Raw genomic sequence first — 54,893 nt, 5'->3', positions numbered from 1 at the left:
GTGGTGAGTCGACCCGTTCCATCGCCGATGGCCTGGGCCTGAGCGTGAAGACCGTCGAGGCCCATCGCTCGCAGATCATGCACCGCCTGCAGATTCACGATGTGCCGGGGCTGGTGCTGTTTGCGGTGCGCGAGGGGATCATCCGGCTCAACGATTGAGCTCAGCCGCGCAAGGCCTCCAGCGCTGCCTGCAGGCGTGCTGGCAACTGCGCTGGCTGGCCCGATTGGCGTTCGATGAATACCTGCACCAGCCGGCCCACCGCGCAGGGTTGCTCCTGGCCGACCTGGAACAGGGCGAGGGCATATTCCACCGAACTGCCGGCGAGGCGTTCGACTCGTACACCGATCTGCAACAGGTCGGGGAAGGCCGCCGAAGCGTAGAAATCGCAGCTGGAAGTGACCACGAAACCGACGACCTCCCCCTCCTGCGGGTCGAGCCCGGCGTGTTCGATCAGGCAGGCCTGGAGCGCCGTGTCGAAGAAGCCGTAGACCGTGGCGCTGACGATCTGGCCGTTGACGTCGTTGTCCTGCCAGCGGCTGGAGAGTGGGTGCAGATAGGGGTAATGCGGGCGTAGGGCGGTGGGGGACATCTGCTGCATCCTTCTGGGGCTGCGAAGTTTCTCATGGCAACTGAGCATAATCTCACTTCGCTACCTGATAGAAATGCCAGTTGTGCTGCCCCTGTATCGGGCCTCCAATAGCGGCGTCGACAGTCGCCGACTCTTCTGGAGGATCTGACAATGGCTACCGTGGTCGATGGTTTCGAAGACCTGCCGGTGAAAACACATGGCAGGAGTATCTCGCGTCCGGCCTTTACCCTCACCGTCCCTTCCGGTACCGGCACAGAGCTTGAGACGGTCAAGGACCCGCAAGGACTCAACAAGGGAATCTGGGTCAAATTCAAGTGGGGCAGTCACTACGGCGAATACGACGACATGACCGTTACGCTCGCTGGAACGGGTGCGCAGCGGGTCACCTTCGTGAACTACCGCAATGAAGCGGGAAACCCCTGCAGGTTCTACGATGCCGCCGGCAAGCAACTGGGTACCGCTGCGCTTCCGGCAAAAAGCGTTACGCCGGTGGTTTGCGCCAGCAGCGGGGCCGCGATCAGGAAGATCGAGGTGTCGGTCGCAGGAGGGCCTGGGGCCTATATCGTTTTCGACGACTTCACCATCGAGTCCGTCTGAGAGTGGGTTTTCAATGGGTGCGACGAGAAATTTGAATCAGAGGAGCCTTCGGCATGAGTGCGAAAATTCTGATCGTCAATGATTCCCTGGTGGTGCGCAAAATGATTGTCAGGGCGTTTCGAGCCGCAGGCTTTGAGGGGCATGCGTTCGTGGAGGCGTCGAACACGGCTGAGGTGTTGGAGCGACTGGCTGAGGGCAGCGTCAAGCTGGCTATCTGTGATTCATATCTTCCCGGATCGACTGGCATTGATCTGCTCAGACAGATCCGCACAACACCAGCTTATGGCTCATTGCCTGCCTTGTTCTTCACCGTGGGATTGAACCAAAGCCAGATAGACCGCGCCCTTGCTGCAGGATATCAGGGGTATCTGAAGGACCTGACCGTCGAGGAAGTGCAGTACAAGGTCGAGGATATTCTTTACTGACCAGCGCGGAGTCAGGCTCGAGGTCCTTCCCGCCTGGGGATTGTCGATGGCGATCTGCAAGGCGCTGAATCGACGCAAAAAAAAACCGGCTCTCGCGAGCCGGTTTTTATCAGGCGCAGTCAGCTTACAGCTGAGGACCGGCAGCCTTGATCGCGTCGGAAACTTCGAACTTCTTGAAGTTTTCGATGAACAGCGAGGCCAGGCCTTTCGCTGCTTCGTCGTAGGCAGCCTGGTCAGCCCAGGTGGTGCGCGGGTTCAGCAGGGCGGTATCGACACCTGGAACGGCCTTTGGCACGTCGAGGTTGATGATGCCCAGGTGCTCGGTCTCGGCACCGATCAGCGCGCCGCTCTGGATGGCAGCGATCACCGCACGGGTGGTCGGGATGCTGAAGCGCTTGCCGACGCCGTAGCCACCGCCGGTCCAGCCGGTGTTGACCAGGTAGACCTTGGAGCCGAAGCCCTTGATGCGCTTGATCAGCAGTTCGGCGTACTCGCCGGCCGGACGCGGGAAGAACGGTGCGCCGAAGCAGGTGGAGAAGGTCGACTTGATGCCGCCGCCCGAACCCATTTCGGTGGAACCGACCAGCGCGGTGTAGCCGGACAGGAAGTGGTAGGCCGCCTGCTCGTTGTTCAGGATCGACACCGGTGGCAGAACGCCGGTCAGGTCGCAGGTCAGGAAGATGACCGCGTTGGGCTCGCCGCCCAGGTTCTTCTCGGAACGCTTCTCGACGTGCTCCAGCGGGTACGCGGCACGGCTGTTCTGGGTCAGGCTGCCGTCGGCGTAGTCGGCGTGCTTGGCATCGTCCAGGACAACGTTTTCCAGCACCGCGCCGTGCTTGATGGCTTTCCAGATGACCGGCTCGTTCTTCTCGGACAGGTCGATGCACTTGGCGTAGCAGCCGCCTTCGATGTTGAACACGACGCCTTCGCCCCAGCCGTGCTCGTCGTCACCGATCAGGTAACGGCTTTCGTCGGCCGACAGGGTGGTCTTGCCGGTGCCGGACAGACCGAAGAACAGGGTCACGTCGCCTTCTTCGCCGATGTTGGCGGCGCAGTGCATCGGCAGCACGTCGGCGGCCGGCAGCAGGAAGTTCTGCACCGAGAACATGGCTTTCTTCATTTCACCGGCGTAGCGCATGCCGGCGATCAGGACTTTCTTCTGGGCGAAGTTGAGGATGACGCAGCCATCGGAGTTGGTGCCGTCACGCTCTGGCACGCACTCGAAGTTGGCGACGTTCAGCACTTGCCACTCTTCGCGGCCAGCCGGGTTGTACTGGGCCGGGTTGATGAACAGGCAACGGCCGAACAGGTTCTGCCAGGCGGTCTGGGTGGTCATCTTGACGGCCAGGTAGTGCTCGGCGGCAGCACCTACGTGGACGTGGGAAACGAAGTGTTCCTGGGCGTTGTTGAACGCCTCGACACGGGCCCACAGGGCGTCGAACTTGTCGGCGGGGAATTTGCGGTTGATCGGGCCCCAGGCAATGGCGTCCTGGGTGCTCGGCTCTTCGACGATGAAACGGTCAACCGGCGAACGACCGGTGCGGTGACCGGTTTTCACGACCAGCGCGCCAGTGTCGGCCAGCTCGCCTTCACCGCGTTTCAGTGCTTCTTTTACCAGCTCGTCGACGCTCAGATCGGTGAACACGGCGTTGTTGGCTTGCGTCATGAGATTCCCCATCCGGCCCGGTGGCCGAGTGCTCCAAACGATTTGTAGTAGATCTTTGCAAACTACTACAGCGAAAAAAGTGGCCGGATTATGCCAGAAACGCCCAAAAAAAGTAGGGCCCTCCTGTCAGAACTGCGTCTTGACCGCATTCGACAGGAGAATTCCCTGGGCAGAAACGTTTCAGTGACGAGTATCTGACGGCGCGTCCACGCCACCGCCAGCGAACAGTTGCTCTACATCGGCAGCATCGAAGCGATAGCGCTCGTTGCAGAACTGGCAATCGATCTCGATCTGGCCGCCATGTTCGTCGACCAGGGCCTTGGCGTCGTCGACACCGAGGCTGACCAGGGCATTGCCGGAGCGCTCCCGCGAGCAGCTGCAACGGAACTGCAGCGGCTGGATGTCGAACAGGCGCACGGCGTCGTCGTGATAGAGGCGGTGCAGCACGGTTTCGTTGTCCAGGCCCAGGTGCTCTTCACGGGTCAGGGTGCCGGCCAGGGTGGCAACGTGGGCCCAGCTGTCGGCGCGCTCGTCGGCATCCGGCTGGCGGTCCACCGGCAATTGCTGCAGCAGCATGCCGCGGGCGCGGTGGCCGTCGGCGTTGAGCCAGAAGCGGGTGCCCAACTGCTCGGACATGACGAAGTAGTTGGTGAAGCTTTCCGCCAGGTCCTTGCCGTTCAGTTCGACGATGCCCTGGTAGCGCTGGCCATGGCGTGGATCGATGGTCAGGGCGAGGACGCCGTTGGGCATCAGTTCCTGCAGGCCGGCATCGGCGCCGAGGGCTTCGCCGTCATAGCGGGCGATACCGCGGATCTCGCGTTCGCTGGAGCACTCGACCATCAGCAGCGGCACCGGACCGTCGGAGCGCGCCTGGAGGATCAGCAGGCCATCGAACTTGAGGGTGCCGACCAGCAGGGAGGCGGCGGCCATCAGTTCGCCAAGCAACTGGGCCACTGGTTGGGGGTAGGGATGCTTGTCGAGCACGCGGGCGTAGCTGTTTTCCAGGCAAACGAGTTCGCCGCGGACATCGCGCTCGTCGAAGATGAAACGTTGGGTGAAGTCGGTATCCGGCAAATCGCTCATGGGGTGTTCTGGCTGCTCGAAAAGTTCGCTGAAGGGGTGTCGGAGCGCTCTGCTGGCGCTCGAATCGCTCTACTGTGTTTGCGCCCAGGGGCTTTGACCAGATCCCGGGCACGACAGACGACGAGTGGCTGTACCCCTTAATGGTGATTCACGGGGTGTTTTCCAAGGGGGTCGAGGGTACCGCTCAGTCGAAGCTGCCGTGCAACTGATGGATCTGTCGCCGCTGCTTCTTGGTCGGCCGGCCGTCGGTGGTCACCCCCAGCGCGCCGGCCTTGCGCAGCGCCGCGGCCTGTTCGCGGCGGCGGATGCTGTCTTCGGTTTCTTCGTACAGGGTCTGCGCCTCAGGTGCGCCGCGGCGCACCACGGACAGCGCCTTGACCACCACGGTGCGTTCGTCGAAGCCGGTGCGCAGGACGAACTCGTCGCCAACCCTCGGCTCCTTGCCCGGCTTGCAGCGCTCGCCGCGGCAATGCACCTTGCCGCTCTCGATGGCTGCCTTGGCCAGGGCACGGGTCTTGTAGAAACGCGCGGCCCAGAGCCATTTGTCCAGACGCACCTTGTCGTCGTCTTCCTGATAAGCCATCGCACTGCTCCGATCATTAGCGGTCATGGAACTGTACTACCGTAACTGGCGGATGCAAAAAGTCCGCTGCCTGCTTACAGTTCACCGACTTTTCCCGGGTTGTGCATCGTGAAGACATTTGATCATTTGAGCGTTATCGGTTTGCGCGAGTGGGTGGCGTTGCCCGACCTCGGCCTGGCCGGCCTGCGCGCCAAGATCGACACCGGCGCCAGCACGTCCAGTCTGCACGCCACCGAGGTCGAGCCGTTCATGCGCAACGGCGAGCGCTGGGTGCGCTTCAACGCTCACCTGGGCTCGGTGGTGCAGTTGCGGCACCGTCGCTGCGAGGCGCCGTTGGTGACCATGAAAACCATCAAGAGCTCCAACGGCCAGGCCCAGGTGCGCTACGTCATTCGCACGCCGCTGGCGCTGGGCGACCGGGTCTGGGAGGTGGAGTTCACCCTGGCCTGTCGCAAGGCCATGCGCTATCGCCTTCTCTTGGGTTCCAAGGCCCTGGTCCATGGCCAGCTGGTGGTCAATCCGGGGCTCAAGTACGTTCAGGACAAGCCGGCATTCCCGGCAACCATTACCCCTTCCACAGGTGCTGCATGAAGATCGCTGTGCTGTCGCGTAACCCGCGTCTGTATTCCACCCGTCGCCTGGTCGAGGCCGGTACGCAACGGGGGCATGAAATGGTGGTGATCGATACCCTGCGCGCCTACATGAACATCGCCAGCCACAAGCCGCAGATCCACTATCGCGGCAAGCCGCTGGAAGGTTTCGATGCGGTGATTCCGCGTATCGGTGCGTCGGTGACCTTCTATGGCTGCGCGGTGCTGCGCCAGTTCGAAATGATGGGTGTGTTTCCGCTCAACGAATCCGTGGCCATCGCCCGTTCGCGGGACAAGCTGCGCTCGCTGCAACTGCTTTCACGGCGCGGTATCGGCCTGCCGGTGACCGGCTTCGCCCACTCGCCGGACGACATTCCCGACCTGATCCAGATGGTCAACGGCGCGCCGCTGGTGATCAAGGTGCTGGAGGGCACCCAGGGCATCGGCGTGGTGCTGTGCGAGACCACCAAGGCCGCCGAGTCGGTGATCGAGGCGTTCATGGGCCTGAAGCAGAACATCATGGTCCAGGAATACATCAAGGAAGCCGGCGGCGCCGACATTCGCTGCTTCGTGGTCGGCGACAAGGTCATCGCCTCGATGAAGCGTCAGGCCAAGCCGGGGGAGTTTCGTTCCAACCTGCACCGTGGCGGTACTGCCAGCCTGATCAAGGTCACTCCGGAAGAACGCATGACCGCGATTCGCGCGGCCAAGGTCATGGGCCTGAGCGTCGCCGGCGTGGATATCCTGCGCTCCAATCACGGCCCGCTGGTGATGGAGGTGAACTCGTCGCCGGGCCTGGAAGGCATCGAGATCACCACCGGCAAGGACGTTGCCGGGATGATCATCGAGCACCTGGAGAAGAACGGCGGGCCAAATCTGACCCGCACGAAAGGCAAGGGCTGACTAGACCGCGTCGCGCGGCAGCAGGAGGCCCAGCGGCAGGCGCACACGGGCCTCGATACCGCCGCCGGAACGGTTGCGCAATTCCACGTTGCCGCCGTGCTGGGCGGCGATGCGCTTGACGATCGCCAGGCCCAGGCCGGTGCCCTTGCCGCTGCGCGCGCGGTCGCCGCGAATGAACGGATTGAAGATGGCTTCCAGCTCCGCGGGATCGATCCCGGCGCCGCGGTCGAGCACGCTCAGTACCACGTAGGGCGCGCTGCTGTCGCCGGAGACATAGGCCGCGACCTCGACGCCCTTGCCGGCGTGATGCAGGGCATTGCCGATCAGGTTGGCGAGCAGGCGCTTGATCGACACCCGGCGCAGCGGGAACGGTGGAATCGGCTCCAGGCACAGGCGCACCTGTTCTTCCGGCTGGTTGAACGGGGCGACCACTTCGCGCACCAGGTCGCTGAGGCTCACCTGCTCCACCGGCTCGTCGCGGCCGTCGCGGATGAAGGCGAGGAACTGGTCGAGGATGGCGTCCATGTCCTCGATGTCGCGGACCATGTCGTCGGTCAGCTCGCTGTCGTTGGCCAGCAGCGACAGCGACAGGCGCAGGCGGGTCAGTGGCGTGCGCAGGTCATGGGAGACCCCGGCGAGCATCAGTTCGCGCTCGCGTCCGGCCTGCTCGACGTCCTCGGCCATCTGGTTGAAGGCGCGGTACACCTCGGTCATCTCGCTCGGCGTATCGCTGATCGGCAGGCGCACGCTGCGCCCCTGGCCCAGTTGCCGGGCGGCGAACACCAGACGCTTGAGCGGCTGGTTGAGCTGGCGCACGAAGATCCACGCCGACGCGGTGGACAGCAGGCCGATGGCGAGGAACCAGCCGAGCACGTTCCAGATCTTCTGCCCGCGCAGCGGGTGCGGGTACAGCGGCACCTTCAGCCAGTCGTCACCCAGGCTCGGCGCGCGGACCCACAGCGCCGGTGGCGCATGCACGCGCAGGCGCACCTCGGTGTCCTCGCCCAGTTCGGCCTGCATCTGGCGCTGGTAGATCTCGCTGTAGGGCCAGTGCTGTTCGCCCTCGGGCACGCCGCTGCCGGTGACGCGGATCAGCCCGGCCGCCTCGGCGATCTTCTCCCGGTCCGATTCGTCCGCTGCCCAGTAGGCGCGCAGGGTCAGGGCCACGCCGTGGCTGTACTGGCGATCGACGAGCACGTCCTCGTTCATCAGCAGGTAGACCAGGGTCAGCGCCTTGGAGAACAGGACGACGATCAACACCAGCCACAGGGTGCGGGCGAAGAAGCTTTGCGGGAACCACAGCGGCGTTTTCATGGACGACGGCTACACACTTGGCAGGTGCGAGCGCGGCTCGCGGGCTTTGCGGGGCTGATCATGCAAAAGCAGGGCAACCCTGCGGTGGCCCTGCTTTCGATGCATCACTGCAGACAACGATGGATCACTTGCTGGCGTTGCCGTCCGGCACGAACACGTAGCCCACACCCCAGACAGTCTGGATGTAGCGCGGCTTGGACGGGTCGGGCTCGATCATCCGGCGCAGGCGCGAGATCTGCACGTCGATCGAACGCTCCAGCGCGTCCCATTCGCGACCGCGGGCCAGGTTCATCAGCTTGTCGCGGGTCAGCGGCTCGCGGGCATGCATGACCAGCGCCTTGAGCACGGCGAACTCGCCGGTGGTGAGCATGTGCACTTCGTCGCCACGCTTGAGCTCGCGGGTGGCCAGGGACAGCTCGTAGTCGCCGAAGGTGACGGTCTCGTCCTCGCTGCCCGGGGCGCCCGGTACCGAAGGCGTCTGCCGGCGCAGCACGGCCTTGACCCGTGCCACCAGCTCGTCGGGGTTGAACGGCTTGGCCAGGTAGTCGTCGGCGCCCAGTTCCAGGCCCTTGATCCGGCTCAGTTCGTCGCCCTTGGCGGTGAGCATGATGATCGGTACCTGGTTGTTCGCCGCGCGCAGGCGGCGACAGGCGGAAAGGCCGTCTTCACCGGGAAGCATGAGATCGAGGACGACCAGATTGAACACTTCGCGCGCCAGCAGGCGGTCCATCTGTTCGACATTGGGTACAGCCCGTGCGCGGTAGCCTTTGCTGGTGAAGAATCGCTCCAGCAGGCTGCTCAGGCCCGGGTCGTCATCGACGATGAGGATTTTCTCGCCTTCGGCTGTTTGTGCGGTGCTGCTCATGGGTTGCTCCTTTAATCACGGCGCGCATTATGGCTTAGCCGCCATTTGCGGGTCCGAGCTCATTGTTAGCAGATTTTTCCTCATGTGCCAGCGAAACGGCCGACAAGGCTGGCCAGCAGCTATCACCGCAAGCCCGGCGCGCTGGGTATAATGCGCCGCTTTCACTGAGCGCCGCCTTGCCCCGACGCCCTCTGGCGCCGGCCCTCGCGGCCCTAGCACTCACAATTTGTCAGGTGGTTTTATGGACAGCATCAACAGCCGCATCGCCGGGGAACTCGGCGTCCGCCCGCAACAGGTCGAGGCGGCCGTGGCTCTACTTGATGAAGGCTCCACGGTGCCTTTTATCGCCCGTTACCGCAAAGAAGTGACCGGCAGCCTGGATGACACCCAGCTGCGCAACCTCGAAGAGCGCCTGCGCTACCTGCGCGAACTCGACGAGCGTCGTGCCAGCATCCTCGCCAGCATCGAGGAGCAGGGCAAGCTGACCCCGGAGCTGGCGCGCGAGATCAAGCTGGCCGACACCAAGACCCGCCTCGAAGACCTCTACCTGCCGTACAAGCAGAAGCGCCGCACCAAGGGCCAGATCGCCCTGGAAGCCGGCCTCGGCGAACTGGCCGACGCGCTGCTGGCCGACCCGCAACTGAATCCGGAAGGCGAAGCCGCACGCTTCGTCGATGCCGACAAGGGCGTCGCCGACGTCAAGGCCGCGCTGGAAGGCGCCAAGTACATCCTCATGGAGCGCTTCGCCGAAGACGCCAGCCTGCTCGACACGCTGCGCGGTTTCCTCAAGCAGGAAGCGACCCTGGCCGCCCGCGTGGTGGCCGGCAAGGAAGAGGAAGGCGCCAAGTTCCGCGACTATTTCGAACACGACGAGCAGCTCAAGAGCGTGCCGTCGCACCGCGCCCTGGCGATCTTCCGCGGGCGCAACGAAGGCGTGCTGGGCGCTTCGCTGAAGGTCGGCGAGGAGCTGCCGGGCACCCTGCACCCGTGCGAGCTGATGATCGCCGAGCGCTTCGGCCTGGCCAACCAGGGCCGCCCGGCCGACAAGTGGCTGGCCGAAGTGGTGCGCTGGACCTGGAAGGTCAAGCTCTACAGCCACCTGGAAACCGACCTGTTCGGCGAGCTGCGCGACAACGCCGAAGGCGAGGCGATCAACGTCTTCGCCCACAACCTGCACGACCTGCTGCTGGCCGCCCCGGCCGGCCCGCGCGCGACCCTGGGCTTCGACCCGGGCCTGCGCACCGGCTGCAAGGTCGCCGTGGTCGATGCCACCGGCAAGCTGCTGGACCACGCCACGGTGTACCCGCACGCGCCGAAGAACGACTGGGACCGCACCATCGCCGTGCTCGCCGCCCTCTGCGCCAAGCACTCGGTGGAACTGATCGCCATCGGCAACGGCACCGCCAGCCGCGAGAGCGACAAGCTGATCAGTGAACTGGTGAAGAAGTACCCGGCCCTGAAGATCACCAAGATCATGGTCTCCGAAGCCGGCGCCTCGGTGTACTCGGCCTCGGAACTGGCCGCTCGTGAATTCCCCGACCTCGACGTGTCGATCCGCGGCGCGGTGTCCATCGCCCGGCGCCTGCAGGACCCGCTGGCCGAACTGGTGAAGATCGATCCGAAGTCCATCGGCGTCGGCCAGTACCAGCACGACGTGTCCCAGCTCAAGCTGGCCCGCGGCCTGGACGCGGTGGTCGAGGACTGCGTGAACGCCGTCGGTGTTGACGTCAACACCGCCTCGGTGGCCCTGCTGGCGCGCATCTCCGGCCTCAACGCGACCCTGGCGCAGAACATCGTCAGCCACCGCGACGCCAACGGCGCGTTCAAGACCCGCGCGGCGCTGAAGAAAGTCAGCCGTCTCGGCGAGAAGACCTTCGAACAGGCCGCCGGCTTCCTCCGCGTGATGAACGGCGACAACCCGCTGGACGCTTCGGCGGTCCACCCGGAAGCCTACCCGCTGGTGCAGCGCATCGCTGCCGAGACCGACCGCGATATTCGCTCGCTGATCGGCGACAGCGGTTTCCTCAAGCGCCTCGATCCGAAGAAGTTCACCGACGAGACCTTCGGTCTGCCCACCGTCACCGACATCCTCCAGGAACTCGACAAGCCGGGCCGCGACCCGCGTCCGGAGTTCAAGACCGCCGCCTTCCAGGAAGGCGTCGAGGACCTCAAGGACCTGGAGCCGGGGATGATCCTCGAGGGCGTGGTGACCAACGTCACCAACTTCGGTGCCTTCGTCGACATCGGCGTGCACCAGGACGGCCTGGTGCACATCTCGGCGCTGTCGGAGAAGTTCATCAAGGATCCGCGTGAAGCGGTCAAGGCCGGCGACGTGGTCAAGGTCAAGGTCATGGAAGTGGACATCCCGCGCAAGCGCGTGGGCCTGTCGATGCGCATGAGCGACACGCCGGGCGAGAAGGTCGACGGTGCCCGTGGCAGTCGCCCGGGTTCGGCGCCGCGCCAGCAGAGCGCGCCGGCACGGGTCAAGGACACGCCGCCACCGGCGAACAACGCCATGGCTGCCCTGTTCGCCAACGCCAAACAGTTGAAGAAGAAGTGATGGACGTGCCTGAAGGGATCGTCCAGAGCGCCTTCAGCCAGTTGCTGGGCTGCCGTCTGCAACGCCTCGAGGAGGGCGTTGCCGAGGTGGTCCTGGGGCTGGGGCCGCACCTGCGCAACCGTGGCGGTTTCCTCCACGGCGGCGCGATCTTCAGCCTGGTGGACATCGCCATGGGCCTGGCCTGTTCCAGCAGCCACGGTTTCGACCAGCGCAGCGTCACCGTGGAGTGCAAGATCAACTACGTGCGCGCGGTCAGTGAAGGCGAAGTGCTATGTGTCGCTCGGGTCCTGCACGCCGGCCGGCGCACGCTGGTACTGGACGCCGACGTATTCCAGGACGACAAACTCGTCGCCAAAGCTCAGGGCACGTTCGCCGTGCTCTAGCCGCAAAAGGCCATCTGCGGTACTTTCGGCAGTGCGCGGGCGCTGCCGATTTCCTGCGAAAACCAGGCGACAACGCCAGTTCCTCCTGTCCACCCTTGCAGACCGTCATCTCTACCCCCATATCGGGGCGACTGATGTGTGAAGGAATTCCATCTTGAGCGAACTTCTCAACCGCCGCCTGAGCCTGCTGGGCCAGGGCGACAATCTCTCCCTGCTCAAGCAGTGCCTGCACGGCATCGAGCGTGAATGCCTGCGCGTGACCGAAGACGGTCGCCTGGCCCAGACCCCTCATCCCGAGGCCCTGGGCTCGGCACTGACCCACGAACAGATCACCACCGACTATTCCGAGTCGCTGCTGGAGTTCATCACCCCGGCACAGACCGATCCGGCGCAGACCCTGGAAAGCCTGGAGAATATCCACCGCTTCGCCTACAGCCGGCTCGGTGACGAATACCTGTGGAGCCCGTCGATGCCCTGTCCGCTGCCGGCGGAGGAGGACATCCCGATCGCCTGGTATGGCACCTCCAACATCGGTCAGCTCAAGTACGTGTATCGCAAGGGCCTGGCCCTGCGTTACGGCCGCACCATGCAGTGCATCGCCGGTATCCACTACAACTTCTCGCTGCCGGAAAAGCTCTGGCCGCTGCTGCGTGACGCCGAGGGCGGGAGCGGCAGCGATCGCGACTTCCAGTCGTCGTCCTATATCGCCCTGATCCGCAACTTCCGTCGCTACAGCTGGCTGCTGATGTACCTGTTCGGTGCCTCGCCGGCGCTGGACGCGGGCTTCCTGCGCGGTCGCGCGCACCAGCTGGAGTCGTTCGACGCCGATACCCTGTTCCTGCCCTGGGCGACCAGCCTGCGCATGAGCGACCTGGGTTACCAGAGCAACGCCCAGGCCGGCCTGACCCCGTGCTACAACGACCTCGACAGCTACACCGACAGCCTGCGCCGCGCCGTGGCCACGCCGTATGCGCCGTACGTCGAGATCGGCACGCACCAGCACGGCGAGTGGGTGCAGCTCAACACCAACATCCTGCAGATCGAGAACGAGTACTACTCGAACATCCGTCCGAAGCGCGTGACCTATACCGGCGAGCGGCCGATCCAGGCGCTGATGGCCCGTGGCATCCAGTACATCGAAGTGCGCTGCCTGGACATCAACCCGTTCCTGCCCACCGGCATCGACCTGCCGCAGGCGCGCTTCCTCGATGCCTTCCTGCTGTTCTGCGCCCTGGAAGACAGCCCGCTGCTGCAGAACGGCGAGTGCGGCCAGTGCACCGACAACTTCCTCACGGTGGTCAAGGAAGGTCGCCGTCCCGGCCTGGAACTGCACCGCGATGGCCAGCCGGTGACCCTGAAGACCTGGGCCTCCGAGCTGCTGGCGCGCATCGCGCCGCTGGCCGAACTGCTCGACCGCGCCCATGGCGGCGACGAGCACGGCCGTGCCCTGGCGACCCAGGCCGCCAAGGTCGACGACCCGGCGCTGACGCCGTCGGCGCAGGTCCTGGCGAGCATGACCGAGAACCAGGAAAGCTTCGCCCGCTTCGCCCTGCGCCAGAGCCAGTTGCACGCCGACTACCTGCGCGGCCAGCGCCTGCCGGCGGACGAGGAGGCACGTTTCGAAGCGATGACGCGCACCTCGCTGGAAGAACAGGCCCGCCTGGAGCAGCAGGAGGTCGGTGATTTCGACCTGTTCGTCGGTGCCTACCAGGCCAGCATCCTGGCGATCAGCAACTGACATGAGCCGTGGTACCACCCCTCGCAAACCCCGCGCCCGCAGCCAGGCGCGGATCGACTCGATCCTCGACGCGGCCCGCGCCCTGCTGGCCAGCGAGGGCGTGGCCAGCCTGTCGATCTACAGCGTGGCCGAGCGCGCGCAGATTCCGCCATCGTCGGTCTATCACTTCTTCGCCAGCGTCCCGGCGCTGCTCGAAGCCCTGACCGCGGACGTCCACGGGGCGTTTCGCGCCTGCCTGGAAGCGCCCATCGACACGCACAGCCTGAGCAGCTGGCGGGACCTGGCGCGGCTGGTGGAAGCACGGATGCTGGAGATCTACCAGGAGGACGCCGCGGCGCGGCAGTTGATCCTGGCCCCCCATGGCCTGAACGAAGTGACCCAGGCCGACCGGCAGCACGATATCGAGCTGGGCGACCTGATGCACAAGCTGTTCGAGGCGCATTTCCGCTTGCCGGAGTTGCCGCGGGACGTGGATGTGTTCGCCCTGGCGATGGAGCTGAGCGACCGGGTGTATGCCCGTTCGGTGCAGGTGCACGGGCAGATCACGCCGCGCATGGCGGAGGAGGGGATGCGGGTGTTCGAGGCGTATGTGGGGTTGTATCTGCCGGCGTTCCTGCCGAAGAAATGATGGGCCTCTTCGCGGGCAAGCCACGCTCCTACAAGGTATTCGCGTCACCGCGTCGCTCTTGTAGGAGCGTGGCTTGTCGTGTGACGAACCACCGCGAAGGACCGCAAAGCGGTCCCAGAATCCACCGCTCACAGCTTGGCGATGGACACCTCGGTCGATTTCACGAAGGCAATCACCTCGCTGCCGATGGTCAGTTCCAGCTCCTTGACCGAACGGGTGGTGATCACCGAGGTGACGATCCCCGAGGCGGTCTGCACATCGATTTCCGACAGTACCGGACCTTCCAGGATTTCCTTCACGGTGCCTTTGAACTGGTTGCGTACGTTGATCGCTTTGATAGTCATCTGTTTGCTTCCTTCGTAGGTTCTGAGGTCAATGCGCCCAGCGCAGTTGCGTAGGCAAGGGTGCTACGGGTTCGGGCTCGGGCGGGGTGCCCGGGACTGAGAGAACACGGTTCAACACTTCTGTTTCCAGCGCGGCCAGGCGGTGCGAGCCGCGCTGCCGTGGCCGCGGCAGATCGACCAGCAGGTCCAGGCCGATCTCGCCGTCTTCGATGAGGATCACCCGGTCGGCGACCGCCACCGCTTCGCTGACGTCGTGGGTCACCAGCAGCACGGTGAAGCCGTGCTTGCGCCACAGGTCTTCGATCAGTTGCTGCATCTCGATGCGGGTCAGCGCATCCAGCGCCCCCAGCGGTTCGTCGAGCAGCAGCAGGCGCGGCTGGTGGATCAGGGCGCGGGCCAGGGCCACGCGCTGTTTCTGTCCGCCGGACAAGGCCGCCGGCCATTCATTGGCGCGGTCGGCCAGGCCCACCGCTTCCAGCGCCTGGTGAGCACGCGCCTGCCATTGGCCTTCGAGGCCCAGGCCGACGTTGTCGATCACCCGTTTCCACGGCAGCAGGCGCGCTTCCTGGAACATCAGGCGGGTGTCCTCGCGGGCCTCCTCCAGTGGCGCGCTGCCGGCCAGCAACTGTCCGCCGCTGGGCTTGTCGAGACCGGCCAGCAGGCGCAGCAGGGTGCTCTTGCCGCAGCCGCTGCGACCGACGATGGCGACGAACTGCCCGGCCGGAATATGCAGGTCGATATCGCGCAGGACCTTGCGCTGGCCGAAGGCCTTCTCGACATTCCGGGCCGCCAGCGGGATACCTCGCAGCAGGCGCGGCGGTTGTTCCTTGAGAATGGTCATGCGCCGTCCCCCTTGCTCGCTTGATAGGCCGGGTGCCAGCGCAGCCAGACCCGTTCCAGGCCGCGGGCGGCGAGGTCGGCGAGCTTGCCGAGCACGGCGTAGAGGACGATGGCCAGGACCACCACATCGGTCTGCAGGAATTCCCGTGCGTTCATCGCCAGGTAGCCGATGCCGGCGTTGGCCGAGATGGTTTCGGCGACGATCAGGGTCAGCCACATGAAGCCGAGGGCGAAGCGCACACCGACCAGGATCGACGGCAGCGCGCCCGGCAGGATCACCTGGCGGAACAGCGAGAAGCCGCTCAGGCCATAGCTGCGCGCCATTTCCACCAGGGCCGGATCGACGTTGCGGATGCCGTGGTAGGTGTTCAGGTAGATGGGGAACAGGGTGCCGAGGGCGACCAGGAAGATCTTCGCCGACTCGTCGATGCCGAACCACAGGATCACCAGCGGGATCAGCGCCAGGTGCGGCACGTTGCGGATCATCTGCACCGAGCTGTCCAGCAGGCGCTCACCCCAGCGCGACAGGCCGGTGATGAAGCCCAGGGTCAGGCCGATGCTGCCGCCGATGAGGAAACCGAGGCCGGCGCGCCAGCCGCTGATCGCCAGGTGGTTCCAGATCTCGCCGCTGCGCACCAGGGCGACGCCCGCCTCGATCACCGCGCTGGGGGCCGGCAGGATGCGCGTCGACAGCCAGCCGGCGCTCACCGCCAGTTGCCAGACCGCCAGCAGCGCGACCGGCAGGGCCCAGGGTGCGAGGCGCTGGGTCCAGGACGTGGAAGAAGAACGACTCATGTCCGGCTCCTCACAGCTGCGCCGCGGATTTCTTGGGCAGGATGTCGTTGGCCACCATCTCGCCGAACGGGCTGACATAGCCGCGCTCCTTCGGCAGTGACGGGCGCTCGACGTCCAGGTGCGGGAACAGCAGTTCGGCGACCCGGTACGACTCTTCCAGATGCGGGTAGCCGGAGAAGATGAAGGTGTCGATGCCGAGGGCGGCGTATTCCTTGACGCGGGCCGCCACGGTCGGACCGTCGCCCACCAGCGCGGTGCCGGCACCGCCACGCACCAGGCCGACGCCGGCCCACAGGTTGGGGCTGACTTCCAGGTTGTCGCGGTTGCCGCCGTGCAGCGCGGCCATGCGTTGCTGGCCGACCGAGTCGAAGCGCGCCAGGGAGGCCTGGGCGCGGGCGATGGTGTCGTCGTCCAGATGGGAGATCAGGCGTTCGGCGGCCTTCCAGGCCTCGTCGTTGGTTTCCCGCACGATCACATGCAGGCGGATGCCGAAGCGCACAGTGCGGCCCAGTTTCGCGGCCTTCTCGCGGACCTCGGCGATCTTCTCGGCCACGGCGGCCGGTGGCTCGCCCCAGGTCAGGTACAGCTCGACCTGCTCGGCGGCCAGGTCCTGCGCGGCCTCCGACGAACCGCCGAAATACAGCGGCGGACGCGGTTGCTGGATCGGCGGGTAGAGCAGCTTGGCGCCTTTGACGGTGATGTGCTGGCCGTCGTAGTCGACCGTCTCGCCTTCCAGTACCCGGCGCCAGATGCGGGTGAATTCCACCGAGGCCTGGTAACGCTCTTCGTGGCTGAGGAACAGGCCGTCGCCGGAGAGTTCCTCGGGGTCGCCACCGGTCACCAGGTTGAACAGCGCACGGCCATTGGACAGGCGATCGAGGGTCGCGGCCTGACGCGCCGCCACGGTTGGCGAAATGATCCCCGGGCGCAGGGCGACGAGGAATTTCAGGCGCTGGGTCACCGGTATCAGCGAGGCGGCGACCAGCCAGGAGTCCTCGCAGGAGCGCCCGGTGGGGATCAGCACGCCGCCGAAACCGAGGCGGTCGGCGGCCTGGGCCACCTGCTGCAGATAACCGTGATCGACGGCGCGAGCGCCTTCGGCGGTGCCAAGGTAATGGCCGTCGCCATGGGTCGGTAGAAACCAGAAAACGTTGAGGCTCATTGGAGTTGTCTCCTAAGGGGGGCTCAGACCGGGGCGGCGCCCCGGCGCGGGCAAAACGTCAGGGCGCGGTGGCGACCTTGGCCGGTGGCGTCCAGATCACGTCCTTGATGCTCAGCGGCTTGGGAATCAGCTTCAGGGCGGTGAAGGTGTCGGCGATCTTCTGTTGCGCGGCGACCACTTCCGGGGTCAGGAAACCGGCCCCGTAGCCCTGGCGCTTGACCGAGGTCAGGGTGATGTCGGCGGGCAGGCCGAGCAGCGGCGCGACCTGGTCGGTGACTTCCTGCGGGTTGGCCTTGGACCATTCGCCGACCGCGCGGACTTCGTCCACCAGCGTGCTGATCACCTCCGGATGCTGCTGGGCGTAGGGCTTGGTCGCCAGGTAGAACTGGTGGTTGTCGACGATGCCCTGGCCGTCGCGCAGGGTACGGGCCTGCAGCTGCTGTTCGGCGGCAGCCTGGTACGGATCCCAGATCACCCAGGCGTCGACGCTGCCGCGTTCGAAGGCGGCGCGGGCGTCGGCGGGCGGCAGGAACACCGGCTGGATATCGCTGTATTTCAGGCCGGCGTCTTCCAGGGCGCGGACCAGCAGGTAGTGCACGTTGGAGCCTTTGTTCAGCGCGACTTTCTTGCCCTTGAGGTCTTTCACCGACTGCACCGGCGAGCCTTTCGGCACCAGGATCGCTTCGCTGTGCGGGGCGGGCGGTTCATAGGCGACGTAGAGCAGGTCGGCACCGGCGGCCTGGGCGAAGACCGGTGGGGTTTCGCCGGTCACGCCGAAATCGATCGAGCCGACGTTGAGGCCTTCGAGCAGCTGCGGGCCGCCGGGGAATTCGGTCCATTGCACCTGCACGCCCTGGGCGGCGAGGCGTTTTTCCAGGGAGCCCTTGGCCTTGAGCAGGACCAGGGTGCCGTATTTCTGGTAGCCGATACGCAGGGTCTCGGCCTGGGCTTGGGTGATGGCGCCGAAGGTGACAGCCGCAGCGAACAGAGCGGCCAGACCACGACGCAAAACGACAGTGCGCATAGCGCTCTCCTTTTGCAGTGTTGGGTTCGGGCTGCACCTGCTTGCCTCGTTGGCGGGCGAGTAAGGTGAAGGGGTGACACGATGAAACGGTTGATGCGGCTCAGATGCTCCAGCGGGCACTGATCAGGCGTTCGTTGAGCAGGCCGGGCGCCAGGGGTTTCGGGCGGCGGGCCAGGGCACTGTGGAACAGTTCCAGCGATTCGTTCAGGCGCTGCTCCAGGGCAGGCGCCAGGTGAGCCGGGAGGTTGCCCTGGCCGTAGGCGATCTGGCTGTCGTCGGCGAAGATCCCTTGCAGGGTCTCCTGCGCCTTGAGGGCCGAGAGCACCGGCTTGAGGGCGTAATCCACCGCCAGCATGTGGGCGATGCTGCCGCCGGTAGCGATGGGCAGCACCACCTTGTGATTCAGGGCGCGCTCGGGCAGCAGGTCGAGCAGGGTTTTCAGGGCACCGGAGAAGGACGCCTTGTACACCGGGGTCGCGACGATCAGGCCGTCGGCCTGTTCCACCAGTTGCTGAAAGTGCTGGACCCGCGGGCTGTCGAAGCGGGCGTGAAGCAGGTCTTCGGCCGGGAAGTCCCGCACCTGGAAAGTCACCACTTCCACACCCTGGCCCTGCAGCCAGTCGCGGGCGCGTTCGAGCAGGACGCCGGAGCGTGAACGCAGGCTGGGACTTCCACCAATAGAAACGACCAACATTGAATGCGCATCCTTGGAACTGAACTGAAGGGGCCCGCGAGTTAGGTGGCTCGCTGGAATGAGGTGACATTAACAGGGGGATGCATATATCTAGAAATCATATTTTTTCATTTGTTTATGTGATTTGGAGATATGCGCTTTAGGTGCTTTCCCCCTGTAGGAGCGCGGCTTGCCCGCGAAAGGACCGCATAGCGGTCCCGGACCTCATCGCTATCTGGGACCGCTGCGCGGTCCTTTCGCGGGCAAGCCGCGCTCCTACGGGGGATGGCACCGGCCTTGACGGACAAGCGGGCAAAAAAAAGGGCCGTCGAAACGGCCCGAAAATCCCTGCGATGGCTAAAGCAATACGATGAATCTCAACGGTTCGGCTGTGGGGTCAGGCGCAGGTACGGCTTGACCGCGCGGTAGCCCTTCGGAAAGCGGCGCTTGATCTCGTCCTCGTCCTTCAGCGACGGCACGATCACCACTTCGTCACCGTCCTGCCAGTTGGCCGGGGTGGCGACCTTGTGGTTGTCGGTGAGCTGCAGCGAGTCGATCACCCGCAGGATCTCGTGGAAATTGCGCCCGGTGCTGGCCGGGTAGGTGATGGTCAGGCGGATCTTCTTGTTCGGATCGATCACGAACAGGGAGCGCACGGTGAGGGTGTCGCTGGCGTTGGGGTGGATCAGGTCGTAGAGGTCGGACACCTTGCGATCGGCGTCGGCCAGGATCGGGAAGTTGACCGTGGTGTTCTGGGTTTCGTTGATGTCTTCGATCCAGCGGTGGTGGGAATCCACCGGGTCGACCGAGAGGGCGATGGCCTTGACCCCGCGCTCGGCGAACTGCTCTTTCAGCTTGGCGGTGAAGCCCAGCTCCGTGGTGCACACCGGGGTGAAGTCGGCCGGGTGCGAGAACAGCACGCCCCAGCTGTCACCGAGCCACTCGTGGAAGCGGATCTTGCCGGCGCTGGAGTCCTGTTCGAAGTCGGGGGCGATATCGCCGAGTCTGAGGCTCATGGTGCGGTTCCTTGGCTGAGTGCGTTATGGCTCAACTGTGCCTGTGACCATGAGAAATTAAAAAGAATAAATGTCGATTTATTCATTCCTGAAATGCATAACAAATAACGGACAAAACAACGCCCGCGCGGTATGGGGGACCGGGCGGGCGCTGTCTTTCGCGCGGCGTGTTACAGCAGCGGGATGGAGTAGCTGAGGATTACGCGGTTTTCGTCCTGAGCGTGGTTGGCGCTGGTCAGGTCGCTACGCCATGCGGCGTTCTTCCACATCACGCCGAAGTTCTTCAGCGGGCCTTCCGGCACCACGTAGGCCACGGTGATGTCGCGTTCCCACTCGCTGCGGTCACCGATGCTGGCATCGATGTTGTCGCCTTTCAGGTAGATCACGCCCGCGGTCAGGCCTGCCAGGCCGACCTTGGCGAAATCGTAGGAGTAGCGAGCCTGCCAGGTACGCTCACCGGCACGGCCGAACTTCTGGATCTGCGAGTCGGTGATGGTGTAGTTGGACGAGCCGTCACCCTGGTTCAGCCATGGGAAGTCGCTGTCGCCGTTGCTGACCTGGTAGCCGCCACCGAAGGTGTGACCGGCGACGGTGTACAGGAACAGGGCGCTGTACAGATCGTTGTCGACCTTGCCTTTGGTGGTGGTGCCACCGTAGTAGCCGCTGGTGTAGTACGCAGCGGTATCGCCGTTCTTGCCGTCATCGGTGCTGTGGAAGTAGCGGAAGTCGGACTTCAGCACGCCCGGGCCGATCGCCCAGTTGTGTACCGCACCCAGGAAGTGCTGGTTGTAGAAGTTTTCCAGGCCGCCGTACCAGTACTGCACCAGCAGGTCCTTGGTCAGCTTGTAGTCGGCACCGGCGTAGCGGAACTGGTTGCTGAACTTGCCGGTGCGGTTGTTGTTGGCGCCGGCGATGGACAGGCCTTCGGTGTTCGACGAGTTACGGCCCTTGACGTGCTCGATCTGGCCGGCGGTCAGGGTCAGGTCCTTGATCTCGTTGGAGACGATCTGGCCACCTTCGAAGGTTTGTGGCAGCAGGCGACCGTCGTTGTAGGAGATGACCGGGTTCTTTGGCAGCAGGGTGCCGTAGCGCAGTTCGGTCTGGGAAATCTTGACCTTGGCGGTGGCGCCCAGGCTGGCGAAGTCGTTGACCGCGCGGCCATCGCTGTCGGTCGGGAACACGGTGCCGCCGTAGCTGGAGCTGGTCGGGTTGTAGTGCGTGCCCTTGCCCGAATCCAGGCGCACGCCGTACAGCGCGATGGCATCGACGCCGAAACCGACGGTGCCCTCGGTGTAGCCGGAGGTGAAGTCGAGCTGGAAGCCCTGGCCCCATTCTTCCTGCTTGTTCGGGTTGGCGTTGGTGTCACGGTTGTCGGTGTTGATGTAGAAATTGCGCAGTTTCAGCGTGGCTTTGCTGTCCTCGATAAAACCGGCAGCGCCTGCTTGCTGGGCCAGAACCCCAAGGGCCACGGCAAGAGCCAGGGTCGACTTCTTCATAAATGAATTGCTCCTCTCGTTTCTAATTCTTGTGGTTCGTCGCGGCGGAATCTGTGTCCCGCTCACCGTCGATGCGCGATTAGCACCAAAGGGTGACCATTGAGTCAATCGTAACTAGTCGTTTCAAGACTTTGGTCTAATGCGCCAAGCTGGGGGCGAAGGATAATTACAATTTGATAAATCTAAAAAGAATTATTTGTGCATTTTTAAGATTTTTTAGACATATCCAACAAATTTTTCACAAAACTCCCGGCACATAAGCTAATTCCAAAAAAGTATTTTTTTGGCATTTTTTAGATCGTATAGGTTTATAGGCCTTGTCCTTACTGGAATGGCCGCCATGAAACCGTCACGCCCGCTCAGATTATTCACCGCCCTGGCTCTGACCGGCTTGACCCTGGTCAGCCACGCCGCCGGGCTCACGGTCGGTTACCAGACCGGCATCGACCCGAGCAAAGTCCCCCAGGCCGACGGCGCCTACGAGCAGGCCATCGGCGAAAAGATCGACTGGCGCCGTTTCAACAGCGGTCCGGAAGTGGTCACCGCCATTGCCTCCGGTGACGTGCAGATCGGCAACCTCGGCTCCAGCCCGCTGGCCGCCGCCGCTTCGCGCAAGCTGCCGATCGTGGCCTTCATCGTCTCGGCGCAGATCAACGCCGCCGAAGCGCTGGTGGTGCGCAATGGCAGCGGGATCAACAGCCCGCAGGACCTGGTCGGCAAGACCATCGCCACCCCCTTCGTCTCCACTTCGCACTACAGCCTGCTCGGCGCCCTCAAGCACTGGGGGCTGGATACCCGGCAGGTGAAAGTGGTGAACCTGCAGCCGGCGGAGATCGCCGCGGCGTGGAAGCGTGGGGATATCGACGGCGCCTTCGTCTGGTCGCCAGCGCTGGGCGAGATCCGCAAGACCGGCAAGACCCTCACCGACGCTGCCGAGGTCGGGGGCTGGGGTGCACCGACCTTCGAGGTGTGGGTGGCGCGCAAGGACTTCGCCGAGAAGCATCCGGAAGTGGTGGCCAAGTTCGCCAAGGTCACGTTGCAGTCCTTCGCCGACTACACGGCGAACAAGGCGCAATGGACAGCCGACTCGCTGCCGGTGCAGAAGATCGCGAAACTGACCGGCTCCAACCCGGCCGACGTGCCCGAGCTGCTCGCCGGTTCGGCCTTCCCCGACGCCCAGGCCCAGGCCGGACTGCTGCAGAGCCAGACCCCGGCGGCCATTGCCGAGACGGCGAAGTTCCTCAAGGAGCAGGGCAAGGTGGAAACCGTGCTGCCCGATTACGCGCCGTTCGTGAGTGCGAAATTCGTGCAGTAAAAGCCGGGGCTGCAAAGCAGCCCCGGAACGCTCAACCCACTTCTTCGTAAGGCAGGCCGACGTAGTTCTCCGCGATATTCACCAGCCCCGCGGTGGAGTTGAGGAAGTACTCGCGGTCGGCCTCCTGCATCTTGCGCTCCCAGGCATCTTTCTCGCCGTCGAAATCATGCAGCAGGTTGGTCATGAACCAGCTGAAGCGCTCACCCTTCCAGACCCGACGCAGGGCCAGTTCGGAATACTTCGCCAGCAGGTCGGTGCGCCCTTCGCGGTAGACCTTGACCAGGATGCGGTACAGGTAGCAGACGTCCGACGCCGCCAGGTTCAGGCCCTTGGCCCCGGTGGGCGGGACGATATGGGCGGCGTCGCCGACCAGGAACAGCGTGCCGTACTGCATCGGTTCGACCACGAAGCTGCGCAGCGGCGCGATGCTCTTTTCCAGCGACGGGCCGGTGACCAGGCGGGCGGCGACCTCCTCGGGCAGACGGGCCTTCAGTTCGTCCCAGAACCGCGCGTCGCTCCAGTCCTCGACCTTGTCGCTCAGCGGCACCTGCAGGTAGTAGCGGCTGCGCGTCAGCGAGCGCTGGCTGCACAGCGAGAAGCCGCGTGGATGCTGGGCATAGATCAGTTCTTCATTGACCGGCGGGGTATCGGACAGCAAGCCCAGCCAGCCGAACGGGTAGACCCGTTCGTACTCGGTCAGCACGCCTTCGGGGATGGTCCGGCGCGAGACGCCGTGATAGCCATCGCAGCCGGCGATGTAGTCGCAGTCGATGCGCTGCGCCTGGCCGTCCTTCTCGAAGGTCACGTAGGGGCGCTCGCCCTTGAGTTCGTGCAGTTGCACATCGTTCGCCGCGTAGATGATCGGCGCGCCGTTGGCCGCGCGGGCGTCCATCAGGTCGCGGGTGACCTCGGTCTGGCCGTAGACCATCACGCTCTTGCCGCCGGTGAGTGCGCTCAGGTGGATCGGCACGCGCTTGCCGTCGAACACCAGCTCGACGCCTTCATGGACCAGCCCTTCGGCGTCCATGCGCGCGCTGACCCCGGCCTCGCGGAGCATGTCGACGGTGCCCTGCTCCAGCACGCCGGCACGGATGCGGCCGAGGACGTAGTCCGGGGTCTGGCGTTCGATGATGATGTTGTCGATGCCGGCCTTGTGCAGCAACTGACCGAGAAGCAGGCCGGACGGACCGGCTCCGATGATGGCAACCTGTGTGTTCATTGTTCTTGTCTCGTTCCAGGACGTTGTTCGGTATGCGCGCTCCTGTATTTTTTGCCGGCAGTTGATGGAAAAGAAGGTGAATTACTGCAGGTAAATTGCACTTTTGAAAAATGTGTCCGATTATCGAGCACCGCTCATCCGGCGGAATCAGCGCGTCACTGAAGGACTTTCATGAAGACCCGTACCCGCGGTGTTCCCATCTTCAAGCTGTATGGCGAAAGCCAGGCCTGGCCGACCCCGGACCTGCTGCACTGCGAGTCGATTCCCAAGCGCAGCAGCCTGTACCACTGGGAGATCAAGCCGCACCGGCATGCCGACCTGTTCCAGTTGCTCTATGTGCAAGGTGGTCAGGCCGTGGTCGAGGTGGAAGGGCGGCGCAGCGAGATCGCCGCGCCGGCGATTCAGGTCACGCCGCCGCTGTGCGTGCATGGCTTCCAGTTTTCCGAGGATATCGAAGGCTATGTGCTGAGCCTCGGCGCGCCGCTGGTGGCGCAGCTGGAAGCGCAGCTCGGTGCGCCACTGGCCGCGTCGGGCTGTTATGCACTGGGGGACGATCGTGATTATCTCGACACCCTGTTCGCCGCCTTGCTCAAGGAGTACGAGGGCAGCGCCGCCGCGCGGGACCTGGTGCTCGGCGCGCTGGTCAACGTGCTCATGGTGTGGATCAGCCGGCGCCAGCAGAGCAGGGCGCCGAGCGGCCGCGACGAGCGCAACCGGCAGTTGCTCGGTGGCTTCATCAAGCTGGTGGAGCAGCACTATCGCGAGCACCTGGCGGTGGAAACCTTCGCCCATCGCCTGGGCATGTCCGCCGTGCACCTGAACAACCTGTGCCGCCAGCTGGCCGGGCAGAGCGCCTTGCAGATCATCCACCAGCGCCTGCTGCTGGAGGCGCGACGCAGCCTGATCTACACCAACATGACCGTGGCCCAGGTGTCCGACACCCTGGGCTTTGCCGATCCGGCGTATTTCTCGCGGTTTTTCCGGCGCCTCAGCGGGCAGTCGCCGAACGCTTTCCGGCGGGGTGGGGTGCAGGCCGCGCAGGCGTTGCAGGCGCCGGACGCAAGAAACCCGCTCTGAGCGAGCGGGCTTCGGTCATTCAGCGATCACTTGGTGAAGGCTGCGTAGCTGTTCATCAGGTTGCGGTAGTTGGGGATTCGCTGCGACAGCAGGTTGCCCAGCCCTTCGATATCGTTGCGCCAGTCGCGGTGCAGCTCACAGGCCACCGAGAACCAGTTCATCATCTGCGCGCCGGCCTGGGTCATGCGGTTCCACGCGGCTTGCTGCACGGTGGTGTTGAAGGTGCCGGAGGCATCGGTCACCACGAACACCTCGAAGCCCTCGGCCAGCGCCGACAGGGTCGGGAAGGCCACGCAGACATCGGTCACCACGCCGGCGATGATCAGTTGCTTGCGGCCGGTGGCCTTGATCGCCTTGACGAAGTCCTCGTTGTCCCAGGCGTTGATCTGGCCGGGGCGCGGGATGTATGGCGCGTCGGGGAACATCTCTTTCAGCTCGGGAACCAGCGGGCCGTTGGGGCCTTGTTCGAAGCTGGTGGTGAGGATGGTCGGCAGCTCGAAGAATTTCGCCAGGTCGGCCAGCGCCAGCACGTTGTTCTTGAACTCGTTGGGCGAGAAGTCCTGGACCAGGGAGATCAGGCCGGTCTGGTGGTCGACCAGGAGGACTACGGCGTCGTCTTTGTTCAGGCGGTTGTAGGTGTAGGAAGTGGCGTTGGTCATGGTGGCAATCCTTTTGTTCGAGAAGTTGTTCTGGGTTGTTGTTGCGGTGTGAGGCCAGATTAGGGATTTCTCGGAAAAGGATAAATTGGCTTGAAACGGTATGACTGTCTCACTGTGGTGGACAATCCTTGTGTGCTTGTTCATGGCCTGCGGCGGTGAATAGCTGAGCGCGCTGAATGCGACGGCCAGTCGATGCCTGTGGCGTCAAATGGCGCTATGCTTACGTCATTTGACGCACATGGAGTTCGCCATGGTCACCGCTGACATTTACTCCCACGGGGCGCCTCGCCCCCGTCGCAGGCCAACGGAATACCTTCTTCGGGAGGACGCAGGCCAGCTCAGTCCTGTCATGGTCTATCGGCTCACGGCCAAGGGTTTCGACCTGAAGGACGTGCAGGCCATGCTTGCGTTGTCCGACCTGTATTCGACGCAGAAGATCATGAGCCGCATCGTCGGCAAGTCGGTCAGGACGCTGCAGCGCCAGGGCAGCAAGCAGGAAGCCCATCTCAATTCCCAGCAGAGCGCCGTGGCCTTCCAGTTTGCCAGGGTGCTGGAGCACGCGATCAACGTGTTCGGCTCACAGCGGCTCGCCGAAGAATGGCTGGGGCGTCCCTGCAAGCAGCTGGATGGCGATGTGCCGCTGGACATGATCGATAACCCCGTCGGATTCCAGGCCGTCGAGGATTACCTGGAGCGCATCGAGTACGGGGTCTATCAGTGAATCCGTTGCCATGGTCCGGTTCATGGTATGCATGGCGTCTCGATCGCGAGGTCTTCAAGGAAACATGGGACAGCGGCATTGGCGCGCACAGGCTCGGTGGGCGCTGGAACCCTCCGGGTCGCAATGTCGTGTATGCCTCGGCGGACCCTTCGACCGCCATTCTCGAAGTGGCGGTGCATATCGGTTTCGATGCCCTGGATACGGTCGGGCATGTGCTGACCTGTTTCGAAGTGCTCGATCAAAGCCTGATCAAGGTAGTGCAGCCTGAGGACGTGCCCAATCCGGTCTGGTTGACCGGTGCAGCGGCGTCGCCCAATCAACAGAAGTTTGCGGATGCCTTGCTGGCGGAGCATCCGTTCGTGCTGATGCCGTCCGCGGTGACCCGGCACTCGTGGAATCTGCTGGTGAGTTGCGAGCTGGCGCAGGGGAAGTATCGGTTGGTCAGCCAGGAGCGGTTTGGATTGGACACGCGGTTGGTCAAGGCCTGACCCGACGCCAACGAAAAAGGCCCAGGTTTTCACCTGGGCCTTTTCATGTATGGCGCACTCGGCGGGATTCGAACCCACGACCCCTGCCTTCGGAGGGCAGTACTCTATCCAGCTGAGCTACGAGTGCAACGCGGGCGCCATGATACCCATGTTGGGGTATGGCGTCCATCGCCTTGATCTTCGGGATTTTTCCCCTGTCGCCGCGAACTATCCATATGCGATATCGGTATTTCCTTGCCTTCCCTTAGATCGCCTACTCTCTCGTCACAACTTGTTATAACAAGTCATCGACTCAGCGAAGAGAATCATGGCCGAACTGCTCCCCCTGTCTCCGGTACCGCTCTATTCCCAGCTCAAGGAACTGCTGCGCGAGCGCATCCTTGACGGCACTTATCCGCCCCTCAGCCGCATGCCCTCGGAAAGCGAGCTGGGCAAGGCCTTCGAGGTCAGCCGCATCACGGTGCGCCAGGCCCTGGGCGATCTGCAGAAAGAGGGGCTGATCTTCAAGATCCACGGCAAAGGCACCTTCGTCGCCAAGCCCAAGGCGTTCCAGAACGTCAGCACCCTGCAGGGCCTGGCCGAGTCCATGACGCAGATGGGCTACGAGGTGATCAACCGCCTGCGCAGTCTGCGCCATGTGCCGGCCAACGCCCTGGTGGCGGCGCGCCTGCAGCTCGAGGAAGGCGCGCCGGTCACCGAGATCCGCCGGGTGCGCCTGATCAACCGCGAGCCGGTGTCGCTGGAGCTGACCTGGCTGCCACGGGCCATCGGCGAAAAGCTGGAAAAGGCCGACCTGGTGACTCGCGACATCTTCCTGGTCCTGGAAAACGACTGCGGCATCGCCCTCGGCCATGCCGACCTGGCCATCGACGCGGTGCTCGCCGACAGCGACCTGACCCAGGCGCTGGAAGTGGAAGAAGGCTCGCCGATCATGCGCATCGAGCGCCTGACCCACGCCGCCGACGGTACGCCGCTGGACTTCGAACATCTCTACTACCGCGGCGACGCTTTCCAGTATCGCCTGCGCATCGACCGGCAGAAGGGGCCCAAGGCATGAGCATCGCGACCCAGGACTACGACATCGTCATCATCGGCGGCGGCACCGCCGGGCCCATGGCCGCGATCAAGGCCAAGGAGCAGGACAAGGGCCTGCGCGTGCTGCTGCTGGACAAGGCCAACGTCAAGCGCAGCGGCGCCATCAGCATGGGCATGGACGGCCTGAACAACGCGATCATTCCCGGGCATGCCACGCCGGAGTAGTACACCAAGGAAATCACCGTGGCCAACGACGGCATCGTCAACCAGGCCGCGGTGCATGCCTACGCCACCCACAGTTTCGAGACCATCGAGCAGCTCGACCGCTGGGGTGTGAAGTTCGAAAAGGACGAGACCGGCGACTACGCGGTGAAGAAGGTCCACCACATGGGCGCCTACGTGCTGCCGATGCCGGAAGGGCACGACATCAAGAAGGTGCTGTACCGCCAGCTCAAGCGGGCGCGGGTCGAGATCAGCAACCGCATGGTCTGCACCCGCGTGCTGCTGGACGGCGAAGGTGCCGCCGCCGGGGTGCTCGGTTTCGATTGCCGCAGTGGCGAGTTCCGCGTGATCCGCGCCAAGGCAGTGATCCTCGCCTGCGGCGCCGCCGGGCGTCTCGGCCTGCCGTCCTCGGGCTACCTGATGGGCACCTACGAGAACCCGACCAACGCCGGCGACGGCTACGCCATGGCCTATCACGCCGGTGCCGAACTGGCCAACCTCGAGTGCTTCCAGATCAACCCGCTGATCAAGGACTACAACGGCCCCGCTTGCGCCTACGTCACCGGCCCGCTGGGCGGCTACACCGCCAACAGCAAAGGCGAGCGCTTCATCGAGTGCGACTACTGGAGCGGACAGATGATGTGGGAGTTCCATCAGGAGCTGGAGGGCGGCAACGGTCCGGTGTTCCTCAAGCTCGACCACCTGGCCGAGGAGACCATCCAGAACATCGAGGAAATCCTGCACAGCAACGAGCGGCCCAGTCGCGGGCAGTTCCACGCCAATCGCGGGACCGACTACCGCCAGCACATGGTCGAGATGCACATCTCCGAGATCGGCTTCTGTTCCGGGCATTCGGCGTCGGGGGTGTGGGTCAACGAAAAGGCCGAGACCAGCGTCAAGGGCCTGTACGCCGCCGGCGACATGGCCGCGGTGCCGCACAACTACATGCTCGGTGCCTTTACCTATGGCTGGTTCGCCGGGATCAACGCGGCGCACTACGTGGCCGGGCGTGACTTCGCCGAGGTCGACGAGGCCCAGGTCGAGCGCGAGCGCGAGCGGGTGTTCGCACCGCTGAAGCGCGAGCACGGCCTGCCGCCGGCGCAGGTCGAGTACAAGCTGCGGCGCATGGTCAACGACTACCTGCAGCCGCCCAAGGTGACGAAGAAGATGGAGATCGGCCTGGCCCGCTTCGCCGAGATCGAACGCGACCTGGCGCAGATGAAGGCGCACAACCCCCATGAGCTGATGCGGGCGATGGAGGTTGCGGTGATCCGCGACTGCGCCGAGATGGCCGCGCGCGCCTCGCTGTTCCGCGAGGAGAGCCGGTGGGGGCTGTATCACCACCGGGTGGATTTCCCCGAGCGCAATGATGGCGAGTGGTTCTGTCACTGCCATCTGAAGAAGGGCGAGGACGGGGCGATGACCAGCTTCAAGAAGGCGGTCGAGCCTTACCTGATTGCGCTGGATGCGGATGAGCAGACGGCCTATGAACGGCTGCGCGTCCGGGTCGATGCCGCCTGACCGCGCGCTCCTACGAAAACGGCGTCGTGCACGAACATTCAGATAAAGAGAGCCAAAGGCTCCAAGGACCCCGTGAAATGGCCTATCAAGCCCAGGACATCTTCTTTCGCAGCAGTGCCCCGGTCACCATCGATGAAGACAAGTGCATCGCCGAAAAGGGCTGCACCGTCTGCGTCGAGGTCTGCCCCATGGACCTCCTGGCGATCAACCCGGCCACGCAGAAGGCCTACATGGCCTTCGACGAATGCTGGTACTGCATGCCCTGCGAGAAGGACTGCCCCACCGGCGCGGTAAAGGTGGAGATTCCCTACCTGCTGCGCTGAGCGACACCCCCGCCATCCGGCCGAACCACCGGACGCCCATCCCGATGCCCCTCGTTTCCCACCACCACACCGGGTGGCGGAGACGATTCCAATACCTAGACGATTCGAGGGGAAACACCCATGCGCCTTGCAACCACCGTGGCCGGCCTCGCGCTGGCGATTGCCAGCCTCAACGCCAGCGCCGAAACCATCCGCGTCGCCATCGGCACCCAGGACACCACCATCAACTGCGCCACCGGCGGCCTGCTGATCCGCGAGCTGGGCCTGCTCGACAAGTACCTGCCGCACGACGGCAAGTACAAGGACGCCCAGTACCAGATCGAATGGAAGAACTTCACCAGCGGCGCGCCGCTGACCAACGAGATGGTCGCCGGCAAGCTGGACTTCGGCGCCATGGCCGACTTCCCCGGCTCGTTCAACGGCGTCGCCCACCTCGACGCCGGCAAGCGCAGCCTGTTCATCAGCGTGCTGTCCGGCAGCGTGCACGGCAGCGGCAACGGCATCGTGGTGCCGGCGGCGTCCAGTGTGCAGTCGCTGGCCGAGCTCAAGGGCAAGACCATCTCCGTGCCCTTCGCCTCCACCGCCCACGGCATGCTCCTGCGCGCGGTCGCCGCCCAGGGCTGGGACCCGCAGAAGGACGTGCGGATCATCGCCCAGGCCCCGGAAATCGCCGGTTCGGCCCTGCGCAGCAACCGCATCGAGGCCCACGCCGACTTCGTGCCGTTCGCCGAGCTGTTCCCCAACCGCGGCTTCGCCCGCAAGATCTACGACGGTGCCCAGGCCAACGCGCCGACCTTCCACGGCGCCCTGGTCGACTCGGACTACGCGAAGCAATACCCGGAAGTGGTCACCGCCTACCTGCGCGCCAGCCTCGAAGCCGACCGCCTGATCGCCGCCGAGCCGGAGAAGTACAGCGAACTGATCGAGAAAGTCACCGGCATCGAGGCCGAGGTCAATTACCTGTTCCATGGCCCGCTCGGCCTGCAGACCCGCGACCTGACCTGGAAACCCGAGTACCGCCAGGCCGTGGCGACCTCCATCGACACCCTCAAGCTGCTGAAGAAGACCGACCGCGGCCTGGACACCGACAAGTTCATCGACGACCAGTACATCCGCGCTGCCTTCAAGCAGGCCGGGCAGGACTACGACGTCGCGCTGAAAAACTACGCGCCGCTGCCGCTCAAGGCCAACGACGCCACGACCGGCAAGCCGATCAGCGACTTCAGCCGCCTGGCGCAGATCTGGGTGCGTGGCGAGGACAAGGTCCGTCACTACGCCTCGCCGCAAGCGGCCCTCGCGGCCCTGGCCCAGCTTGAGCAGGAGGGCAAGGACATCCGCGCCATCTACGCCCAGGCGGCGGACAGCGGCATCAAGCTGCTGGCCAACCAGGCCTGGTTCGTGCGCAACGGCCAGGGCGAACTGTCCGCCTTCCTCCTCAAGGACCAGGCCGAGCAGTACGCCAAGGCCCATGGCGGCGAGGCCGTGGACTTCGTCGATGCCAGCCGCAAGCTGGTCGCCCAGCGCTGACCGGAGGCCACCCGCATGACCGGCACCTTGCTCCGCTGGCCCGTGCGCGTGGCATCGCTGCTGGCCTGCCTGTTGTTCTGGCAGGTCGCGGCGAGCCACAAGCTCGACCTGGGCCTGTTCACCTTCACTTATGTGCCGACGCCGGGGGCGGTGCTCGATGCCGCCTGGCGTCTGCTCACTTCCAGCAGCCTGGCTGCGCACCTGGGCAGCAGCCTGGCGCGGGTGTTCTCCGGCTACCTGCTGGCGGCCGTGCTCGGCGTCGGCCTCGGCCTGCTGATCGGCCGCTCGCGCTGGGCCGAGGACACCCTGCTGCCGCCCCTCGAAGTGCTGCGGCCGATTCCGGCGGTGGCGTGGATTCCGCTGGCGATCCTGATGTTCCCGTCGTCCGAGCTGTCGATGGTGTTCATCACCTTCACCGGCGCGCTGTTTCCCGTGCTGCTCAATACCGTGCACGGCGTCGAGGCGGTCGATCCGCGCCTGGTGGCGTCGGCGCGCAGCCTCGGCGCCGGGCGCTGGGCGATCCTGCGCGAGGTGGTGCTGCCGGGGGCCTTGCCGAGCATCGTCACCGGCCTGGCGATCGGCATGGGCACTTCGTGGTTCTGCCTGGTCACCGCCGAGATGATCTCCGGGCAGTTCGGCATCGGTTACTACACCTGGGAGTCGTACACCTTGCAGAACTACCCGGACATCATCGTCGGCATGCTCCTGATCGGCGTGCTGGGCATGGGCAGCAGCGTGCTGGTCAAGCGCCTCGGCGCACTGGCCACGCCCTGGTACCGCGTGCGGAGGGCTGCGTGATGAGCAGTTATCAGCAAGCCCCGCAAGCGGGGCGCATCGACGCGCGCGGCGTGTCCATCCGTCTCGGCCAGGGCAGCCAGGCCTTCGAGGCGGTGCAGGCACTGGACTTCGCCGTCGAGGCGGGAGAGTTCGTGTGCATCCTCGGCCCCTCCGGTTGCGGCAAGTCCACCCTGCTTGGCGCGCTGGCCGGGCACCTGGTGCCCAGTGGCGGCGAGTTGCAGGTCGATGGTCGCCTCGTCGACGGACCGTCGCCGGAACGCGGCATGGTCTTCCAGCACCACACCCTGCTGCCGTGGCGCAGCGTGCTGGACAACGTCGCCTTCGGCCTGAAGATGCAGGGCCAGGGCAAGACCGAGCGGCAGCGCCGGGCCCTGGACATGCTGCAGCTGGTGGGCCTTGCCGACTTCGCCGAGCGCTGGCCCAGCCAGTTGTCCGGCGGCATGCAGCAGCGCGCCGAGATCGCCCGGGTGCTGATCAACCGTCCGCGCCTGCTGCTGATGGACGAACCCTTCGGCGCCCTCGACGCGCAGACCCGCTCGCGCATGCAGGAGCTGCTCCTGGATATCTGGACGCGGATCCGCACCACCGTGGTCTTCGTCACCCACGACATCGACGAGGCGCTGTTCCTCGCCGACCGCATCCTGGTCATGAGCCCGCGTCCCGGGCGCTTCATCGAGGACCTGCGCCTGAGCTTCCCGCGGCCGCGGCGCAGCAGCCTGCTGACCAGCCCGGAATTCACCCATCTCAAGCGTCACTGCCTGGCCCTGCTGCGCCATGAGGAAGGCCGCGAACTGCCGCGCCTGACCCCGCTCGGCCTGCCGGACAGCGACCACCCACCGCTACGGATCGCCCTATGACCGACAGAACCAGCGACAACCCCGAGATTGTCCCACTGCTGCCACGGCTGCGGGATGCCGACGCCGCCGTGCGTCGCATCGCCCTGATCGACCTCGCCGACCTCGAAGAACCCGACGGCCTGCCCTGGCTGACCGATGCCCTGCTGGTGGACCCGGCGCCGGAGGTGCGCGCCGAAGCCGCGCGCCTGCTGGAAGCCTGGGAAGAGCCGGAGGTGGTGCAGGCACTCTGCGCTGCCCTCGCCGACAGTGCCGAAGCGGTGCGCCTGGCGGCGGCGCAGAGCCTCAGTGAACTGAAAAGCCTGGAGGCCGGGCAGTTGATCCTGCCCTGGGCCACGCATGCCGATGCCTTCGTCCGTGCCAGTGCCTTGCGCGCGTTGCGCGAGTTGCGCCTGGAGGAAGCTGCGGGTCCGGCGCTGCGGGCGCTGGCGGACAGCGACGCTACGGTACGTCGCGAGGCGGTGGGCATCCTGGGTTGGCTCAAGCACCAACCGGCGTTGCCGGCGCTGGCGCGGCTGGCCGCCGAGGAGCCGGATACCGAAGTCCGCCGTGCCGCCATCGGCGCCCTTGGTCTGGCCCGCGACAGCGGCGTCCTTGACGCCCTGACCGCAGCCCTGCGCGACGCGGCCTGGCAGGTGCGCGAGGAAGCGGCGACCACGCTGGGCAAGGTCGGTCATGAGGCGGCGGGTCCGGCATTGATCGACGCCTTGAGCGATGGCTACTGGCAGGTGCGTCTGCGTGCGGCGCGCTCCCTCGGGCGGCTGCGGCATCGACCGGCGTTGGCTGGCCTGGCCGAATTGCTCGGCCATGGCATCGCCAACCTGCGCAAGGAAGCGGCGTTGGCGCTCGGTGAACTGGGTGACGCGGCGGCCCTGCCGGCCCTGCGCGCCGCCGAGGCGGACGGCGATCCGGAGGTGCGCAAGGCCGTGCGCATTGCCCTGGTCCAGTTGCAGGGAGCGGCCTGATGAACACCCCGCGCGCGCTGCGCAACCGCCGCGAGGCGGGCGAGCTGGTCCTGCAATGGGACGACGGCGAGCAGGTGCTCAGCCATGCCCGGCTGCGCGGTGCGTGCCCCTGTTCGCAATGTCGAGCGGGCAGGCTGGGCGGGCGTATCGACCTGGTCGCCGAGACGGTGCGGGTGGAGCGGGTCGAAGAGCAGGGCTATGGTATCCAGCTGGTGTTCAGTGACGGGCATGAGCGGGGGATCTATCCCTGGGCTTACTTGAAGCAACTGGGCTGAGACTGCGGCACTTGTTGGATCGTGGCTTGAACAACAAATCCAACACCCGGGCGCAGTTCACCTTGCTGGCTTGCTTGCGAAGAACCTGTAGGAGCTGGCTTGCCTGCGAAAGGACCGCGCAGCGGTCCCGGACCTCACCGCTGTTTGGGACCGCTGCGCGGTCCTTTCGCAGGCAAGCCAGCTCCTACGGGTCCTTTCGCAGGCAAGCCAGCTCCTACGGGTCCTTTCGCAGGCAAGCCAGCTCCTACGGGTCCTTCGCAGGCAAGCCAGTTCCCACAGATCCGTCGCGGGCCGGCATCGTGTCAAATCTTGCCGCCGGTCGATTAGTCGAACCGGCTGTTCGGTCAATCGTTCTTTTTTTCGAACGCCCTATTGTCCTTTTAGGGAGTTGCTCCTAGGATCTCGTTCGAGATTTCAAACGCTCGACGCCTGCGAGTGGAACATTGGCCCGATTCCGGTGCCTCAATTCCTACAGGCAAGCGCCCCCGCCTGGCGCTTACTCAACAATCAATAATTCGCGCCGTGCCTGCACGGTGTTCAAGGGAAGTCGACATGCAGCTCAAAGACGCTCAGTTGTTCCGTCAGCAAGCCTTCATCAACGGTGAGTGGCTGGACGCGGACAGCGGCCAGACCATCAAGGTGACCAACCCGGCCACCGGCGAAGTCATCGGTACCGTGCCGAAAATGGGCGCTGCCGAAACCCGTCGCGCCATCGAGGCGGCCGACAAGGCCCTGCCGGCCTGGCGCGCACTGACCGCCAAGGAACGCGCGGGCAAACTGCGCCGCTGGTTCGAGCTGATGATCGAGCACCAGGACGACCTGGCCCGCCTGATGACCACCGAGCAGGGCAAGCCACTGGCCGAAGCCAAGGGCGAGATCGCCTACGCTGCGTCCTTCATCGAGTGGTTCGCCGAAGAAGCCAAGCGCGTCTACGGCGACGTCATCCCTGGCCACCAGCCGGACAAGCGCCTGATCGTCATCAAGCAGCCGATCGGTGTCACCGCGGCCATCACCCCGTGGAACTTCCCGGCGGCGATGATCACCCGCAAGGCCGGCCCGGCCCTGGCCGCCGGCTGCACCATGGTGCTCAAGCCTGCGTCGCAGACCCCGTACTCCGCCCTGGCCCTGGTCGAGCTGGCTACCCGTGCCGGCATCCCGGCTGGCGTGCTCAGCGTGATCACCGGCAGCGCCGGCGAAGTCGGCTCCGAGCTGACCGGCAACTCCCTGGTCCGCAAGCTGTCCTTCACCGGCTCGACCGAAATCGGTCGCCAGCTGATGGAAGAATGCGCCAAGGACATCAAGAAGGTTTCCCTGGAACTGGGCGGCAACGCACCGTTCATCGTGTTCGACGACGCCGACCTGGATAAGGCCGTCGAGGGCGCGATCATCTCCAAGTACCGCAACAACGGCCAGACCTGCGTCTGCGCCAACCGCATCTACGTGCAGGACGGTGTCTACGACGCCTTCGCCGAGAAGCTGAAAGCCGCGGTCGCCAAGCTGAAGATCGGCAACGGTCTGGAAGACGGCACCACCACCGGCCCGCTGATCGACGGCAAGGCCGTGGCCAAGGTCCAGGAGCACATCGAGGACGCGGTTTCGAAAGGCGCCAAGGTCCTGTCCGGTGGCAAGCTGATCGAAGGCAACTTCTTCGAGCCGACCATCCTGGTCGACGTACCGAAGACCGCTGCCGTTGCCAAAGAAGAGACCTTCGGCCCGCTGGCGCCGCTGTTCCGCTTCAAGGACGAGGCCGAAGTCATCGCCATGTCCAACGACACCGAGTTCGGCCTGGCCTCGTACTTCTACGCCCGTGACATGAGCCGTGTGTTCCGTGTCGCCGAAGCGCTGGAATACGGCATGGTCGGCATCAACACCGGCTTGATCTCCAACGAGGTCGCGCCGTTCGGTGGTATCAAGGCGTCGGGCCTGGGCCGCGAAGGCTCCAAGTACGGCATCGAGGACTACCTGGAAATCAAATACCTGTGCATCAGCGTCTGATCCACGGTTAAAGGCTTTACCTCTGCCAGCGGGGCGCGAGAGCGACGTCTCGCTGGCCTTTTTTACACAGGAACACCCGGCGGCCCGGGCCACGCCAGCAGTCGATCAACGAATACTGCCTGCCGTGAATACCGGTCGCCAATCTGAACTCGCCACCCAAGCGGCGAATTGAGGACACTATGAGCAAGACCAACGAATCCCTGATGCAGCGTCGCGTCAATGCCGTTCCACGCGGTGTTGGCCAGATCCACCCGATCTTCGTCGATACCGCGAAGAACTCCACCGTGATCGACGTTGAAGGCCGCGAACTGATCGACTTCGCCGGCGGCATCGCAGTACTGAACACCGGTCACCTGCACCCGAAAGTGGTCGCGGCTGTCCAGGAACAACTGACCAAGGTCAGCCACACCTGCTTCCAGGTCCTGGCCTACGAGCCTTACGTCGAGCTGTGCGAAAAGATCAACGCCCGCGTCCCAGGCGACTTCGCCAAGAAGACCCTGCTGGTCACCACCGGCTCCGAAGCCGTTGAAAACGCCGTCAAGATCGCCCGTGCCGCCACCGGCCGCGCTGGCGTGATCGCCTTCACCGGCGGCTACCACGGCCGCACCATGATGACCCTGGGTCTGACCGGTAAAGTCGTGCCGTACTCGGCCGGCATGGGCCTGATGCCAGGCGGCATCTTCCGCGCCCAGTTCCCGAACGAGCTGCACGGCGTGAGCGTCGACGAGTCGATCGCTTCCATCGAGCGCATCTTCAAGAACGATGCCGAGCCACGCGACATCGCCGCGATCATCATCGAGCCGGTTCAGGGCGAAGGCGGTTTCCTGCCTGCTCCGAAAGAGCTGATGAAGCGTCTGCGCGCCCTGTGCGACCAGCACGGCATCCTCCTGATCGCCGACGAAGTGCAGACCGGCGCTGGCCGTACCGGCACCTTCTTCGCCATGGAGCAGATGGGCGTCGCGCCTGACCTGACCACCTTCGCCAAGTCCATCGCTGGCGGCTTCCCGCTGGCCGGTGTGTGCGGCAAGGCCGAATACATGGACGCCATCGCCCCGGGTGGCCTGGGCGGCACCTACGCCGGCTCGCCGATCGCGTGCGCCGCGGCCCTGGCCGTTCTGGAAGTGTTCGACGAAGAGAAACTGCTGGAGCGCAGCCAGGCCGTTGGCGAGCGTCTGGTCGCCGGTCTGAAGCAGATCCAGGCCAAGCACCCGATCATCGGTGACGTGCGTGCCCTGGGTTCGATGATCGCCGTGGAAGTCTTCGAGAAAGGCACCCACACCCCGAACGCCGCCGCCGTTGCCCAAGTGGTCGCCAAGGCGCGTGACAAGGGTCTGATCCTGCTGTCCTGCGGCACCTACGGCAACGTCCTGCGGATCCTGGTTCCGCTGACCGCCGAAGACGCGCTGCTGGACAAAGGCCTGGCCATCATCGAAGAGTGCTTCGCTGAACTCGCCTGATCTGTGACGTGTTAGAGAAAAAACCCGCTTCGGCGGGTTTTTTTTCATCTCCGGGATGAACGTTGGGCGCTAAGGTTTCTAAAGGTTACAGGAGCGGTGCCGGAAGGTACGCTGGAAAGCGTCATGGTTGTAAGGAGATCCCGATGACTGCCGTAGACCTCGCTGCCGCGCCCAAGGTGATGATCGCCGAGGGAGATCCGTGGGTGCGGGACATGCTCACCCAGATGTTGCTCAGTGTGCGTTGCGATGCCGACGTGCGTGTGTGTGCCAATGGCAACGAGGCGCTGGACGGCCTGGCTGGCAAGCCCGACCTGATCATCGCCGCCCGCGAACTGCCGGGCCTCGATGGCCTGGACCTGCTGCGCAAGGTGCGTGCGCGGCCGCGCACGCCGGCGTTGCCGTTCATCCTTATCAGCAGCCGCAGCGACGTGACCAGCGTGCGCGAGGCCCTGCCGCTGGCGCCGACGGCGTACCTGAGCAAGCCGCTGAACCTCGATCTGCTGCGCCAGCGCCTGGAAGAGCAATTACTCAAGGTCGGCGAGTCGATCGCCTGCGAAGTGCCGCCGTTGCGGGCTGGCCTGACCCTGTCGCGTTTCATCGAGGAACACCGTGCCACCGCCGATGGCGGGCCGCTGTTCGCCGATGTGCAACAGGCGATCAAGCGCGCGCTGAATCCGCAGGGGCTGGACCTGCGGCTGCTGGAGGAGGAAGTGCGCGCCGACCCGCAGATCACCGCGGTGCTGATCGCCGCCGCCAACAGCGCCGCCCTGCACCGCGAGGGCAACGTGCAGACGCTGTTGCAGGCGCTGAACAAGCTGGGGACGACCCAGAGCATGAACCTGATCCTCGGCCTGGCGCTCAAGCGCAGTGCCAGGCTCAGCGATCCGCTACTGGGCCGCTATGCCGAGGAATACTGGAACCTGTCGCTGCGCTGCGCCGAGTACGGCCGCAACCTGGCGCAGATGCTCGAGCTGGACCATGAGCGCTGCTATTGCGCCGGGTTGCTGCATTGCCTCGGCGACCTGGCGCTGCTGCGTTGCCTGCAGGAATGGCGCCTGGCCGGGGGCGAGCTGGACGAGAACGAAATCGAGGTGGCGCTGACGCAGTCGGGGGCGGCCTATGGCTCGGCGCTGCGCACCCGCTGGCGCTTGCCGCTGGAGCTGCGCGAGTTGATTGCCGCGGTTTATCAGCTGGGTGGCGGGGTGTATTCGCGGGAAGACCTGGTGATGAACCTGGCCGGGCAACTGGCGCGGTTGGGGGTGGAGGACGGGCTCGAAGAGATCGCCGCCGGGAAGACTGCCCGGTTGCTCAAGGTCGGGCGGGCGGAGCTGGCGCGGTTGCGCAAGGAGTAGGCACTGGCGCCGCGCAATCCTCTGTAGGAGCTGGCTTGCCTGCGAATGGACCGCGCAGCGGTCCCAAAATGGTGAAGACCCAGAGTTTTTGGGACCGCTGCGCGGTCCTTTCGCAGGCAAAGCCAGCTCCTACGGGGTTTTCGCAGGCAGGCCAGCTCCTACGGGGCAAGCCGGTGCATACAGGCGTTTCGCCGGCAGGTCATCCCAGCACTATCTGGTTCTTCCCCTGCCGCTTCGCCTGGTACATCGCCGCATCCGCCCGGGCGAACATGTCGTCGAGCAGGCCGTCGTCGTCGCTCATCCCGGTCAGCCCCTGGCTCACGGTCACGCCATAGGTCTGCCCGTCATGGCTGAAGCTCAGGCGCTGGATCTCCCGCTGCAGGCGCATAGCCACCTGCATCGCCATCTCCGGCGGACAGCCGGGAAACACCGCGGCGAATTCCTCGCCGCCAATCCGCCCGAACAGATCGCCTCGGCGCAACGCCGCCTTGCCGCTGTCGGCGATGCGCTGCAGCACCTGGTCGCCCTCGGGGTGGCCGTAGGTATCGTTGACCTGCTTGAAGTCATCGATATCCAGCAGCAGGAACGAAAACGGCGCGCCGTCGCCCCGGGCTTTCTCGAACGCCTGCTCGGCGCATTCGAAGAAGTGCCGGCGGTTGCTGCTCTGGGTCAGGACATCGGTGGTGGCCAGGCGCTGCAGTTCACCCTCGAGCTGTTTCTTCTCGGTGATGTCCTCGGCCATGCCGACCACGATCACCCGCTGCCCCTCGGCCTGCTGGTTGATGAAGCACTTGTCGCTGAGCCAGCGCACCTGGCCGTCGGCGGCGATGATGCGGTATTCGCGGTCTTCCACTGCGCCCTTGACCAGCACATCGGCCAGGCTGCTTTCGGCGTAGTCGAGGTCGTCGGGGTAGATCGCGTCGCGCCACTGGTTGTAGTCGGCCATCAGCAGGCTCGCCGGGCGGCCGAAGATGCGCTCGTAGGCGGGGCTGACGTACAGCACCTGGCGGGTTTCCCAGTCGAAGGCCCAGAGCACCGCGTTGACGCTGTCCAGCAGCGAGCTGAACAGCTGCTCGCGCTCGCTCAGGCGGGCAACCTCGCCTTGCGCGTGCATCAGGGCCAGCAGTGTCTGGGCAGCCTCGGGAGGCGGAGTGAACGGCGGGGTGTTCTTGACCATGTTCGCAGTACTTCTAGTAAGGCGGGAACGTGTGGCCACGACCCGGCCCGCCAGGCGGGCGACATATCTGCTAAGAACTTGATCGGGGAGGGAAGTTCCAGAACGGGCGCCCCGGCAGGGGGCGCTCCGATCAGTGGGCGTCAGGCCAGGGCAGGGCGCAGCGAGTAGGTCTTGAGTTGCGCGGCGAATTCACGCAGCGAATGGATACCACTGGCCTCGGCCTCGTGCACCCAGTCCTTGATCGCCGCGAGCATGTCGTGGCCGTTGGCGCTGGTGCGGGCCCAGATCTGCTGCAGGGCCAGGCGCTTCTCGTAGATCACCTTGAGCGCCTGGCTGTGCTCCAGCATGGTCTGGATGCGCTGGTGATGGCGGTCTTCCAGCAGGCTGGTCTCGCGCGACAGCAGGCGCTTGGCGCGGCGGAACTGGTGGCGTACCGAATCATCGACCCTGGCCAGTTCCTGCTTCACCAGCGGGCCGATCACCAACTTGCGGTACTGGGCCATGATCTGGAAGCGGTTGTTGAGGATCGCCATGGCGGTGTCCATGTCCAGTTGGCCCTTGCCCTCGACGCGGTGGGCGATCGGCGCGACGCGCTGCACCTTGGCCAGGCGCAGCCAGGTGAACAGCGTGATCCAGGCCCAGCCCATGTCGAATTCCCAGCGCTTGACCGAGAGCTTGGCCGAATTGGGGTAGGTGTGATGGTTGTTGTGCAGTTCTTCGCCACCGATGACGATGCCCCACGGCACCAGGTTGGTGGCGGCGTCGCGGCATTCGAAGTTGCGGTAGCCCACGGCGTGGCCGAGGCCGTTGACCACCCCGGCGGCCCAGAACGGAATCCACATCATCTGCACCGCCCAGATGGTCATGCCGATGGTGCCGAACAGCAGCAGGTCGATCACCGCCATCAGGGCGATGCCGCCGAGCTTGTAGCGCGAATAGAGGTTGCGCTCGATCCAGTCCTCGGGGCAGTTCTTGCCGTAGATGCGCAGGGTTTCCGGGTTGCGCGCCTCTTCGCGGTACAGCTCGGCGCCTTTGCGCAGCACCGTGGACAGGCCCTTGATCACCGGGCTGTGCGGATCGTCCGCGGTTTCGCACTTGGCGTGGTGCTTGCGGTGGACGGCGGTCCATTCGCGGGTGTTCTGCGCCGTGGTCAGCCACAGCCAGAAGCGGAAGAAATGCTTGAGCCCGGCGTTCAGCTCCAGGGAGCGGTGCGCCGAGTAGCGATGCAGATAGACCGTGACCGCGACGATGGTCACATGGGTCATCAGCAGGGTGACCGCCAGCAGTTGCCAGGCCGACAGGTCGAGTAAACCGTAGTACCACATGGGTGGAAGTGCCCTCTCAGAGCGGATGAACAGCGATCGACATTATTACCATGATGTCAAATAAAACCAGTCGGCCTTTTAGATAAGAGGTCAACAGGGAAAAGTGTCCCTATAATGCCCCATCTTTTGTTGTGGGCATCCGAGACGCTATGTCTGTTTCCGCACGAGACGCCTTGCGCATGGCTGCGCTGTACCTGGTGCTGTCGCTGTTGTGGCTGGTCGTATCTGATCAAATATTAAGCAGTGTTTTCGATGATCCGGGGGAAAAGGCCAGCTGGCAGCTGATCAACGCCTACACCTGGGCGGCCTGCAGTGCCGTGCTGATCTTCCTGTCGCGGGTACGCCTGCTGAACTTCATCGGCCTTGGCGCGCGCCTGCGTCGCGAAGACCGCGAGCGCCTGCGCATGGCCGCGGCGGTGTTCGACAGCACCCTGGAAGGCGTGCTGGTCAGCGACCGCAACGGCGTCATCGTGCATGTCAACCGCGCCTTCATGAACATCACCGGCTACCAGCGCGAAGAAGTCATCGGCCAGCGGCCGAACAAGTTCAAGTCCGGTCGCCACGACCAGACGTTCTACCAGGCCATGTACGCCGCCCTGCACGACAAGGGCGAGTGGAGCGGCGAGGTGTGGAACCGGCGCAAGAGCGGCGAGGTGTATCCGCAGTGGCAGACCATCTGCGCGATCCGCGACGATGGCGGCGAACTGACCCACTATGTCGCCGTGTTCAGCGATATCAGCGCGATCAAGCACACCGAGCGCGAGCTGGCCTACCTGGTCCACCACGACCCGCTGACCCACCTGCCCAACCGCCTGCTGTTCAACGACCGGGCCGAACAGGCCCTGGCCACGGCCCAGGCCAACAAGCGCGGCTGCGCCTTGCTCCTGCTCGACCTCGACCACTTCCAGAGCATCAACGACAGCCTTGGCCACAACATCGGCGACGAGTTGCTCAAGGCCGTGGCCGATCGCCTCAAGCTGGTGATCGACCCGGGTGTCACCCTGGCCCGCCTGGGTGGCGACGAATTCGCCATCCTCAGCGAAAACTGCTCGCAGGTGGGGCAGGCGGCGGACCTGGCGCAACTGATCGTCAATGTGCTGAAAGAGCCTTACGAACTGGAGAATCACCGCCTGTTCAGCAGCGTCAGCATCGGCATCAGCCTGTTCCCCAGCGATGCGCAGAGCGCCGAGCAATTGCTGCGCAACGCCGACGCGGCGCTGTTCAAGGCCAAGGGCAATGGCCGGGCCGGCTACGCGCTGTATACCGAAGAGCTGACTGCCCATGCCCAGCAGCGGGTGGAAACCGCCAGCGAGCTGCGCCGGGCCCTGGAGCAGGGCGAGCTGCGTGTGTACTTCCAGCCGGTGCACGACCTGTTCAGCGGTCGGATGATCGGTGCCGAGGCCCTGGTGCGCTGGCTGCATCCGCAGCGCGGGCTGGTGCCGCCGGGAGAGTTCATCCCGATCGCCGAACGCACCGGGCTGATCGCCGACATCGACATGTGGGTCATGCGCCAGGCCTGCCAGCAGATGGTCCGTTGGCTGGGCGAGGGCAAGGTGCTCGATTTCGTCGCGGTGAACGTCTCCAGTCGCCTGTTCGCCCATCGCGAGATGTACAAGCAGGTGGCGCAGGTGCTCGATGACACCGGGCTGGAGCCGTCGCGGCTGGAGGTCGAGGTGACCGAGAGCGCGGTGATGGACGACCCGGAAGTGGCCCTGGAACAGCTGCACCGCCTGCGCGACCTGGGGCTGCGCCTGGCGATCGACGACTTCGGCACCGGTTATTCGTCGCTGCTGCGGCTCAAGCGCTTGCCGGTGCAGAAGCTGAAGATCGACCAGGGCTTCGTTGCCGGGCTGCCCAACGACGATGATGACGTCGCGATCGTGCGGGTGATCATCGCCCTGGCGCGGAGCATGGGCATGGCGATCCATGCCGAGGGGATCGAGCAGTCCGAGCAGGCGCGCTTCCTGCTGGAGCACCAGTGCGACATGGGGCAGGGGTACTGGTACGGGCGGCCGGTGCCGGCGCAGGAGCTGCGTTGGTAGGCCTCGACGCAGCTCTGTAGGAGCGGATTCATCCGCGATCGGCGGCGAAGCCGTCGTAAAGCCTGTATCCCGGACTTGTCTGACACAACGCGGACACAGGGTTTATGGCCGCTTCGCGGCCAATCGCGGATGAATCCGCTCCTACACCGGGCACGGTGCCCTGTAGCTTGAGTCAATTCAGTTATATAAAAATTCTTAAATAGTATTTTTAAGAATATTCAGCCCCTCATAAGATTGCTCCCACACCAGGCGCAGTCACCTTCCTACACGCTGCTGCCGGGCCCCCACTTTCAAAGGAGCACGAGCATGAGCGCATCTCTGCGTAGCGTTGACGGTCAGGACGAAGCCACCATCTTGCGCGAAATCCAGAGCGCACTGCGTGACCTGCGTTTCGGCGCGGTGGAAATCACCGTGCACAACGCCCAGGTCGTGCAGATCGAACGCAAGGAAAAATTCCGCCTGCAGAACTCGGGCAACAAACCGAGCTGAAGCTCGCGTGCCCAGGTCTACCCATTAGAAAAAAAGCCAATCGGGAGCTTCACCATGTCTATCCGCCGTTATGCCCTGGCCGCACTCGCCAGTGCTGTTTTTGCCGGTTCCGCCATCGCCAAGGACTACGAGTTGTTGAACGTGTCCTATGACCCAACCCGCGAGCTGTATCAGCAGTACAACGCCGAGTTCATCAAGCACTGGCAACAGGCCAACCCCAGCGACAAGGTGAAGATCCAGCAATCCCATGGCGGTTCGGGCAAACAGGCCCGTGCAGTGATCGACGGCCTGCGCGCCGACGTGGTGACCCTGGCCCTGGCCGGCGACATCGACGAAGTCGCCAAGCTCGGCAAGACCCTGCCGGAGAACTGGCAGACCCGTCTGCCGCAAGCCAGCACCCCGTACACCTCGACCATCGTGTTCCTGGTGCGCAAGGGCAACCCGAAAGCCATCAAGGACTGGGGCGACCTGGTCAAGAAAGACGTCTCGGTCATCACCCCGAACCCGAAAACCTCCGGCGGCGCCCGCTGGAACTTCCTCGCCGCCTGGGCCTACGGCCTGAAAGCCGGCGGCAGTGAAGCCAAGGCCCAGGAATACGTGAAGGAGCTGTTCAAGCACGTGCCGGTCCTCGACACCGGTGCCCGTGGCTCGACCATCACCTTCGTCAACAACGGCCAGGGCGATGTCCTGCTGGCCTGGGAAAACGAAGCCTTCCTGGCCCTGAAGGAAGACGGTGGCAGCGACAAGTTCGAAATCGTCGTGCCGTCCCTGTCGATCCTCGCCGAACCGCCGGTGGCCGTGGTCGACAAGAACGCCGAGAAGAAGGGCAACGAGAAGATCGCCGAGGAGTACCTCAAGTACCTGTACAGCCCGGCCGGGCAGAAGATCGCCGCCGACAACTTCTACCGTCCGCGTGACGAGAAGGTCGCCGCGCAATACGCCAACCAGTTCCCGAAACTGGACCTGGTGACTATCGACAAAGACTTCGGTGGCTGGAAGACTGCCCAACCCAAGTTCTTCAATGATGGCGGTGTGTTCGATCAGATCTATTCGGCACAGTGATCTTTCTGGGGCCGCTTTGCGGCCCTTTCGCAGTGGTTCGTCACACGACAAGCCAGCTCCTACACAGGCCCGTACACCGCGGTCTCTTGTAGGAGCTGGCTTGTCGTGTGACGAACCACTGCGAAAGGGCTGCAAAGCAGCCCCCGAACACCCCGTATGAAAACCAGCTAGACCAAGGACCTTTATGTCACGTCGTATATCCCCCGTCATACCCGGCTTCGGGCTGACGCTGGGCTACACCTTGGTGTACCTCAGTCTGATAGTGCTCATACCGCTGGGGGCGATGTTCGTGCATGCCGCCCAGCTCACCTGGGAGCAGTTCTGGAACATCGTCAGCGCACCGCGGGTACTCGCCGCGCTGCAACTGAGTTTCGGCACCGCCCTCTGCGCCGCCATCATCAACGGCATCATCGGTACCCTGCTGGCCTGGGTCCTGGTGCGCTACACCTTCCCCGGACGCAAGATCATCGAGGCGATGATCGACCTGCCGTTCGCCCTGCCCACCGCGGTCGCCGGTATCGCCCTGACCGCGCTTTATGCACCGTCCGGCTGGGTCGGCCAGTTCGCCACCGACCTCGGTTTCAAGATCGCCTACACCCCGCTCGGCATCACCCTGGCACTGACCTTCGTCACCCTGCCGTTCGTGGTGCGCACGGTGCAGCCGGTGCTCGCCGACATCCCCCGGGAAGTCGAAGAAGCCGCCGCCTGCCTCGGCGCCAAGCCGCTGCAGGTGTTCCGCCACGTACTGATGCCGGCCCTGCTGCCGGCCTGGCTGACCGGCTTTGCCCTGGCCTTCGCCCGTGGCGTGGGCGAGTACGGTTCGGTGATCTTCATCGCCGGCAACATGCCGATGAAGACCGAGATCCTGCCGCTGCTGATCATGGTCAAGCTCGACCAGTACGACTACACCGGCGCGACCGCCATCGGCGTGCTGATGCTGGTGGTTTCCTTCATCCTGCTGCTGCTGATCAACCTGCTGCAGCGGCGCATCGAAACCCCTTGAAGGAGGCCTGAGCATGTCTGCATCCGCAATTGGCGCGGCCGCTTCGGCCAACGCCGCCCGCCGTGGCAGCGCCGCTGCCCGGCGCATCCTGATCGGCCTTGGCTGGCTGATCTTCGCCCTGTTCCTCCTGTTGCCGCTGGTGATCGTGGTATCCCAGGGCCTGAAGATGGGCCTGGGTACCTTCTTCGAGGCGATCTTCGAAGCCGATGCCCTGTCCGCCCTCAAGCTGACCCTGATCGCCGTGGCCATCTCGGTGCCGCTGAACCTGGTGTTCGGCGTCAGCGCCGCCTGGTGCGTGAGCAAGTACAACTTCCGCGGCAAGAGCGTGCTGGTCACCCTGATCGACCTGCCGTTCTCGGTCTCGCCGGTGATCGCGGGTCTGGTCTACGTGCTGATGTTCGGCGCCCAGGGCCTGTTCGGGCCGTGGCTGCAGGACCACGATATCCAGATCGTCTTCGCCCTGCCGGGCATCGTCCTGGCGACCATCTTCGTCACCGTGCCCTTCGTCGCCCGTGAACTGATCCCGCTGATGCAGGAGCAGGGCACCCAGGAAGAGGAGGCCGCGCGCCTGCTCGGCGCCAACGGCTGGCAGATGTTCTGGCACGTGACCCTGCCGAACATCAAATGGGGCCTGATCTACGGCGTGGTGCTGTGTACCGCGCGGGCGATGGGCGAGTTCGGCGCGGTGTCGGTGGTCTCCGGCCACATCCGCGGCGTGACCAACACCCTGCCGCTGCATGTCGAGATCCTCTACAACGAATACAACCATGTCGCGGCGTTCAGCGTGGCGAGCCTGCTGCTGATCCTGGCGCTCTTCATCCTGCTGCTCAAGCAGTGGAGCGAGAACCGCATTAACCGTCTGCGCCACAGTGCGGCGGAGGAATAATTCATGTCGATCGAAGTTCGTAACGTCAGCAAGCGCTTCAACGCCTTCCAGGCCCTGGACAACATCAACCTGGACATCAACAGCGGCGAGCTGGTGGCCCTGCTTGGCCCGTCCGGCTGCGGCAAGACCACCCTGCTGCGCATCATCGCCGGCCTGGAGACCCCGGATAACGGCAATATCGTGTTCCACGGCGAAGACGTGTCCGGCCACGACGTGCGTGATCGCAACGTCGGTTTCGTGTTCCAGCACTACGCGCTGTTCCGCCACATGAGCGTGTTCGACAACGTCGCCTTCGGCCTGCGCATGAAGCCCAAGGGCGAGCGCCCGAGCGAGAGCAGGATTGCCGAGAAGGTCCATGAGCTGCTGAACATGGTCCAGCTCGACTGGCTGTCGGATCGCTACCCGGAGCAACTGTCCGGTGGCCAGCGCCAGCGGATCGCCCTGGCCCGCGCCCTGGCGGTGGAGCCCAAGGTGCTGCTGCTCGACGAGCCGTTTGGCGCGCTCGACGCCAAGGTGCGCAAGGAGCTGCGTCGCTGGCTGGCGCGGCTGCACGAGGACATCAACCTGACCTCGGTGTTCGTCACCCACGACCAGGAAGAAGCCATGGAAGTGGCCGACCGCATCGTGGTGATGAACAAGGGCGTGATCGAGCAGATCGGCTCGCCGGGCGAGGTCTACGAGAACCCGGCCAGCGATTTCGTCTATCACTTCCTCGGCGACTCCAACCGCCTGCACCTGAGCGAGAACCACCACGTGCTGTTCCGTCCGCACGAAGTGTCGCTGTCGCGGCATGAGATGGAAGGCCACCACGTCGCCGAGGTGCGCGATATCCGTCCACTGGGCGCGACCACCCGGGTGACCCTGAAGGTGGAAGGGCAGAGCGAGCTGATCGAGGCGGAAGTGGTCAAGGACCATGACAGCCTGACCGGCCTGGCGCGCGGCGAGACCTTGTTCTTCAAGCCGAAGGTCTGGCAGAAGGTCGAGAATATCTGAGGCCGTTGGGCCTGCTCTGCAGGCCTTCGCGGGCGAGCCACGCTCCTACAGAGTCCGCGCATTTCCTGTAGGAGCGGGCGTTGCCCGCGAAAGGACCGCAACGCGGTCCCCACCTACACCGCCATCCTCTCCAGGCTTGCCCCGTCCTCCGCCTGATCCACCAGCAGAATCTCCCCGACCATCGCCTCGGCCAGCGGCGACAAGCGTTGCCGAGCCCGGCTGACGATCGCATGGCGCGCCTCCGGCATCTCGACCCCGGTCACCTTCAGCCGCACCAGCCCGGCTTCGCCAAGGCTGACCCCGAGCGCATCCGATCCCGCCACCAGGGCATGCAGCCCCGCAGTGCACTCGATCGTCGCACCCAACTCGACCAGGCCTGGTTCTCCGCGGGGAACCGCCAGCGGCCAGGCTCGCAGCTCTTCTTGCGTGACGACGCCGCGCCCGGCCAGCGGATGCCCGGGGCGACAGCAGAACTGCCAGGCCCGCGCTTTCAGGCGCAGCACCTGGTACGCCGAATCCCCATCGAAGCCACGACTGTCGGCCACGAAGAACTCCAGCTCATCGGCCAGCAGGCGCTTGCCCATTTCCGCGGCAGTCGCGGCCTCGAAGCGCACCCGCGCCTTCGGGTACTTGCCGACGAACCCGGCCACGGCCCGCGTCACCAGCCCGCTCGCCGGAACATGGCCAAAGCGCAGCTCTCCCGTCTCCAGGTCATTGAACTGGCGAATCTCGTTGCTCAGCTGATGCGCGCCACTGACCAGCCGCCGCGCATGTTCCAGCACCACCAACCCTTGCCGGGTCGGCACCAGGTCCTTGCTCGCGCGGTCCACCAGCTGGCAGCCGACACTGTGTTCGAGGGCCTGGATACTGCGGCTGAACGCGGACTGTGACAGACGCACCGAACCCGCCGCGGCAACGAAGCTGCGGTGTTCGGCGAGGGCGAGGAGGTGGCGCAACTGGCGCAGGTCGATGTGCATGGCACACCTTATAAAGGCAATCCTTTATTCAGTAAAAGCATGTAAAAACATAAATAAATAACTGGAATACATATGATTCCAGTCAGGCAAAGCGTCGATTTTCCATGCCTTTTGGGAATATTTTTCATGCCGCAAAGGCATGGGAAAATGCCAGCATCGCTGCAGGCCTTGATCTGCAAGGGCTGCAGCGATCGGCGAAAATAATATATTCCCGAAAATTCTATCTATAACTTTAAAGATTACTTTCAGAGATAAGCGTCTGACCCGGATCATTCCAGCCAAGCGAAGGCCCCTTATCCCCTTCGATGGAATGCACCGAACCCCCAGGAGTTTATCAATGGGTAATGTCCAGACCGCCGCCAGTGCCGTTGACGTGCTGTGGCGCCCGACGCCGGGCGAACTGGTCGATCTCGGCCGGCCGCACCGCTCGCCGCTCGGCCAACAGCGCCTGCAGCGGGCGCCGCGCAGTGCGCTGAAGCGCCGCGAGAAAGTCCTGCTCGGCGTCTTCGCCCTGGTTCTGCACGGCGCGGTCGCGTACTGGATCAGCGAGAAGCCGACCCCGGTGCTGCCCGTGGTGCCGCCGGAAATTCCACCGATGACCATCGAGTTTTCCCAGCCCGCGCCACCGGTGGTCGAACCGCCACCGCCCGTGGTCGAGCCACCGCCGCCGGTGGTGGAGCCGCCACCGCCGGTCGAGGACGAACTGGCGGTGAAGCCGCCGCCGCCCAAGCCGGTACCGAAACCCAAGCCCAAGCCCGTGCCCAAGCCAACACCCAAGCCCGAGCCCAAGCCAGTGGAACAACCGCCGACGCCGGCCCCGCCGGTCGCCGCACCGCAGCCGCCCGCGCCACCCGCGCCGGCACCGGTGACGCCGGCCTCGGCCAACGCCGCGTACCTGAAGAACCCGGCGCCGGAATACCCGTCGCTGGCCCAGCGTCGCGGCTGGGAAGGCACGGTGCTGCTGCGGGTCAAGGTGCTCGCCAGCGGCAAGCCGGGCGAGATCCAGATCCAGCAGAGCAGTGGTCGCCAGCAACTCGACGACGCCGCGCTGGCCGCGGTCAAGCGCTGGAGTTTCGTGCCGGCCAAGCAGGGCGATGTACCCCAGGAAGGCTGGGTGAGCGTGCCCATCGACTTCAAGATTCGCTAACCCAAATTCGCGCAACGAGAGAGAGAGAACACATCATGAGCGTATTGGCTTCCCCCCTTGAATCCATCGAAAGCGCGGTGATCTGGCTGCTGGTCGGCTTCTCCGTGGTCACCTGGGGCCTGGCCCTGGTCAAGACCGTGCAGTTCGTCCGTCTGAAGAACCAGGACAAGCGCTTCCACAAGCAATTCTGGGCCGCCTCCAGTCTCGACTCGGCGGCTGACCTGGCCCACTCGCAACCCGGTTCGGCAGCCCGTGTCGCCCAGGCCGGCTACGCCGCCATCGCCGTCGGCGAGCCGGGCCAGGCCACCGACCTGAGCCACGCGATCAACCATCAGGACCGTCTGGAACGCGCCCTGCGCCAGCAGATCGTGCGGGAGCGTCGCTCGCTGGAAACCGGCCTCGCCGTGGTCGCCAGTATCGGCAGTACTTCGCCGTTCATCGGTCTGTTCGGCACCGTGTGGGGCATCATGGAAGCGCTCAAGGGCATCAGCGCGGCGGGCTCGGCGAGCCTGGAAACCGTGGCCGGCCCGATCGGCGCGGCGCTGGTCGCCACTGGTGTGGGTATCGCCGTCGCGGTGCCGGCGGTGCTGGTTTACAACTACTTCCTGCGTCGCCTGAAGCTGACCGCCGCCGACCTCGACGACTTCGCCCACGACTTCTACAGCCTCGCGCAGAAGAGCGCCTTCCGTGTCATCGCCCACCCAACGCTGCTCAAGGCCGGTAACGCCGCGGGCCAGCCTGTGAAAGAGGCGGTGTGACATGGCCTTCTCGACCCAGGACAGCGACGAGGTACTCAGCGAGATCAACGTGACGCCGCTGGTGGATGTGATGCTGGTGCTGCTGGTGGTGTTCATCGTCACCGCGCCGCTGCTGACCAACGCGATCCCGATCAACTTGCCCAAGACCGAGGCCGTGGCCCCGGTGGAACAGAAGGATCCGTTGGTGGTGAGCATCGACGGGGCAGGGAAGCTGTTCATCAACAAGGATGAAATCCAGCCGGATCTGCTGGAAACCAACCTGCAGGCGGCGAAGGCCAAGGACCCCGAGGTACGGGTGCAACTGCAGGCGGACGATGGAGTGAACTACGGAGAAGTGGCGCGTGCCATGGCTTCGATCGAACGCGCGGGGATTACCAAGTTGTCGGTGATCACCGCACGCTGAGCAACACGCAACTCAGGCACACTTGAGGCCGGTCCTGTGGCAGGGGCTGGCTTTTTTTTGGCCTGAATGTCTGTGGAACGTAGCGCGGTGATCGGCGGCGTAGCTGTCGTAAAGCCTGAGTTCCGAGTTCTCGCAGCGGCCACCTTCTGGGACCGCTTTGCGGTCCTTCGCGGGCAAGCCTCGCTCCTACGGAGGAATGGCCATCCGAAAGATTGCAGTCGATCGCACCTCCCCCCCGTAGGAGCGAGGCTTGCCCGCGAAGGCCTGCGCAGCAGGCCCATTCCAGACACCTGCAAACATAAAGTTTGTGGAAGCTGAAAATCCTAGGACGTAACCTACGCGATCTGTCGGTCCTTGCTTCCTTGCCCATGGAAACCACTCCTTCTAGGCTTCCAGGGTCGCTGAATGGTCAGCGATCGGGGTGTGGAAACCTCGCAAAAATGGTGGTGAGGAACAGCTTTATGGCAGCTGTGCGCGGGAGGCTTTCGGGCCTGCCGGGTATCTCCTTACCGCTCGGTTTTCCACCCCGCGTACAGCCGCCACCCATTTGTGTGGAAACAAAAGGATGTTGGCAAAACTGGTAAGGACAATACCCATGAAAAAGCTCGTCCCAGACCCACCTTTAGCCCCAATCTGCGCCCGCCCCTTCGGCACATGCCCCACCCACCCGCCACTCTTCTCCGTAAACCCCGGCATCGACCCCCACAGCACTTTGATCCACATCTCCATGTTCCTGCGCTGCGCCTACGAATCCACCCAGCTCTCCCTCACCCCGGAACCGGGCACCAGCAGCTTCCCCTGGCTGACGATGCATGCCGTGGAAGCGGCGAAGGGCCTGGTCGACGCCTTGATCGACGGCTACGAAAGCCGCGACTGGCAGCAACCCGCCGCCTGACGCCTGGCGGGACCCGCAGCGGTCCCGCTTTTAATATGGTTATTAATAAATAGCTTCTTATTCCTTTACGGATATAACTCCCTCGCCAATACTTGCCGGCATGCACGCAACCGCAGCAGGAGGCAATTCCCCATGCGCAACGAGTCGATCCGTTACCTGATTGTGCCGGGCTGGCAGGGTTCGCCAGAGCAGCACTGGCAAAGTCATTGGCACCAGACGCTGCCCAACAGCGCCCGTGTCGAGCAGGCCGACTGGCTGACGCCGAAGCGCGGGGACTGGGTCGCGGCGCTGGAGGAGGCGATTGCCGCCAGCGAGTCACCGGTGATCCTGATCGCCCACAGCCTGGGCTGCATCACCGTCGCCCACTGGGCCGCGCAGGCCAGTACGGCCTTGCTGCGCCGGGTGCGTGGCGCGCTGCTGGTGGCGCCGGCGGATGTCGAGCGACCGGCCTGTTCGCCGGCGCTGCGCAACTTCGCGCCGATTCCCATGAACCTGCTGCCGTTCCCCAGCCAGGTGGTGACCTCCGACAACGACCCGGCCGTCAGCGCGCCGCGCGCCATGCAACTGGCCCGCGCCTGGGGCGCCGAAGCCGGGGTGCTCGGCGGGGCCGGGCATATCAACGTCAAGTCCGGCCACCATCGCTGGGAACAGGGCTTCGCCTACCTGTACCGGCTGCAGAGTCGAATGGAACAGGGCGCCCTGCGTCGCGCCTGATCCGCCAGCACCTTTCTTCATCTTCCTTTTCGTAACGCCCGGGCCAGGAGTCCGGGCGGGAGCTTTGCCATGACTGCACAAGACACCTTCGGCCAGCCACTGCTGACCTTTCCCGAACTCGACAAGAGCCCGCTGAGCATCCGCGCCAAGGCACTGGTGTTCGTCGATCCGCGCTCGCGCCAGTTGCGCGAGGAACTGGAGCTGCTGGCGCCGCTGGCCCTGCCGGTATTGATCCGTGGCGAAAGCGGCACCGGCAAGGAATTGCTGGCCCGCCAGATCCACCGTGCCAGCGACCGCGGCGGTCTGTTCGTCTCGGTCAACTGCGGGGCGATCAGCCCGACCTATGCCGACGCCGAGCTGTTCGGCTACACCGCAGGCAGTCACGGCGGCACCGCCAGCAGCCGCGCCGGCTGGTTCGGCTCGGCCAATGGCGGAACGCTGTACCTGGACGAAATCGCCGACCTGCCGCTGGCGATCCAGGTCAAGCTGCTGGCCGCCCTGGAGAACCGCGAGGTCTACCGCGTCGGTTCGCAGCAACCGCACCCGGTGGATGTACGCCTGGTCGCCGCATCGAGCATCGACCTGGCCGAGGCGGTCGCCGCCGGGCACTTCCATCCACGGCTGTTCGACTACCTGCACGAGGGCCGCCTGGAACTGCCGGCCTTGCGCGAACGGGTCGGCGATATCCTGCCGCTGGCTGAATACTTCGTCGGCATCTACAGCCCGAAACTCAACCGCCCGGTGCCGCTGCTCAGCGAAGAAGCCCAGCGCGTGCTGGAGCTGCACGACTGGCCGGGCAATACCCGCGAGCTGGAGAACGTCATCCACTTCGCCCTGCTGCAGGGCAGTGGCGACGAAATCCTCGCCGAGCACCTGAACCTGCCGACCCCGCTGCATGCCCTGGCCCAGCGCCTGGAACGCCTCAGCGAGCTGGGCGATGCCCAGGAGCGACGGGCGTTGCAGAAGCTGCTCGAACAAACCTTGTTGCGCCTGGCGCAAGCCGCGAGCTAGAGCGTTGCGCCTGATGCATAAATGGGTTTGTGAAAAAAGGCATAAGTGACTAACCAAAAGATATTTTTCGGGAATAAAAAATCTCGATATTGTCCGCCTCACGCCGGGCAGCACGGGCCTGGCGAACCAACACATCGACGCCCACGAGGCGCGGAATACCAATAAGGACTGCACATGAAAAAAGCTCTGTTGATGACTGCCCTGGCTGCCGCGCTGTCGGTTGCCGGTTTTGCCCATGCCGGCGAGAAACTGGTGGTGGCCGCCACCCCGGTGCCGCATGCCGAGATCCTGGAGCTGATCAAGCCGACCCTGGCCAAAGAAGGCGTGGACCTGGAGATCAAGGTCTTCACCGACTACGTGCAGCCTAACGTGCAGGTCGACCAGAAGCGTCTGGACGCCAACTACTTCCAGACCCTGCCGTACCTGAAGAACTTCAACGAAGGCAAGGGTACCCACCTGGAAACCGTGATCGGTGTTCACGTCGAGCCGTTCGGTGGCTACTCGAAGAAGGTCAAGAGCCTGGCCGAGCTGAAGGAAGGCGCCACCGTCGCCATCCCGAACGAGGGCAGCAACAGTGGTCGTGCCCTGCTGCTGCTGCAGAAGGCTGGCCTGATCACCCTGAAGGATCCGAAGAACGCCCTGGCGACCCCGAAAGACATCGCCGAGAACCCGAAGAAACTGAAGTTCCGCGAACTGGAATCGGCCATGCTCCCGCGCGTGCTGGACCAGGTCGACCTGGACATGATCAACACCAACTACGCCCTGGAAGCAGGCCTGAACCCGGCGAAGGATGCATTGCTGATCGAGGGCAGCGACTCGCCTTACGTGAACTTCCTGGTGGCCCGTCCGGACAACAAGGACAGCGCAGCGGTGCAGAAGCTGGCCAAGGCCCTGACGTCGCCTGAGGTGAAGACCTTCATCGAGAAGAAGTACA

55 protein-coding genes, 1 tRNA gene and 1 pseudogene (2 of these 57 only partly in view) are annotated in these 54,893 nt (G+C 64.5%); 37 read left to right on the top strand and 20 right to left on the bottom strand.

The features are described 5' to 3' along the window. Nucleotides 1-158, top strand: the end of a protein-coding gene (locus RTI28_RS18185) for a response regulator transcription factor (RefSeq protein ID WP_316921749.1). Its footprint begins 499 nt before the window's first position; only the last 158 of its 657 coding nucleotides appear in the window; its start codon lies beyond the left edge, outside the window; its stop codon occupies nucleotides 156-158. A gap of 2 nt (nucleotides 159-160) precedes the next feature. Here RTI28_RS18185 and RTI28_RS18180 read toward each other — a convergent pair whose 3' ends face one another. Next, nucleotides 161-589 (bottom strand): thioesterase family protein, encoded by a 429-nt coding sequence (locus tag RTI28_RS18180; RefSeq protein WP_316921748.1) that lies wholly within the window; start codon nucleotides 587-589, stop codon nucleotides 161-163. 150 nt (nucleotides 590-739) lie between these two features. On the opposite strand from RTI28_RS18180, the gene RTI28_RS18175 reads away from it, so the two are divergent. Continuing rightward, a complete protein-coding gene (locus tag RTI28_RS18175) occupies nucleotides 740-1,186 on the top strand; it encodes a hypothetical protein (protein ID WP_316921747.1) in 447 nt (148 codons plus the stop codon). Nucleotides 1,187-1,239: 53 nt separating this feature from the next. After that, the gene (locus RTI28_RS18170) at nucleotides 1,240-1,611 is read left to right on the top strand and encodes a response regulator (RefSeq protein ID WP_316921746.1); all 372 of its coding nucleotides are present in this window, start codon (nucleotides 1,240-1,242) and stop codon (nucleotides 1,609-1,611) included. A 124-nt stretch (nucleotides 1,612-1,735) separates the two neighbouring features. On the opposite strand, the gene RTI28_RS18165 is transcribed toward RTI28_RS18170, so the two are convergent. The 3 genes from RTI28_RS18165 to RTI28_RS18155 form a co-directional block, all read right to left on the bottom strand. Then, the gene (locus tag RTI28_RS18165; RefSeq protein ID WP_316921745.1) at nucleotides 1,736-3,277 is read right to left on the bottom strand and encodes a phosphoenolpyruvate carboxykinase; all 1,542 of its coding nucleotides are present in this window, start codon (nucleotides 3,275-3,277) and stop codon (nucleotides 1,736-1,738) included. 180 nt (nucleotides 3,278-3,457) lie between these two features. After that, entirely contained in the window at nucleotides 3,458-4,360 is a 903-nt protein-coding gene (gene hslO / locus RTI28_RS18160; protein ID WP_316921744.1) for an Hsp33 family molecular chaperone HslO, read from the bottom strand. A gap of 184 nt (nucleotides 4,361-4,544) precedes the next feature. Further along, nucleotides 4,545-4,943 carry an RNA-binding S4 domain-containing protein gene (locus RTI28_RS18155; protein ID WP_316921743.1) on the bottom strand — a complete coding sequence of 133 codons (399 nt, stop codon included), beginning with the start codon at nucleotides 4,941-4,943 and terminating at the stop codon, nucleotides 4,545-4,547. A 108-nt stretch (nucleotides 4,944-5,051) separates the two neighbouring features. Here RTI28_RS18155 and RTI28_RS18150 point away from each other — a divergent pair, with 108 nt between their 5' ends. Beyond that, nucleotides 5,052-5,534: an ATP-dependent zinc protease gene (locus RTI28_RS18150; RefSeq protein WP_042121689.1), complete on the top strand. Its 483-nt coding sequence runs from the start codon at nucleotides 5,052-5,054 to the stop codon at nucleotides 5,532-5,534. Further along, nucleotides 5,531-6,436, top strand: coding sequence for a 30S ribosomal protein S6--L-glutamate ligase (gene rimK / locus RTI28_RS18145; protein ID WP_316921742.1), 906 nt, complete (start codon nucleotides 5,531-5,533; stop codon nucleotides 6,434-6,436). The genes RTI28_RS18150 and rimK overlap by 4 nt, the downstream gene beginning before the upstream one ends. Here the strand turns inward: rimK and RTI28_RS18140 are convergent, their stop codons facing one another. Then, complete coding sequence (locus RTI28_RS18140; protein ID WP_316921741.1) at nucleotides 6,437-7,750, bottom strand: ATP-binding protein; 1,314 nt, start codon at nucleotides 7,748-7,750, stop codon at nucleotides 6,437-6,439. A 124-nt stretch (nucleotides 7,751-7,874) separates the two neighbouring features. Beyond that, nucleotides 7,875-8,615 carry a two-component system response regulator OmpR gene (gene ompR / locus RTI28_RS18135; protein ID WP_042121420.1) on the bottom strand — a complete coding sequence of 247 codons (741 nt, stop codon included), beginning with the start codon at nucleotides 8,613-8,615 and terminating at the stop codon, nucleotides 7,875-7,877. A gap of 241 nt (nucleotides 8,616-8,856) precedes the next feature. Between ompR and RTI28_RS18130 the strand changes: the two genes are divergently transcribed. The 4 genes from RTI28_RS18130 (at nucleotide 8,857) to RTI28_RS18115 (ending at nucleotide 13,924) form a co-directional block, all read left to right on the top strand. After that, nucleotides 8,857-11,175 (top strand): Tex family protein, encoded by a 2,319-nt coding sequence (locus tag RTI28_RS18130; RefSeq protein ID WP_316921740.1) that lies wholly within the window; start codon nucleotides 8,857-8,859, stop codon nucleotides 11,173-11,175. Continuing rightward, the gene (locus tag RTI28_RS18125) at nucleotides 11,175-11,558 is read left to right on the top strand and encodes a PaaI family thioesterase (RefSeq protein WP_316921739.1); all 384 of its coding nucleotides are present in this window, start codon (nucleotides 11,175-11,177) and stop codon (nucleotides 11,556-11,558) included. The genes RTI28_RS18130 and RTI28_RS18125 overlap by 1 nt, the downstream gene beginning before the upstream one ends. A gap of 154 nt (nucleotides 11,559-11,712) precedes the next feature. Further along, nucleotides 11,713-13,296, top strand: coding sequence for a glutamate--cysteine ligase (gene gshA / locus RTI28_RS18120; protein ID WP_316921738.1), 1,584 nt, complete (start codon nucleotides 11,713-11,715; stop codon nucleotides 13,294-13,296). 1 nt (nucleotide 13,297) lies between these two features. Further along, nucleotides 13,298-13,924 carry a TetR/AcrR family transcriptional regulator gene (locus RTI28_RS18115; RefSeq protein ID WP_316921737.1) on the top strand — a complete coding sequence of 209 codons (627 nt, stop codon included), beginning with the start codon at nucleotides 13,298-13,300 and terminating at the stop codon, nucleotides 13,922-13,924. A 128-nt stretch (nucleotides 13,925-14,052) separates the two neighbouring features. Here the strand turns inward: RTI28_RS18115 and RTI28_RS18110 are convergent, their stop codons facing one another. The 8 genes from RTI28_RS18110 to RTI28_RS18075 form a co-directional block, all read right to left on the bottom strand. Next, complete coding sequence (locus RTI28_RS18110) at nucleotides 14,053-14,268, bottom strand: molybdopterin-binding protein (RefSeq protein ID WP_009400132.1); 216 nt, start codon at nucleotides 14,266-14,268, stop codon at nucleotides 14,053-14,055. A 28-nt stretch (nucleotides 14,269-14,296) separates the two neighbouring features. Next, complete coding sequence (gene ssuB, locus RTI28_RS18105) at nucleotides 14,297-15,109, bottom strand: aliphatic sulfonates ABC transporter ATP-binding protein (RefSeq protein WP_316921736.1); 813 nt, start codon at nucleotides 15,107-15,109, stop codon at nucleotides 14,297-14,299. Further along, complete coding sequence (gene ssuC / locus RTI28_RS18100) at nucleotides 15,106-15,903, bottom strand: aliphatic sulfonate ABC transporter permease SsuC (protein WP_316921735.1); 798 nt, start codon at nucleotides 15,901-15,903, stop codon at nucleotides 15,106-15,108. The genes ssuB and ssuC overlap by 4 nt, the downstream gene beginning before the upstream one ends. A 10-nt stretch (nucleotides 15,904-15,913) precedes the next feature. Beyond that, complete coding sequence (ssuD, locus tag RTI28_RS18095) at nucleotides 15,914-17,065, bottom strand: FMNH2-dependent alkanesulfonate monooxygenase (protein WP_316921734.1); 1,152 nt, start codon at nucleotides 17,063-17,065, stop codon at nucleotides 15,914-15,916. Between the two features lie 58 nt (nucleotides 17,066-17,123). Continuing rightward, entirely contained in the window at nucleotides 17,124-18,089 is a 966-nt protein-coding gene (locus RTI28_RS18090; RefSeq protein WP_316921733.1) for a sulfonate ABC transporter substrate-binding protein, read from the bottom strand. A gap of 100 nt (nucleotides 18,090-18,189) precedes the next feature. Beyond that, a complete protein-coding gene (gene ssuE / locus RTI28_RS18085; RefSeq protein ID WP_316921732.1) occupies nucleotides 18,190-18,783 on the bottom strand; it encodes an NADPH-dependent FMN reductase in 594 nt (197 codons plus the stop codon). A gap of 356 nt (nucleotides 18,784-19,139) precedes the next feature. After that, nucleotides 19,140-19,778, bottom strand: a complete 639-nt coding sequence (locus RTI28_RS18080) for a peroxiredoxin (protein WP_089266416.1) — start codon at nucleotides 19,776-19,778, stop codon at nucleotides 19,140-19,142. A gap of 170 nt (nucleotides 19,779-19,948) precedes the next feature. Beyond that, complete coding sequence (locus tag RTI28_RS18075) at nucleotides 19,949-21,274, bottom strand: OprD family porin (RefSeq protein ID WP_316921731.1); 1,326 nt, start codon at nucleotides 21,272-21,274, stop codon at nucleotides 19,949-19,951. Nucleotides 21,275-21,614: 340 nt separating this feature from the next. On the opposite strand from RTI28_RS18075, the gene tauA reads away from it, so the two are divergent. Continuing rightward, nucleotides 21,615-22,589: a taurine ABC transporter substrate-binding protein gene (tauA, locus tag RTI28_RS18070; protein ID WP_316921730.1), complete on the top strand. Its 975-nt coding sequence runs from the start codon at nucleotides 21,615-21,617 to the stop codon at nucleotides 22,587-22,589. A gap of 31 nt (nucleotides 22,590-22,620) precedes the next feature. Here tauA and pobA read toward each other — a convergent pair whose 3' ends face one another. Further along, the gene (gene pobA, locus RTI28_RS18065; RefSeq protein WP_316921729.1) at nucleotides 22,621-23,808 is read right to left on the bottom strand and encodes a 4-hydroxybenzoate 3-monooxygenase; all 1,188 of its coding nucleotides are present in this window, start codon (nucleotides 23,806-23,808) and stop codon (nucleotides 22,621-22,623) included. A 171-nt stretch (nucleotides 23,809-23,979) separates the two neighbouring features. Between pobA and RTI28_RS18060 the strand changes: the two genes are divergently transcribed. Then, nucleotides 23,980-24,885 (top strand): helix-turn-helix domain-containing protein, encoded by a 906-nt coding sequence (locus tag RTI28_RS18060; protein WP_316921728.1) that lies wholly within the window; start codon nucleotides 23,980-23,982, stop codon nucleotides 24,883-24,885. Nucleotides 24,886-24,911: 26 nt separating this feature from the next. Here the strand turns inward: RTI28_RS18060 and ycaC are convergent, their stop codons facing one another. After that, entirely contained in the window at nucleotides 24,912-25,544 is a 633-nt protein-coding gene (gene ycaC / locus RTI28_RS18055) for an isochorismate family cysteine hydrolase YcaC (protein WP_316921727.1), read from the bottom strand. Between the two features lie 250 nt (nucleotides 25,545-25,794). Between ycaC and RTI28_RS18050 the strand changes: the two genes are divergently transcribed. Next, entirely contained in the window at nucleotides 25,795-26,265 is a 471-nt protein-coding gene (locus RTI28_RS18050) for an antitoxin Xre/MbcA/ParS toxin-binding domain-containing protein (protein ID WP_316921726.1), read from the top strand. Beyond that, a complete protein-coding gene (locus tag RTI28_RS18045; protein WP_316921725.1) occupies nucleotides 26,262-26,753 on the top strand; it encodes an RES family NAD+ phosphorylase in 492 nt (163 codons plus the stop codon). The genes RTI28_RS18050 and RTI28_RS18045 overlap by 4 nt, the downstream gene beginning before the upstream one ends. Nucleotides 26,754-26,803: 50 nt before the next feature. Here RTI28_RS18045 and RTI28_RS18040 read toward each other — a convergent pair. Further along, nucleotides 26,804-26,880, bottom strand: a tRNA-Arg gene (locus tag RTI28_RS18040). A 180-nt stretch (nucleotides 26,881-27,060) separates the two neighbouring features. Between RTI28_RS18040 and RTI28_RS18035 the strand changes: the two genes are divergently transcribed. The 11 genes and pseudogenes from RTI28_RS18035 to RTI28_RS17985 all read left to right on the top strand — a co-directional run bounded on the left by RTI28_RS18035 (nucleotide 27,061) and on the right by RTI28_RS17985 (nucleotide 39,077). Further along, entirely contained in the window at nucleotides 27,061-27,810 is a 750-nt protein-coding gene (locus RTI28_RS18035; RefSeq protein WP_316921724.1) for a GntR family transcriptional regulator, read from the top strand. Beyond that, nucleotides 27,807-29,531 (top strand): annotated as a pseudogene (locus RTI28_RS18030) (fumarate reductase/succinate dehydrogenase flavoprotein subunit). The gene RTI28_RS18035 and the pseudogene RTI28_RS18030 overlap by 4 nt, the downstream one beginning before the upstream one ends. Nucleotides 29,532-29,608: 77 nt before the next feature. After that, complete coding sequence (locus RTI28_RS18025; protein ID WP_009400169.1) at nucleotides 29,609-29,854, top strand: ferredoxin family protein; 246 nt, start codon at nucleotides 29,609-29,611, stop codon at nucleotides 29,852-29,854. Nucleotides 29,855-29,974: 120 nt separating this feature from the next. Further along, nucleotides 29,975-31,381, top strand: coding sequence for an ABC transporter substrate-binding protein (locus RTI28_RS18020; protein ID WP_316921723.1), 1,407 nt, complete (start codon nucleotides 29,975-29,977; stop codon nucleotides 31,379-31,381). A gap of 15 nt (nucleotides 31,382-31,396) precedes the next feature. Beyond that, on the top strand, nucleotides 31,397-32,179 hold the full coding sequence (locus tag RTI28_RS18015; protein ID WP_316921722.1) for an ABC transporter permease: 783 nt from the start codon (nucleotides 31,397-31,399) through the stop codon (nucleotides 32,177-32,179). Then, the gene (locus RTI28_RS18010) at nucleotides 32,179-33,036 is read left to right on the top strand and encodes an ABC transporter ATP-binding protein (protein WP_316921721.1); all 858 of its coding nucleotides are present in this window, start codon (nucleotides 32,179-32,181) and stop codon (nucleotides 33,034-33,036) included. Before RTI28_RS18015 ends, RTI28_RS18010 begins: the two co-directional genes overlap by 1 nt. Further along, nucleotides 33,033-33,998 carry a HEAT repeat domain-containing protein gene (locus RTI28_RS18005; protein WP_316921720.1) on the top strand — a complete coding sequence of 322 codons (966 nt, stop codon included), beginning with the start codon at nucleotides 33,033-33,035 and terminating at the stop codon, nucleotides 33,996-33,998. The genes RTI28_RS18010 and RTI28_RS18005 overlap by 4 nt, the downstream gene beginning before the upstream one ends. Further along, nucleotides 33,998-34,273 carry a DUF971 domain-containing protein gene (locus RTI28_RS18000; protein WP_316921719.1) on the top strand — a complete coding sequence of 92 codons (276 nt, stop codon included), beginning with the start codon at nucleotides 33,998-34,000 and terminating at the stop codon, nucleotides 34,271-34,273. The genes RTI28_RS18005 and RTI28_RS18000 overlap by 1 nt, the downstream gene beginning before the upstream one ends. A gap of 552 nt (nucleotides 34,274-34,825) precedes the next feature. Beyond that, nucleotides 34,826-36,268 (top strand): NADP-dependent succinate-semialdehyde dehydrogenase, encoded by a 1,443-nt coding sequence (gabD, locus tag RTI28_RS17995; protein ID WP_042130079.1) that lies wholly within the window; start codon nucleotides 34,826-34,828, stop codon nucleotides 36,266-36,268. Between the two features lie 179 nt (nucleotides 36,269-36,447). Continuing rightward, nucleotides 36,448-37,725 carry a 4-aminobutyrate--2-oxoglutarate transaminase gene (gene gabT, locus RTI28_RS17990; RefSeq protein ID WP_316921718.1) on the top strand — a complete coding sequence of 426 codons (1,278 nt, stop codon included), beginning with the start codon at nucleotides 36,448-36,450 and terminating at the stop codon, nucleotides 37,723-37,725. A 143-nt stretch (nucleotides 37,726-37,868) separates the two neighbouring features. Further along, entirely contained in the window at nucleotides 37,869-39,077 is a 1,209-nt protein-coding gene (locus RTI28_RS17985) for a response regulator (protein WP_316921717.1), read from the top strand. Nucleotides 39,078-39,276: 199 nt separating this feature from the next. Here the strand turns inward: RTI28_RS17985 and RTI28_RS17980 are convergent, their stop codons facing one another. Together RTI28_RS17980 and desA are read right to left on the bottom strand one after the other, a co-directional pair. Then, nucleotides 39,277-40,254, bottom strand: a complete 978-nt coding sequence (locus tag RTI28_RS17980; protein WP_316921716.1) for a sensor domain-containing diguanylate cyclase — start codon at nucleotides 40,252-40,254, stop codon at nucleotides 39,277-39,279. Nucleotides 40,255-40,394: 140 nt separating this feature from the next. Further along, a complete protein-coding gene (desA, locus tag RTI28_RS17975) occupies nucleotides 40,395-41,579 on the bottom strand; it encodes a delta-9 fatty acid desaturase DesA (RefSeq protein WP_316921715.1) in 1,185 nt (394 codons plus the stop codon). Nucleotides 41,580-41,728: 149 nt separating this feature from the next. On the opposite strand from desA, the gene dibA reads away from it, so the two are divergent. The 6 genes from dibA to RTI28_RS17945 all read left to right on the top strand — a co-directional run bounded on the left by dibA (nucleotide 41,729) and on the right by RTI28_RS17945 (nucleotide 48,054). Next, on the top strand, nucleotides 41,729-43,621 hold the full coding sequence (gene dibA / locus RTI28_RS17970) for a phosphodiesterase DibA (protein WP_316921714.1): 1,893 nt from the start codon (nucleotides 41,729-41,731) through the stop codon (nucleotides 43,619-43,621). Nucleotides 43,622-43,927: 306 nt separating this feature from the next. Then, nucleotides 43,928-44,110: a sulfur starvation response protein OscA gene (oscA, locus tag RTI28_RS17965; RefSeq protein WP_009400195.1), complete on the top strand. Its 183-nt coding sequence runs from the start codon at nucleotides 43,928-43,930 to the stop codon at nucleotides 44,108-44,110. 54 nt (nucleotides 44,111-44,164) lie between these two features. Next, nucleotides 44,165-45,172, top strand: coding sequence for a sulfate ABC transporter substrate-binding protein (locus RTI28_RS17960; protein ID WP_316921713.1), 1,008 nt, complete (start codon nucleotides 44,165-44,167; stop codon nucleotides 45,170-45,172). A 184-nt stretch (nucleotides 45,173-45,356) separates the two neighbouring features. Further along, complete coding sequence (gene cysT, locus RTI28_RS17955) at nucleotides 45,357-46,175, top strand: sulfate ABC transporter permease subunit CysT (protein ID WP_042130065.1); 819 nt, start codon at nucleotides 45,357-45,359, stop codon at nucleotides 46,173-46,175. 13 nt (nucleotides 46,176-46,188) lie between these two features. Further along, nucleotides 46,189-47,061, top strand: a complete 873-nt coding sequence (gene cysW / locus RTI28_RS17950; RefSeq protein ID WP_316921712.1) for a sulfate ABC transporter permease subunit CysW — start codon at nucleotides 46,189-46,191, stop codon at nucleotides 47,059-47,061. 3 nt (nucleotides 47,062-47,064) lie between these two features. Next, entirely contained in the window at nucleotides 47,065-48,054 is a 990-nt protein-coding gene (locus RTI28_RS17945) for a sulfate ABC transporter ATP-binding protein (protein WP_316921711.1), read from the top strand. 113 nt (nucleotides 48,055-48,167) lie between these two features. Here RTI28_RS17945 and RTI28_RS17940 read toward each other — a convergent pair whose 3' ends face one another. Continuing rightward, a complete protein-coding gene (locus tag RTI28_RS17940; RefSeq protein ID WP_316921710.1) occupies nucleotides 48,168-49,031 on the bottom strand; it encodes a LysR family transcriptional regulator in 864 nt (287 codons plus the stop codon). Nucleotides 49,032-49,368: 337 nt separating this feature from the next. On the opposite strand from RTI28_RS17940, the gene RTI28_RS17935 reads away from it, so the two are divergent. The 7 genes from RTI28_RS17935 to RTI28_RS17905 all read left to right on the top strand — a co-directional run. Further along, entirely contained in the window at nucleotides 49,369-50,178 is an 810-nt protein-coding gene (locus tag RTI28_RS17935; protein WP_316921709.1) for an energy transducer TonB, read from the top strand. A 35-nt stretch (nucleotides 50,179-50,213) separates the two neighbouring features. Further along, nucleotides 50,214-50,936, top strand: coding sequence for a MotA/TolQ/ExbB proton channel family protein (locus RTI28_RS17930; protein WP_316921708.1), 723 nt, complete (start codon nucleotides 50,214-50,216; stop codon nucleotides 50,934-50,936). A gap of 1 nt (nucleotide 50,937) precedes the next feature. After that, nucleotides 50,938-51,339 (top strand): ExbD/TolR family protein, encoded by a 402-nt coding sequence (locus RTI28_RS17925; RefSeq protein ID WP_009041659.1) that lies wholly within the window; start codon nucleotides 50,938-50,940, stop codon nucleotides 51,337-51,339. A gap of 595 nt (nucleotides 51,340-51,934) precedes the next feature. Continuing rightward, nucleotides 51,935-52,234 carry a hypothetical protein gene (locus RTI28_RS17920; RefSeq protein ID WP_316921707.1) on the top strand — a complete coding sequence of 100 codons (300 nt, stop codon included), beginning with the start codon at nucleotides 51,935-51,937 and terminating at the stop codon, nucleotides 52,232-52,234. Between the two features lie 132 nt (nucleotides 52,235-52,366). Then, entirely contained in the window at nucleotides 52,367-52,948 is a 582-nt protein-coding gene (locus RTI28_RS17915; protein ID WP_316921706.1) for an alpha/beta hydrolase, read from the top strand. 69 nt (nucleotides 52,949-53,017) lie between these two features. Further along, entirely contained in the window at nucleotides 53,018-53,959 is a 942-nt protein-coding gene (locus RTI28_RS17910) for a sigma 54-interacting transcriptional regulator (protein WP_316921705.1), read from the top strand. A 174-nt stretch (nucleotides 53,960-54,133) separates the two neighbouring features. After that, a protein-coding gene (locus RTI28_RS17905; RefSeq protein ID WP_316921704.1) for a MetQ/NlpA family ABC transporter substrate-binding protein crosses the window boundary here: on the top strand, nucleotides 54,134-54,893 show its 5' portion. The gene runs 26 nt beyond the window's last position; only the first 760 of its 786 coding nucleotides appear in the window; the start codon lies at nucleotides 54,134-54,136; its stop codon lies off the right edge, out of view.

Source organism: Pseudomonas sp. zfem002, assembly GCF_032621685.1.
GTDB classification, from domain to species: Bacteria; Pseudomonadota; Gammaproteobacteria; order Pseudomonadales; family Pseudomonadaceae; genus Aquipseudomonas; species Aquipseudomonas japonica.
The sequence above is the reverse complement of the archived record's forward strand: the minus strand, read 5'-3'. Positions and strand labels throughout refer to the sequence as shown.

Excerpts from the sequence above, each read along its gene's own strand:
- tauA (WP_316921730.1), top strand. The coding sequence starts at position 21,615 with ATGAAACCGTCACGCCCGCTCAGATTATTCACCGCCCTGGCTCTGACC.
- RTI28_RS18115 (WP_316921737.1), top strand. The coding sequence starts at position 13,298 with ATGAGCCGTGGTACCACCCCTCGCAAACCCCGCGCCCGCAGCCAGGCG.
- ycaC (WP_316921727.1), bottom strand. The coding sequence starts at position 25,544 with ATGACCAACGCCACTTCCTACACCTACAACCGCCTGAACAAAGACGAC.
- ssuB (WP_316921736.1), bottom strand. The coding sequence starts at position 15,109 with ATGACCATTCTCAAGGAACAACCGCCGCGCCTGCTGCGAGGTATCCCG.
- cysW (WP_316921712.1), top strand. The coding sequence starts at position 46,189 with ATGTCTGCATCCGCAATTGGCGCGGCCGCTTCGGCCAACGCCGCCCGC.
- rimK (WP_316921742.1), top strand. The coding sequence starts at position 5,531 with ATGAAGATCGCTGTGCTGTCGCGTAACCCGCGTCTGTATTCCACCCGT.
- RTI28_RS18130 (WP_316921740.1), top strand. The coding sequence starts at position 8,857 with ATGGACAGCATCAACAGCCGCATCGCCGGGGAACTCGGCGTCCGCCCG.
- RTI28_RS18000 (WP_316921719.1), top strand. The coding sequence starts at position 33,998 with ATGAACACCCCGCGCGCGCTGCGCAACCGCCGCGAGGCGGGCGAGCTG.
- RTI28_RS18165 (WP_316921745.1), bottom strand. The coding sequence starts at position 3,277 with ATGACGCAAGCCAACAACGCCGTGTTCACCGATCTGAGCGTCGACGAG.
- RTI28_RS18175 (WP_316921747.1), top strand. The coding sequence starts at position 740 with ATGGCTACCGTGGTCGATGGTTTCGAAGACCTGCCGGTGAAAACACAT.
- RTI28_RS18015 (WP_316921722.1), top strand. The coding sequence starts at position 31,397 with ATGACCGGCACCTTGCTCCGCTGGCCCGTGCGCGTGGCATCGCTGCTG.
- ssuD (WP_316921734.1), bottom strand. The coding sequence starts at position 17,065 with ATGAGCCTCAACGTTTTCTGGTTTCTACCGACCCATGGCGACGGCCAT.
- RTI28_RS18080 (WP_089266416.1), bottom strand. The coding sequence starts at position 19,778 with ATGAGCCTCAGACTCGGCGATATCGCCCCCGACTTCGAACAGGACTCC.
- ompR (WP_042121420.1), bottom strand. The coding sequence starts at position 8,615 with ATGAGCAGCACCGCACAAACAGCCGAAGGCGAGAAAATCCTCATCGTC.
- RTI28_RS18090 (WP_316921733.1), bottom strand. The coding sequence starts at position 18,089 with ATGCGCACTGTCGTTTTGCGTCGTGGTCTGGCCGCTCTGTTCGCTGCG.
- oscA (WP_009400195.1), top strand. The coding sequence starts at position 43,928 with ATGAGCGCATCTCTGCGTAGCGTTGACGGTCAGGACGAAGCCACCATC.
- cysT (WP_042130065.1), top strand. The coding sequence starts at position 45,357 with ATGTCACGTCGTATATCCCCCGTCATACCCGGCTTCGGGCTGACGCTG.
- RTI28_RS18025 (WP_009400169.1), top strand. The coding sequence starts at position 29,609 with ATGGCCTATCAAGCCCAGGACATCTTCTTTCGCAGCAGTGCCCCGGTC.
- pobA (WP_316921729.1), bottom strand. The coding sequence starts at position 23,808 with ATGAACACACAGGTTGCCATCATCGGAGCCGGTCCGTCCGGCCTGCTT.
- RTI28_RS17960 (WP_316921713.1), top strand. The coding sequence starts at position 44,165 with ATGTCTATCCGCCGTTATGCCCTGGCCGCACTCGCCAGTGCTGTTTTT.
- RTI28_RS17920 (WP_316921707.1), top strand. The coding sequence starts at position 51,935 with ATGAAAAAGCTCGTCCCAGACCCACCTTTAGCCCCAATCTGCGCCCGC.
- RTI28_RS18140 (WP_316921741.1), bottom strand. The coding sequence starts at position 7,750 with ATGAAAACGCCGCTGTGGTTCCCGCAAAGCTTCTTCGCCCGCACCCTG.
- gabD (WP_042130079.1), top strand. The coding sequence starts at position 34,826 with ATGCAGCTCAAAGACGCTCAGTTGTTCCGTCAGCAAGCCTTCATCAAC.
- RTI28_RS17930 (WP_316921708.1), top strand. The coding sequence starts at position 50,214 with ATGAGCGTATTGGCTTCCCCCCTTGAATCCATCGAAAGCGCGGTGATC.
- RTI28_RS18050 (WP_316921726.1), top strand. The coding sequence starts at position 25,795 with ATGGTCACCGCTGACATTTACTCCCACGGGGCGCCTCGCCCCCGTCGC.
- ssuE (WP_316921732.1), bottom strand. The coding sequence starts at position 18,783 with ATGTTGGTCGTTTCTATTGGTGGAAGTCCCAGCCTGCGTTCACGCTCC.
- RTI28_RS18020 (WP_316921723.1), top strand. The coding sequence starts at position 29,975 with ATGCGCCTTGCAACCACCGTGGCCGGCCTCGCGCTGGCGATTGCCAGC.
- RTI28_RS18035 (WP_316921724.1), top strand. The coding sequence starts at position 27,061 with ATGGCCGAACTGCTCCCCCTGTCTCCGGTACCGCTCTATTCCCAGCTC.
- RTI28_RS17980 (WP_316921716.1), bottom strand. The coding sequence starts at position 40,254 with ATGGTCAAGAACACCCCGCCGTTCACTCCGCCTCCCGAGGCTGCCCAG.
- hslO (WP_316921744.1), bottom strand. The coding sequence starts at position 4,360 with ATGAGCGATTTGCCGGATACCGACTTCACCCAACGTTTCATCTTCGAC.
- RTI28_RS17985 (WP_316921717.1), top strand. The coding sequence starts at position 37,869 with ATGACTGCCGTAGACCTCGCTGCCGCGCCCAAGGTGATGATCGCCGAG.
- RTI28_RS17935 (WP_316921709.1), top strand. The coding sequence starts at position 49,369 with ATGGGTAATGTCCAGACCGCCGCCAGTGCCGTTGACGTGCTGTGGCGC.
- RTI28_RS18010 (WP_316921721.1), top strand. The coding sequence starts at position 32,179 with ATGAGCAGTTATCAGCAAGCCCCGCAAGCGGGGCGCATCGACGCGCGC.
- RTI28_RS17915 (WP_316921706.1), top strand. The coding sequence starts at position 52,367 with ATGCGCAACGAGTCGATCCGTTACCTGATTGTGCCGGGCTGGCAGGGT.
- RTI28_RS17945 (WP_316921711.1), top strand. The coding sequence starts at position 47,065 with ATGTCGATCGAAGTTCGTAACGTCAGCAAGCGCTTCAACGCCTTCCAG.
- RTI28_RS17940 (WP_316921710.1), bottom strand. The coding sequence starts at position 49,031 with ATGCACATCGACCTGCGCCAGTTGCGCCACCTCCTCGCCCTCGCCGAA.
- RTI28_RS18170 (WP_316921746.1), top strand. The coding sequence starts at position 1,240 with ATGAGTGCGAAAATTCTGATCGTCAATGATTCCCTGGTGGTGCGCAAA.
- ssuC (WP_316921735.1), bottom strand. The coding sequence starts at position 15,903 with ATGAGTCGTTCTTCTTCCACGTCCTGGACCCAGCGCCTCGCACCCTGG.
- gabT (WP_316921718.1), top strand. The coding sequence starts at position 36,448 with ATGAGCAAGACCAACGAATCCCTGATGCAGCGTCGCGTCAATGCCGTT.
- RTI28_RS18060 (WP_316921728.1), top strand. The coding sequence starts at position 23,980 with ATGAAGACCCGTACCCGCGGTGTTCCCATCTTCAAGCTGTATGGCGAA.
- RTI28_RS18180 (WP_316921748.1), bottom strand. The coding sequence starts at position 589 with ATGTCCCCCACCGCCCTACGCCCGCATTACCCCTATCTGCACCCACTC.
- RTI28_RS18005 (WP_316921720.1), top strand. The coding sequence starts at position 33,033 with ATGACCGACAGAACCAGCGACAACCCCGAGATTGTCCCACTGCTGCCA.
- RTI28_RS17910 (WP_316921705.1), top strand. The coding sequence starts at position 53,018 with ATGACTGCACAAGACACCTTCGGCCAGCCACTGCTGACCTTTCCCGAA.
- RTI28_RS18125 (WP_316921739.1), top strand. The coding sequence starts at position 11,175 with ATGGACGTGCCTGAAGGGATCGTCCAGAGCGCCTTCAGCCAGTTGCTG.
- RTI28_RS18075 (WP_316921731.1), bottom strand. The coding sequence starts at position 21,274 with ATGAAGAAGTCGACCCTGGCTCTTGCCGTGGCCCTTGGGGTTCTGGCC.
- RTI28_RS18110 (WP_009400132.1), bottom strand. The coding sequence starts at position 14,268 with ATGACTATCAAAGCGATCAACGTACGCAACCAGTTCAAAGGCACCGTG.
- RTI28_RS18155 (WP_316921743.1), bottom strand. The coding sequence starts at position 4,943 with ATGGCTTATCAGGAAGACGACGACAAGGTGCGTCTGGACAAATGGCTC.
- desA (WP_316921715.1), bottom strand. The coding sequence starts at position 41,579 with ATGTGGTACTACGGTTTACTCGACCTGTCGGCCTGGCAACTGCTGGCG.
- RTI28_RS17925 (WP_009041659.1), top strand. The coding sequence starts at position 50,938 with ATGGCCTTCTCGACCCAGGACAGCGACGAGGTACTCAGCGAGATCAAC.
- dibA (WP_316921714.1), top strand. The coding sequence starts at position 41,729 with ATGTCTGTTTCCGCACGAGACGCCTTGCGCATGGCTGCGCTGTACCTG.